At 67.5% G+C, this 44068-nt stretch carries 41 protein-coding genes, 2 tRNA genes and 1 pseudogene; 27 read left to right on the top strand and 17 right to left on the bottom strand.

Annotation, left to right across the window (positions count from 1 at the left end):
• Nucleotides 1–120: 120 nt before the first annotated feature.
• Nucleotides 121–2289: a transglycosylase domain-containing protein gene (locus FNM00_RS16640; RefSeq protein ID WP_143914665.1), complete on the bottom strand. Its 2169-nt coding sequence runs from the start codon at nucleotides 2287–2289 to the stop codon at nucleotides 121–123.
• A 165-nt stretch (nucleotides 2290–2454) separates the two neighbouring features.
• Between FNM00_RS16640 and FNM00_RS16635 the strand changes: the two genes are divergently transcribed.
• A complete protein-coding gene (locus tag FNM00_RS16635) occupies nucleotides 2455–3057 on the top strand; it encodes a PadR family transcriptional regulator (protein ID WP_143914664.1) in 603 nt (200 codons plus the stop codon).
• 6 nt (nucleotides 3058–3063) lie between these two features.
• Nucleotides 3064–4155, top strand: a complete 1092-nt coding sequence (locus tag FNM00_RS16630) for an inositol-3-phosphate synthase (RefSeq protein ID WP_143914663.1) — start codon at nucleotides 3064–3066, stop codon at nucleotides 4153–4155.
• Nucleotides 4156–4260: 105 nt separating this feature from the next.
• Here the strand turns inward: FNM00_RS16630 and FNM00_RS16625 are convergent, their stop codons facing one another.
• From FNM00_RS16625 to FNM00_RS16600, 6 genes are all read right to left on the bottom strand, one after another.
• Entirely contained in the window at nucleotides 4261–4755 is a 495-nt protein-coding gene (locus FNM00_RS16625; RefSeq protein WP_143914662.1) for a hypothetical protein, read from the bottom strand.
• Nucleotides 4752–5372, bottom strand: a complete 621-nt coding sequence (locus FNM00_RS16620; protein ID WP_185973206.1) for a TasA family protein — start codon at nucleotides 5370–5372, stop codon at nucleotides 4752–4754. The genes FNM00_RS16625 and FNM00_RS16620 overlap by 4 nt, the downstream gene beginning before the upstream one ends.
• Nucleotides 5372–5920, bottom strand: a complete 549-nt coding sequence (locus FNM00_RS16615; RefSeq protein ID WP_143914660.1) for a hypothetical protein — start codon at nucleotides 5918–5920, stop codon at nucleotides 5372–5374. The genes FNM00_RS16620 and FNM00_RS16615 overlap by 1 nt, the downstream gene beginning before the upstream one ends.
• Nucleotides 5917–6471, bottom strand: a complete 555-nt coding sequence (locus FNM00_RS16610) for a signal peptidase I (RefSeq protein WP_143914659.1) — start codon at nucleotides 6469–6471, stop codon at nucleotides 5917–5919. The genes FNM00_RS16615 and FNM00_RS16610 overlap by 4 nt, the downstream gene beginning before the upstream one ends.
• A 4-nt stretch (nucleotides 6472–6475) precedes the next feature.
• On the bottom strand, nucleotides 6476–7033 hold the full coding sequence (locus tag FNM00_RS16605) for an alternate-type signal peptide domain-containing protein (RefSeq protein ID WP_143914658.1): 558 nt from the start codon (nucleotides 7031–7033) through the stop codon (nucleotides 6476–6478).
• Between the two features lie 97 nt (nucleotides 7034–7130).
• Entirely contained in the window at nucleotides 7131–8048 is a 918-nt protein-coding gene (locus FNM00_RS16600) for a DUF808 domain-containing protein (protein ID WP_143914657.1), read from the bottom strand.
• A gap of 230 nt (nucleotides 8049–8278) precedes the next feature.
• Here FNM00_RS16600 and ppgK point away from each other — a divergent pair, with 230 nt between their 5' ends.
• A complete protein-coding gene (gene ppgK / locus FNM00_RS16595) occupies nucleotides 8279–9025 on the top strand; it encodes a polyphosphate--glucose phosphotransferase (protein ID WP_143914656.1) in 747 nt (248 codons plus the stop codon).
• Between the two features lie 139 nt (nucleotides 9026–9164).
• On the opposite strand, the gene FNM00_RS16590 is transcribed toward ppgK, so the two are convergent.
• A complete protein-coding gene (locus tag FNM00_RS16590) occupies nucleotides 9165–9758 on the bottom strand; it encodes a TetR/AcrR family transcriptional regulator (RefSeq protein WP_143914655.1) in 594 nt (197 codons plus the stop codon).
• 118 nt (nucleotides 9759–9876) lie between these two features.
• Between FNM00_RS16590 and FNM00_RS16585 the strand changes: the two genes are divergently transcribed.
• From FNM00_RS16585 to trxA, 12 genes are all read left to right on the top strand, one after another.
• The gene (locus FNM00_RS16585; protein ID WP_143914654.1) at nucleotides 9877–10659 is read left to right on the top strand and encodes an ABC transporter ATP-binding protein; all 783 of its coding nucleotides are present in this window, start codon (nucleotides 9877–9879) and stop codon (nucleotides 10657–10659) included.
• Between the two features lie 97 nt (nucleotides 10660–10756).
• On the top strand, nucleotides 10757–11557 hold the full coding sequence (locus FNM00_RS16580; protein WP_143914653.1) for an ABC transporter ATP-binding protein: 801 nt from the start codon (nucleotides 10757–10759) through the stop codon (nucleotides 11555–11557).
• Entirely contained in the window at nucleotides 11554–13419 is a 1866-nt protein-coding gene (locus FNM00_RS16575; protein ID WP_246065210.1) for an AMP-dependent synthetase/ligase, read from the top strand. Before FNM00_RS16580 ends, FNM00_RS16575 begins: the two co-directional genes overlap by 4 nt.
• A 127-nt stretch (nucleotides 13420–13546) precedes the next feature.
• Nucleotides 13547–14443, top strand: coding sequence for a branched-chain amino acid ABC transporter permease (locus FNM00_RS16570; RefSeq protein WP_143914652.1), 897 nt, complete (start codon nucleotides 13547–13549; stop codon nucleotides 14441–14443).
• The gene (locus FNM00_RS16565) at nucleotides 14440–15597 is read left to right on the top strand and encodes a branched-chain amino acid ABC transporter permease (protein WP_143914651.1); all 1158 of its coding nucleotides are present in this window, start codon (nucleotides 14440–14442) and stop codon (nucleotides 15595–15597) included. Before FNM00_RS16570 ends, FNM00_RS16565 begins: the two co-directional genes overlap by 4 nt.
• Before the next feature lie 33 nt (nucleotides 15598–15630).
• Nucleotides 15631–16926 (top strand): ABC transporter substrate-binding protein, encoded by a 1296-nt coding sequence (locus FNM00_RS16560; RefSeq protein ID WP_143914650.1) that lies wholly within the window; start codon nucleotides 15631–15633, stop codon nucleotides 16924–16926.
• 108 nt (nucleotides 16927–17034) lie between these two features.
• A complete protein-coding gene (locus FNM00_RS16555; protein WP_425456818.1) occupies nucleotides 17035–18462 on the top strand; it encodes a CCA tRNA nucleotidyltransferase in 1428 nt (475 codons plus the stop codon).
• Nucleotides 18463–18669: 207 nt separating this feature from the next.
• The gene (locus FNM00_RS16550; protein WP_143914649.1) at nucleotides 18670–20736 is read left to right on the top strand and encodes a DUF6049 family protein; all 2067 of its coding nucleotides are present in this window, start codon (nucleotides 18670–18672) and stop codon (nucleotides 20734–20736) included.
• Nucleotides 20729–22357, top strand: a complete 1629-nt coding sequence (gene murJ, locus FNM00_RS16545) for a murein biosynthesis integral membrane protein MurJ (RefSeq protein WP_185973205.1) — start codon at nucleotides 20729–20731, stop codon at nucleotides 22355–22357. The genes FNM00_RS16550 and murJ overlap by 8 nt, the downstream gene beginning before the upstream one ends.
• A gap of 71 nt (nucleotides 22358–22428) precedes the next feature.
• Nucleotides 22429–24009 carry a protein kinase family protein gene (locus tag FNM00_RS16540; RefSeq protein ID WP_143914647.1) on the top strand — a complete coding sequence of 527 codons (1581 nt, stop codon included), beginning with the start codon at nucleotides 22429–22431 and terminating at the stop codon, nucleotides 24007–24009.
• A 69-nt stretch (nucleotides 24010–24078) separates the two neighbouring features.
• Complete coding sequence (gene trxB, locus FNM00_RS16535; protein WP_143914646.1) at nucleotides 24079–25050, top strand: thioredoxin-disulfide reductase; 972 nt, start codon at nucleotides 24079–24081, stop codon at nucleotides 25048–25050.
• Nucleotides 25051–25070: 20 nt separating this feature from the next.
• Nucleotides 25071–25397: a thioredoxin gene (trxA, locus tag FNM00_RS16530; protein ID WP_143914645.1), complete on the top strand. Its 327-nt coding sequence runs from the start codon at nucleotides 25071–25073 to the stop codon at nucleotides 25395–25397.
• Between the two features lie 78 nt (nucleotides 25398–25475).
• Here trxA and FNM00_RS16525 read toward each other — a convergent pair whose 3' ends face one another.
• The 8 genes and pseudogenes from FNM00_RS16525 to rpmH form a co-directional block, all read right to left on the bottom strand.
• Nucleotides 25476–26360, bottom strand: a complete 885-nt coding sequence (locus FNM00_RS16525; protein ID WP_143914644.1) for a ParB/RepB/Spo0J family partition protein — start codon at nucleotides 26358–26360, stop codon at nucleotides 25476–25478.
• Nucleotides 26360–27286 (bottom strand): ParA family protein, encoded by a 927-nt coding sequence (locus FNM00_RS16520; protein ID WP_143914643.1) that lies wholly within the window; start codon nucleotides 27284–27286, stop codon nucleotides 26360–26362. Before FNM00_RS16520 ends, FNM00_RS16525 begins: the two co-directional genes overlap by 1 nt.
• Before the next feature lie 127 nt (nucleotides 27287–27413).
• Nucleotides 27414–28034 (bottom strand): 16S rRNA (guanine(527)-N(7))-methyltransferase RsmG, encoded by a 621-nt coding sequence (rsmG, locus tag FNM00_RS16515; protein ID WP_143914642.1) that lies wholly within the window; start codon nucleotides 28032–28034, stop codon nucleotides 27414–27416.
• The gene (locus FNM00_RS16510) at nucleotides 28027–28506 is read right to left on the bottom strand and encodes a Jag family protein (protein ID WP_143914641.1); all 480 of its coding nucleotides are present in this window, start codon (nucleotides 28504–28506) and stop codon (nucleotides 28027–28029) included. The genes rsmG and FNM00_RS16510 overlap by 8 nt, the downstream gene beginning before the upstream one ends.
• A 202-nt stretch (nucleotides 28507–28708) precedes the next feature.
• Nucleotides 28709–29653 (bottom strand): annotated as a pseudogene (yidC, locus tag FNM00_RS16505) (membrane protein insertase YidC); the annotation flags it as partial.
• Nucleotides 29638–29901: a membrane protein insertion efficiency factor YidD gene (yidD, locus tag FNM00_RS16500; protein WP_143914639.1), complete on the bottom strand. Its 264-nt coding sequence runs from the start codon at nucleotides 29899–29901 to the stop codon at nucleotides 29638–29640. The gene yidD and the pseudogene yidC, both read right to left, overlap by 16 nt.
• Nucleotides 29898–30245: a ribonuclease P protein component gene (rnpA, locus tag FNM00_RS16495; protein WP_143914638.1), complete on the bottom strand. Its 348-nt coding sequence runs from the start codon at nucleotides 30243–30245 to the stop codon at nucleotides 29898–29900. The genes yidD and rnpA overlap by 4 nt, the downstream gene beginning before the upstream one ends.
• 5 nt (nucleotides 30246–30250) lie before the next feature.
• Nucleotides 30251–30388 (bottom strand): 50S ribosomal protein L34, encoded by a 138-nt coding sequence (rpmH, locus tag FNM00_RS16490; RefSeq protein WP_087622387.1) that lies wholly within the window; start codon nucleotides 30386–30388, stop codon nucleotides 30251–30253.
• Nucleotides 30389–30769: 381 nt separating this feature from the next.
• Between rpmH and dnaA the strand changes: the two genes are divergently transcribed.
• The 5 genes from dnaA (at nucleotide 30770) to FNM00_RS16465 (ending at nucleotide 36546) form a co-directional block, all read left to right on the top strand.
• On the top strand, nucleotides 30770–32251 hold the full coding sequence (gene dnaA, locus FNM00_RS16485; RefSeq protein ID WP_246065208.1) for a chromosomal replication initiator protein DnaA: 1482 nt from the start codon (nucleotides 30770–30772) through the stop codon (nucleotides 32249–32251).
• A gap of 401 nt (nucleotides 32252–32652) precedes the next feature.
• Nucleotides 32653–33795 (top strand): DNA polymerase III subunit beta, encoded by a 1143-nt coding sequence (dnaN, locus tag FNM00_RS16480; protein WP_143914636.1) that lies wholly within the window; start codon nucleotides 32653–32655, stop codon nucleotides 33793–33795.
• A gap of 26 nt (nucleotides 33796–33821) precedes the next feature.
• Nucleotides 33822–34736 (top strand): phosphogluconate dehydrogenase (NAD(+)-dependent, decarboxylating), encoded by a 915-nt coding sequence (gnd, locus tag FNM00_RS16475; RefSeq protein WP_143914635.1) that lies wholly within the window; start codon nucleotides 33822–33824, stop codon nucleotides 34734–34736.
• A gap of 57 nt (nucleotides 34737–34793) precedes the next feature.
• On the top strand, nucleotides 34794–35918 hold the full coding sequence (gene recF, locus FNM00_RS16470; RefSeq protein WP_143914634.1) for a DNA replication/repair protein RecF: 1125 nt from the start codon (nucleotides 34794–34796) through the stop codon (nucleotides 35916–35918).
• A gap of 79 nt (nucleotides 35919–35997) precedes the next feature.
• Complete coding sequence (locus FNM00_RS16465; RefSeq protein WP_185973203.1) at nucleotides 35998–36546, top strand: DciA family protein; 549 nt, start codon at nucleotides 35998–36000, stop codon at nucleotides 36544–36546.
• Between the two features lie 8 nt (nucleotides 36547–36554).
• Here FNM00_RS16465 and FNM00_RS16460 read toward each other — a convergent pair whose 3' ends face one another.
• Nucleotides 36555–37382 carry a phosphatase PAP2 family protein gene (locus FNM00_RS16460; protein WP_185973202.1) on the bottom strand — a complete coding sequence of 276 codons (828 nt, stop codon included), beginning with the start codon at nucleotides 37380–37382 and terminating at the stop codon, nucleotides 36555–36557.
• A 228-nt stretch (nucleotides 37383–37610) separates the two neighbouring features.
• Between FNM00_RS16460 and gyrB the strand changes: the two genes are divergently transcribed.
• From gyrB to FNM00_RS18890, 7 genes are all read left to right on the top strand, one after another.
• On the top strand, nucleotides 37611–39635 hold the full coding sequence (gene gyrB / locus FNM00_RS16455; RefSeq protein ID WP_143914631.1) for a DNA topoisomerase (ATP-hydrolyzing) subunit B: 2025 nt from the start codon (nucleotides 37611–37613) through the stop codon (nucleotides 39633–39635).
• Between the two features lie 88 nt (nucleotides 39636–39723).
• Nucleotides 39724–42279 carry a DNA gyrase subunit A gene (gene gyrA / locus FNM00_RS16450; protein WP_143914630.1) on the top strand — a complete coding sequence of 852 codons (2556 nt, stop codon included), beginning with the start codon at nucleotides 39724–39726 and terminating at the stop codon, nucleotides 42277–42279.
• Nucleotides 42272–43387 carry a DUF3566 domain-containing protein gene (locus tag FNM00_RS19295; RefSeq protein WP_246065207.1) on the top strand — a complete coding sequence of 372 codons (1116 nt, stop codon included), beginning with the start codon at nucleotides 42272–42274 and terminating at the stop codon, nucleotides 43385–43387. The genes gyrA and FNM00_RS19295 overlap by 8 nt, the downstream gene beginning before the upstream one ends.
• A 55-nt stretch (nucleotides 43388–43442) precedes the next feature.
• A tRNA-Ile gene (locus tag FNM00_RS16440) sits at nucleotides 43443–43517 on the top strand.
• A gap of 20 nt (nucleotides 43518–43537) precedes the next feature.
• Nucleotides 43538–43645, top strand: a complete 108-nt coding sequence (locus FNM00_RS19080; RefSeq protein ID WP_221933787.1) for a DLW-39 family protein — start codon at nucleotides 43538–43540, stop codon at nucleotides 43643–43645.
• Between the two features lie 9 nt (nucleotides 43646–43654).
• A tRNA-Ala gene (locus FNM00_RS16435) sits at nucleotides 43655–43727 on the top strand.
• Between the two features lie 148 nt (nucleotides 43728–43875).
• On the top strand, nucleotides 43876–44068 hold a 193-nt coding region (locus FNM00_RS18890; protein WP_185973201.1), incomplete at its 3' end, for a transposase.

The raw sequence follows: 44068 nt of genomic DNA, 5'->3' as shown, positions 1-44068 counted from the left end.
TCGTCTGGTGAGTGCACACGAGCCCCGCAGCGGATCGACCGACAGATCCCGTTAAAGACCCTCAGTCAGTCAGTCGCTGAGTCAGGACGACCGCTGCGGGGCTCACCCACATCATCACTGTCAGTCGCGGGTCCAGCCGCTCGGGACCGGGACCGTGGGAACCCCGGGTCCATCGTCGTCACCGCCGTCGCCCGGGTCGGTGGGCTCGGGCGAGGGCTCCTCGGTGGGCTCCGGCTCGGGTTCGGGCTCCGGCTCGGGTTCGGGCTCGGGTTCCGGTTCGGGCTCGGGTTCCGGCTCCGGCGGCGGCGGGGTGTAGAGCTGGCCCTGCGAGGCCTGGATATTGCCGGGCGCCGGGAACTCACCGCAGTCGCTCGGATCGATCACCTGACGCTGGAACGCCCCGAAGGTCTGCGCCGGGTAGGTGCCGCCGAAGAACGGGTTCAGATACCCACGAAGCTGCTCATTGCCGACGCCGCGGCTGAACGTCACGGCCGTCACGAGCTTGGGCGTCATGCCGATGAACCAGGAGGACGACACCCGCTCGCCACCGCCGCTGGCGTCCGTGGCGGTCGCGGTGCCGGTCTTGCCCGCCGTGGGGCACTGCGTCTGGGCGCTCGTGCCGGAACCTCGCCGCACGACCGACTGGAGCGCCTGCACGGTGTCGCCGGCCACGCCCTCGGACATCGCCTGGCTGGTGGACACCTCATGTTCGTACTGCGGCTCGCCCTGGGAGTTGACCACCCGCTCGATGACGTACCACTCGGCACGCTGGCCGCCGGACGCGAAGGTCGCGTAGGCATTCGCCATGTCGACCGGCCGCACGCCCTCATAGCCCAGCGAGACACCGATCACCGGCTCGATCCGGTCGAGGGTGGCCTGCGGGATGCCCGACTGCTTGGCGGCGTCGAGGATCCGCTGCGGGCCCTCCTCCATCTGATCGGTGAGATCGACGAAGGCGGTGTTGACGGAGTTCGCGGTGGCCTGGTCCAGCGAGACACGACCATAGGACTGACCACCGCTGTCGCCCTGGTTGACGATCGTGTCGTTGCCGACCTGCAACGGCGAGTTGCCGTTGAGCAGCGTGCGCAGGCTGTACCCGTTCTCGAGCGCCGCGACGACCGCGAAGGCCTTGAAGGTCGAGCCCGGCTGCACCAGCTCGGTCGCCCAGTTCAGGCTGGCCCGCTCGCCCTCGCCGAGATAGTCCGGTCCGCCGTACATCGCCCGCACGGCTCCGCTCCCCGGCTCCACCGAGACGAGGGACTCGTTGAGCTCGTCGAGACCCTCCGGACGAACCTGGTTCACCGCCTCGACCGCGGCATTCTGCATCCCCGCGTCGAAGGTCGTGATGATGTCCAGACCACCGCCGTTGATCTCATAGTCGGTGAACTGCAGATTGGTCATCTGCGTCTTGACGAGCTGCAGCAGGTGACCGTTGGGGCCCTGGTAGTCGTTGCTCTCGCTCGGCTCCTGGAAGGCCGGGAGCTGATCCGCGAACTCGGCTGCCTCCTCGGCGGTGATGTCACCGGCCTTGGCCATGCCGTCGAGGACGTAGTTGTAGCGCGGCAGGATGCGCTCGGCCGCACCCTCGGTGTACGGGTTGTAGTAGGTGGGGCTGTTGACGACCGTGGCGAGATAGGCGGACTCGGGAACCGAGAGCTCGGCCGCCGACTTGCCGAAGTAGTTATTGGCCGCGACCTCCACACCGTAGGCGCCGTTGCCGAAGTAGATGGTGTTGAGATAGCCCTCGAGGATCTCCCGCTTGGAGAGCTGCCGATCGACCTTGATCGAGAGGATCGCCTCTTTGGCCTTGCGCGTGTACGTCTGGTCCTGTGTGAGGTAGAGGATCTTGACGTACTGCTGCGTGATCGTGGACCCGCCGCCGGTGATCTCACCACTGGAGGTGTTGTCGCGCAGGGCGCGCACGATGCCGCGCAGGTCGATGCCCCGGTTGTCCCAGAAGGTCCGGTCCTCGGCGGCGACGGCGGCCGCCCGCATCGGTTCGGCGATCTCATCGTAGTCGACCATGATGCGGTCCTGTGTGGCGAAGGACCCGATCTTCGTGGAGCCGTCGGAGAAGTAGACGTCGGTGGTCTGCGTCTGGAAGTCCGCATTGGGGTCGGGGATCTTGACGACCGCGTAGGCCGTCGCGAAGGCCGCGGCACCGGCCAGGAATCCCAGGACGGCCAACAACAGCAGCCAGCGGATGACCTTGACCGGCCACGGGCCGTTGCCGCCGATCCGACGGAACAGCCCGCGCTTCTGGGAGTCCTTCTTGCGATTCGTCGCCACGTACCTATCCCTTCGTACGGCAGCAGGGCACGCGCCACCAGCGTCCCAGTGTGCCGTGTCGCGCCTCAAGTTCCAAGAATCACCCCCGGGGGGAGGCTGACGAACGTCGCGGCTCGATGTATCGTTTCGATATAACCAGTCGTCAGTGAATGAAGGAAGTCGATCGTGTCTCGTCGTGGAGTCGCCTTGGAGCTGGCCGTGCTCGGTCTGCTCGCCGACTCACCCATGCACGGGTACGAGCTGCGCAAGCAGGTCAACGCGCTGCTGGGCTGGACGCGTCTGTTGTCGTACGGAACGCTCTACCCCTGCCTCAAGCAGTTGGGGCGCGCGGGATACATCGTCGCCGACGAGGACGCCTCCAGTGGTCGCCGGACCAAGATCACCTATCGACTGACCGCCGACGGCAAGGAGCACCTGGCCGAGCTGTTGGAGGACACCGGCCCGAGCGCGTGGGACGACGAGAACTTCGGGGTGCGATTCGCCCTGTTCTCGCGGACCACCTCCTCGATCCGGGTCCGCATCCTCGAGGGGCGGCGCAGCCGCCTGGAGGAGCGGCTCGACACGGTCAAGAACGCCGCGCAGCGCGGACGTGAACGCATGGATGCGTACACCGCCGAGCTACAGCGTCACGGCCTGGAGTCCGTGCAGCGCGAGATCACCTGGCTCACCGAGCTGATCGAACGCGAGCGGGCCGCGGCCGACCAGACCAATGACGGCGACCTGCCTCCCGCGGGCCGCCGGGAAACCACCCGAAACAAGAAGAAGTGAGGACCCATGAGTTCGGTACGCGTAGCGATCGTGGGCGTGGGAAACTGCGCCACGTCCCTGATCCAGGGCGTCGAGTACTACAAGAACGCTGATCCGGCCGGAACCGTCCCCGGGCTCATGCACGTGCAGTTCGGCGACTACCACGTGCGCGACATCGAGTTCGTGGCCGCTTTCGACGTCGACGCCAAGAAGGTCGGCTTCGATCTCGCCGAGGCCACGCAGGCCAGCGAGAACAACACCATCAAGATCACCGACGTCCCCCCGACGGGTGTCACGGTGCAGCGCGGTCACACCCTCGACGGTCTGGGCAAGTACTACTCCGAGACGATCGAGGAGGCCGACGGCGATCCCGTGGACGTCGTGCAGGTCCTCAAGGAGACCGGCGCCGACGTGCTGGTGTCGTACCTCCCGGTGGGTTCGGAGGAGGCCGACAAGTTCTATGCGCAGTGCGCGATCGACGCGGGTGTCGCCTTCGTCAACGCGCTGCCGGTCTTCATCGCCTCGGACCCGGAGTGGGCTGCCAAGTTCGAGGCCGCCGGCGTGCCGATCATCGGCGACGACATCAAGAGCCAGGTCGGTGCCACCATCACGCACCGCGTCATGGCGAAGCTGTTCGAGGACCGCGGCGTCTCGCTGGATCGCACCTACCAGCTGAACGTCGGCGGCAACATGGACTTCAAGAACATGTTGGAGCGCGAGCGGCTGGAGTCCAAGAAGGTCTCCAAGACCCAGGCCGTGACGTCGAACCTGCACGGCTCCCTCGCCGGCAAGATCGATGACAAGAACGTGCACATCGGCCCGTCGGACTATGTCGCCTGGCTCGATGACCGCAAGTGGGCCTACGTGCGCCTCGAGGGACGCGCCTTCGGCGATGTTCCGCTGAACCTGGAGTACAAGCTCGAGGTGTGGGATTCGCCGAACTCGGCCGGCATCATCATCGACGCGATCCGCGCGGCCAAGATCGCCAAGGATCGCGGTATCGGCGGCCCGCTGATCTCGGCCTCGTCGTACCTGATGAAGAGCCCGCCGGTGCAGCGCGAGGACACCGAAGGCCGCGCCAAGCTCGAAGCCTTCATCCGCGGTGATGAGGAGCGCTGAGCACTCACGTCAGCTGCAAAGCGGCCTGCGCCGGTGACGAGGAGCGCTGAGCATTCAGCTCGATGACGAAGGGCCGGATCCCCTGGGGTCCGGCCCTTCGTCGTGTTATCCGGCCCCGCAGCGGATGCTCAGGCCCACGACGAGGAGATTGACCGAGCGGACCCGGGTCGTGGTCGCGGGAGCCGTCCACGACGGGCTTCCTCTCAGGCGCGCGGAGACGAGGATGTCGATCTGCAGTCCGGCCAAGCCGCCGAGGTCGAGCAGGGTAGGGGTGACATCGGCGGTGACCGGCGCGACCGCATCCGCCGCGGGCGTGACGACCCCACCGCCGATCCGGGCGCCGGTGTTCACTCGCCGCGCTTCCCAGGAGTACTCGTAGCGAGGATCCACATGGCTCCAGGAGAGCTCGGCGTAGCCGAGCAGACCGAGCAGACCTCCTTTGTTCTCGCACGTGGGTGCCTCCTGGGCCACGACCTGGTGGGCGCCGATCGACTCGGTGTCGAGGGTGGCGGTATCGGTCCAGGCCGCCGAGGCCGCGCTGGTCGTCGCCACGACGGCGGCCGCGGTTCCGGCCGTCGCGAGCTTCCAGCGTCGCCTCATGGCGCACCTCGTTGGATGCCGGTGATGACGAAACGAGCGGTGGCGGTGGCTTCCTGCAGCGTGGAGGCCGCGTTCGCGTCGAGGGCGACGATCACGCAGACCTGTTCGCTGGCGCCGACCGCCAGCGGACGAGGGGTGGCGATGACGCCGGTCGGGCTGGTGGCCGAACCGCTGATCGCCGCACTCGGATACGTGCTCGAGCCTCCGGTGCAGCTGCCCGCCCGGTTGCCGCCCGCGACGGTCCCCGCATTGGTCGCGCTTCCGCCGGGGACGACGGTCCAGCGCAGGGCGGCCCCCAGGGTTCCCGATGTCGACCCGGTCATCGTGTAGTCGAGGGGCACCGTTCCGCCGTTGCCGACCGCGATGACCCGCGCGAAGCTCTCACCGGGGACCAGATCCGCGATCTGGAACTGTGTATCGACGAGCACGCCTCCCTCCCCGGCCAGCTCTCCGTTGAGCGTGACATCGAGCCGCCCAGCGGCGAGGCTCCCGGTCTCGACCGTCGCCTCGTCACTCCAGAACGCCATCGTGCCGCCCACGCCGACGGCGAGCATCAGCACCACGCCGCTGACCCAGACGAGGACGGCCAACCGTCGAGGGCGCTGCTCAGCGGTCATCATCGCTCCTCCCTCAGACGGCGGGCCCAGGCGCCGAGAGAGGCGGCGAACAAGCCGAGCACGATCCACCAGGGCGAGATCACGGTGCCCGCGCCGGCGCGCGGCCCGGCGGCCTGCCACACCACCTCCAGGTCGACGCTGCTGTCCTGGTGCCTGTTCGTGGCGCCCTCGTGGAAGAAACCCCGTAGCTCGACCGGAATGCTCTCACCCGCCTCGAGGGTCCCTCCCGGTGTCCACGTGGACCATTCGACTGTTCGCCACGGGCCACCGTCGATGCGCGCATCCAACCACAGCATCCCCTCGCCGTAGAGATGCTCGTCGCCTTCCACGAGGACCTGGAAACGCGCACTAGCGGCCGTCGGACCGGCGTTGCGCACCACCATGCTCGTCTCCCAGATATCGCCGGGGACCCACCGCGCCTCGGGATCGAACAATGGCTCCGTCATCGTGGCGCTGCCGCCGCCGGGGGACAACTCGATATCCGGCGCCGGCATCGTCGGGAGCAGCAACGTGGACAACACCGCAGCCGCCCCGAGGAGGGGCGTCATCGGGACACCGGCCGCGATCGGGCACGATCCCGCCAGGCACCGGCGAACATCGCCAGGGCGTAGACCGACAGCCCGCCCACGATCACGAGGGTCAACGTGGCCCGCTGGGCGCCCGTGAGCCAGCGATGTGCGTAGCCGAGATACGGGACGGCATACCAGAGCTCTCCGCGCACCTGGACCGGGCGCACCGGCTCGGGGTCGGCCACGGGATTCGCATCGCCCTGTGTCACGAGGCTGCGGTCACCGTCCAGTCGCTGCTCGATGGCGGTCACCCGGTGGGTCGCCGTCAGCACCCGGCCCGAGGCCAGCTGATAGGTGATGACATCGCCCACCCCGATGTCATCGGTTGCGACGGGCCGCGCCACCACCAGGGTTCCCGGTGGCAGCGTCGGCTCCATCGACGACGTGAGGACCGCGTAAGGTGTCGCACCTGCCAGTCGGGGAACCACCACGGCGGCCAGGAGAGCCACGGTCGCGCCGAGGATCCCCATCCAGGCGAGGACCAGGAGCACGGCGGCCCTGACGGTCGCCGGGCGGCGGTGGGCTGCCATGGGCTCAGGGGTTCGGATCGACCTGGGTCAACGTCACCGTCAAGGTGTCGAGCGTGGCGGTGATGTCCTGCATGTCGTCGACATTGACCGCAGTGGCGTCGCCATAGGGGAACTCGACCAGGAAGGTGGCCGCCAAGACGTCGCCGTCGTTGTCCTCGGTGATCGTGGCATCGTCGGCGAGGGCGGCGCCGCCGAGGGTGAAGGAGGCGTCGACATCGGCGGCGAAAGATGCCGCATCGGCCGGCACCGTGAACTCGAGGCTGTCAGGTACGTCCACGGTGGCGGCGAGGTTGTCCCCCGTCGCACCCACGGCGAAGCTGCAGGTGGTGGTCACGACGTCACCGGGCACGAAGGCCGTCACGGTCTCACCCGCCGAAGCGCTCCCGGCGGCGTAGACCCAGGTGTCGCAGTCGTCATTCGAGGCGAGGGTGAGGTTGCCCGAGGCGACCGGGCCGCCATCGGCCGAGTCCTCGGCCGTCCAGTACGCCAACGTCCCGGCGCCCCCGATCAGCAGTGCCGCGGCCGCTCCCGCGGCCAGTGCTCCCTTGGTGGTCTTGCGCATGTCGTCTCTCCCGGTCTCATGGCCGATCGAAACGGACGATCGGCTCCCGAGCACTATTGGAGCTCACGCTCCGGATAAACGGAAGACTGTATGTGATCTAAACCACATGTGGTTGGCGGCGGGAGCCGATCCAGTACCACCCGGCGACGATGGCGGCACCCACGATGAGGCCCAACAGTGCCGAGGCCGCGGTGTTGACGAACCAGCCCGCGACCACGTTCGCGGGCTCGAGGCGGTGCACCGCCGCGTAGAGCGCGTGCCAGCCGAGCTCCTCGGAGCCGACGAGCAGGATGTGCCCGCCCACCCAGAGCATCGCCACGACACCGACCGTCGCGAGCATCGTCATCACCATCGGCATCGCCTTGACCAGTCCGCGTCCGATGCGCCGCGCGAATCTCGACGAGCGCTCGGCCAGGGCCACCCCGATATCGTCCATCCGCACGATCAGGGCGACCACCCCGTAGACGAGGGCCGTGATGGCGACCCCCACGACGGCCAGGATGATCCCCCGCGACAGCAGCGGCTCGGAGGACACCTCGTTGAGGGCGATGACCATGATCTCCGCGGACAGGATGAAATCGGTCCGGACGGCCGAGGACACGACGGCATCCTCGGACCCCGGACCGGCCTGTGTCCTCGGCACCTCGTCGTGACTCCCGCCACGGAGCTTCTCCCACAGCTTCTCCGCGCCCTCGAAACACAGATAGGCACCGCCGACCATGAGGAGGGGAGTCAGCAGCCAGGGGAGGAACTGGCTGAGCACCAGCAACGCCGGGAGGATGAAGATCAGCTTGTTGCGGAGCGAGCCCTTGGCGATGCGGCCGATCACCGAGAGCTCACGTCGCGGATCCAGGCCTCGCACGTAGCGCGGGGTGACCGCCGCGTCGTCGACGATGACACCGGCGGCCTTGGCGCTCGCCCGCCCGGCCGCCGTGCCGACATCGTCCACCGAGGCGGCGGCGAGCCGCGCGAGCGCGGCCACATCATCGAGCAATGCGGCCAGCCCGCCGCTCACCGATCCGATCCGTTCACCGGCTCAGCGTAGGCGAGCCGGCAGACATGCGTGCGCACTAGTGTCCTGCGTCGGAAGTTCGTTGCCGAGAGGCGTCGTCTGAGTGGGTGCTCCGCAAGGCGGCGGAGCGCTGGCAGGCTGGGCGCCTTTCGAGTGACGCCAACGTCGCGGAGCGCCGCTCAGGCGGCGAAAAGCGGTGATGAACTTTCGGCGCAGGACACTAGACTCGGCCCATGATCGGCTTCGGCATCGACATCGGTGGTACGGGCACCAAGGGAGCACCGGTGGATCTGACGAGCGGCAGTCTCGCCAGCAACCGCACTCGCTTCGCGACCCCCAAGAAGTCGACCCCGGAGGCGCTCGCCGATGTCGCCGAGCAGATCATCGGCTCCTACAAAGGACTGGAGCTGCCCGCGGTGACGGGTGTGGCCATTCCGGCGGTGGTCCAGCGTGGCGTGGCCCGGTCGGCCGCGAATATCGACAAGAGCTGGATCGACACCGATGTCGACGCACTCTTCACCGAGCGTCTCGGACATCCGGTCCACGTCGTCAACGATGCCGATGCGGCGGGAGTCGCCGAGGCACGCTACGGCGCGGCTCGCGGCCGCGGCGGCGTCATCCTGGTCATCACCCTCGGCACCGGCATCGGCTCGGCGCTGATCGTCGACGGCACCCTCGTGCCCAATACCGAGCTCGGCCACCTCGAGCTGCGCGGCGACGACGCGGAGCACTACGCCGCCACCAGTGCCCGCGAGCGCGAGAACCTCAGCTGGACCCAATGGGCCAAGCGACTGCATCACTACTTCCGCCATCTGGAGCGGCTGTTCTCACCGGATCTGTTCATCGTCGGCGGCGGCGTCAGCAAGAACTACGAGGCCTTCATGCCGCTCATCGACGTGCGGACCGAGATGATCCCCGCCGACCTGCGCAACAATGCCGGCATCATCGGGGCCGCGGCCCTCGCGCACGACGAGGCCTGATCATGACGCGTCGTGGTTGCTGCCGCGACCTGAAGGCATCGAGTTTCGAGCAAGTCCGTACGGATGATGATGCGATACGGCGGCCATAGCAGCCGCAACGCATCGACATCGGTCCCTGACCGTCGCCCCTTTCGGGGGTCTACCGACACCCGGCCAACAGCGCCGTGAACGCGTGACGCATCGCGGCCTCACACTCCTCGACGGTGCGGCCGAGGTCATCGTGCAGGATCGACCAGGAGTTCCAGCTGCTCGCCGCCAAGAGCGCATCACAGAGCGTCTCCGGAGCGGCTGAGGTGGCGATCTCCGTGGCGAAGACCTCCGCGATCTCCACTCGCACGTTCTCGATGTGGGCACGGCGGCTTCCCCGCAGTGTCGAGGAGGACGCCTCCATCAACTGCGCCGCGCGGGCAGCGGGCGCGATATTGGTCAGGCGGCGGGCGCGCGCCGCGCAGAAACGGTCGATCCGCCGCTCCAGCTCCAGTGCGGGATCGATCACGACCGCCAGCGCATCGTCGGAGGCGAACCAGTAGGCGACCGTCTGCGCGAACAGACTCTCCATGTCGCCGAAGGCGAGCCACAGCGTGCGCACCGAGACACCGGCGGCCTCGGCGATCGTCTTGGCACTCGGTTTGAGCGTCCCCTCACGCAGCAGCCGCACGTGGGCGTCGACGATCGAGACGCGTGTCCGTTCGGCGCGCCGCACCCGGCCGTCGGTCTGCCGTGAGCCTTCCATGAGCAGTCAACCTACCCCTGTCGAGAAAAAGTTTCACTACATCTGCATAAAGTTCGTGACCTCGCTCACATTCATGTGTCAGGATGCTGCGCAACCAAGGAGGAGGGGGAATCACCACGTGCTGAGCGTCAAGAACCTGGAAGTCGTCTACAACGACGTCGTCCTCGTGCTGCGCGGCGTGAGCCTGTCGGTGCCCCGCGGACAGATCGTCGCTCTGCTCGGTGCCAACGGCGCCGGCAAGACGACACTGCTGCGGGCGTTGTCGGGTCTGCTGGACATCCACGACGGCGAGATCACCAAGGGTCAGATCCTGCTCGACGAGAAACCGATCCAGCGCTGGAACGCGCCCCGGATCGTCGCGGCCGGACTCGGACAGGTACTCGAAGGCCGCCGGGTCTTCGGCGAGTTCACCGTCGAGGAGAACCTGCGAGTCGGCGGCCACACACGCCGCGGGGGACTGAGCGAGAGCATCGAGGAGATCTACGAGCTGTTCCCGGTGCTCAAGGAGCGCCGCAAGCGCACGGCCGGGTACCTCTCCGGCGGCGAGCAGCAGATGCTCGCCATGGGTCGCGCCCTCGTCGCACAGCCGGACATCGTGCTCCTCGACGAGCCGAGCCTGGGTCTGGCACCGCGGATCGTGGCCCAGATCAAGGACATCGTCGTCCAGATCAACGAGCAGCGCGGCACGACCGTCCTCCTCGTGGAGCAGAACGCGATGATGGCGCTCTCGATCGCCAACCACGGCTACGTCATGGAGCACGGCAAGATCGTCATGGATCAGCCCGCCGAGGCTCTGCTCCAGGACAGCGATATCCGCGACTTCTACCTCGGCCGGGGCGAACTGGCGACCTCGTACCGCGACCTCAAGCACTACAAGCGCAGGAAGCGGTGGCTGTCATGAGCGGGCGCAGAACCGAGATGTGCTGGGTACTCGCTGACCGCACAGCTCTCTCGTCGACGAATCGGGAGCACATCTCGGTCCAGGAGGAGGGGATCGCATGAGCGAGGACATCATCTGCTCGGTGAAGGACGTCGAGCTGAGCTTCGCCGGCGTCAAGGCGCTGCGAGGAGTCTCCTTCGACATCCAGGGCCACGAGCTGTTCGCGATCATCGGCCCCAACGGCGCCGGCAAGACCTCGATCTTCAACGTGCTCTCGGGGGTCTACCGGCCCCAGGCCGGGGACGTGCGCTTCGACGGCACGTCGATCCTCGGCGAGCGGCCCCATCGGATCGCCGCCCGCGGACTGGCTCGCACCTTCCAGAACATCGAGCTCTTCGAGAACCTCAATGTCGTCGACAACCTGATGCTGGGACGCCACCACCATCTCGGCTACAGCTGGCCGTGGGCGGTCGCCTGGCTCGGCCGCGCGCAGCGCAGCGAGATCGCCAATCGCCGGCGGGTCGAGGAGATCATCGACTTCCTGGAGATCGAGGGCTACCGCGAGCTCCCCGTCGGCATGCTGCCGTACGGGGTACAGAAGCGGATCGAGCTGGGACGCGCCCTCGCGATGGAACCCCGGCTGCTGCTCCTCGACGAGCCCGTCGCCGGCATGAACGGGGAGGAGACCGAGGACATGGCGCGCTTCATCCTCGACATCCGCGACGAGCTGAAGATCCCGATGATCCTCGTCGAGCACGACATGGGTCTGGTGATGGACCTCGCCGACCGTGTGATGGCGATGGACTTCGGCACGCCTATCGCTCTCGGCACGCCGGCCGAGGTCCAAAGCCATCCCGATGTCATCCGCGCCTATCTCGGCGCGGGCGACGAGGACCCCGTCATCGAGGAGGTCTCGTGAACGAGCGGCAGGAGAACGCCACCGCCCGGACGACACTGCCCCTGCGCATCCGCGAACGCGCCCGCACGTCGCCGAGTACCGTCGCGATGCGCGAGAAGAACCTCGGCATCTGGGATCAGATCACCTGGGAGGACTACTGGGAGCAGGCGACGCTCGTGGGCCACGGACTGCTCTCCTTGGGCGTCGAGCCCGGGGACCGGGTGGGAGTCCACAGTGAGAACCGTTGCGAGTGGCTGTTCAGCGATATCGGCATCACCGCGGTGCGGGCCGTCACGGTGGGTCTCTATCCCACCAATCCGGCCGCCGAGGTGCTGCACGTGCTGCGCGACTCCGGCACCTCCGTACTGATCGCCGAGGACCAGGAGCAGCTGGACAAGGCCCTCGAGATCATCGACGAGCTGCCCGAGCTGCGCCACCTGGTCTACATCGAGCCCCGGGGGATCGCGGGCCGCTACACCGATCCCCGGCTGCTGTCCTGGACCGAGCTGCTCGAACGCGGAGCCGAGCACCGCGACGCCCATCCCGGCGCGGTCGACGCCCGCGCCGAGCAGGCTCAGGACGATGACATCGCCACGCTCGTCTACACGTCCGGCACGACCGGTCCCCCCAAGGGCGCCATGCTGACGATCGCCAATATCGAGTTCGTCATCGAGACCCTCGCTCAGCACGGCGCCTTCGTCGACCCCCCGGCGAATGACAAGGACCTGATCGTCTCCTATCTGCCGCTGTGCCATGTGGCCGAACGCGTGTTCACCACCTGGTTCAACGCGGCAGTCGGCACCCAGGTCAACTTCGCCGAGTCGATCGAGACCGTCCAGGTCGCGCTGCGCGAGGTGCAACCCACGATCGTGTTCGGCGTCCCGAGGATCTGGGAGAAGATCGCCGCCGGCGTGCACATCCGGATGAGCGGGGCCAGCCGGCTCAAGAAGCTCAACTTCGGGCTGTGGATGAAGGTCTCGCAGTGGATCGGGCGCCGTCTGGTCGAGAACGACGGCAACCACACCCTCGCGACGCGGCTGGCCTACGCGGCCGGCTGGGTGTTCCTCTACCGCCCGCTGCGCGAGCGGCTCGGCCTGGGCAAGGCACGGTACGCCGCCTCGGGTGCGGCGCCGATCGCCCCGGAGGTGCTGGAGTTCTTCATGGGCATCGGCGTCCCGATGCACGAGGTCTACGGCATGACCGAGAACAGCGCGATCGCCACGGCCAATCGGGCGGGGCGCATCAAGGTCGGCACCGTCGGCGAGCCGCAGGAGAGCGCCGAGGTGCGCCTCGACCCCGAGACCGGGGAGATCCTCACCCGTCACGCGGGCACCTTCGCCGGCTACTGGAACAACCCGGAGGCCACCGCGCGGACGATCACCGAGGACGGGTGGCTCCGCACGGGCGATGTCGGCGAATGGGTCGACGGCACGCATCTGAAGATCACCGACCGCATCAAGGACATCATCATCACCGCGGGCGGCAAGAACATCTCCCCGAGTGAGATCGAGAACAGCCTGAAGTCCTCGCCGTACATCAAGGAGGCGATCGTCATCGGCGACCGTCGCAAGTATCTGACGGCGCTCATCGGGATCGAGCTCGACACCGTGGGCGACTGGGCGCAACGGCGCAAGCTCGCGTTCACCACCTACCGCGACCTGTCGCAGAAGCCCGAGGTCATCGAGCTGGTGCAGGAGGTCGTCGAGGCCACGAACACCAAGTTCGCCTCGGTCGAGACCATCAAGCGCTTCCGGCTCATGCCCAAGGAGCTCGATCACGAGCAGGGCGAGCTGACCGCCACCCAGAAGATCAAGCGTCCCGCGATCACCCGGCAGTTCGCCGAGGAGATCGCCGACATGTACGACGAAGAGGTGCGCGCATGAGCCCCATCCATCGCCCTGGCCCCGCCGCGGACGGCCTTCGGCTACTCGACCACCGAGGAACCGGCACCCGGTGGTCGAGTAGCCGCAGCGAGCGCGTGGCGTATCGAGACCACAGGCAGGTGAGCGCATGACCACGTTCGCCCAGGCCGTGCTGAACGGCTTCGCCCAGGGCGCGATCTACGCACTGCTCGCCCTCGGCTACGTCATGATCTACAAGGCCACGCACGTCATCAGCTTCGCCCAGCCGGCGCTGATGGTGTGCGGAGGACTGTTCACCTATCACCTGACCACGCAGATCGGCCTTCCGTTCTGGCCCGGTCTGGCCGGTGCCGTCGTGCTCGGCGCGCTGCTCGGCATGGCCGTGGAACGGCTGGCCCTCCGGCCGATGGTCGGCAAGCCGGTGTTCACCCTGGCGATCATCACCATCGGTGTCGACATCGTGCTGCGCATCTTCGCCAACCGGTACATGGGCCCCGATCCGCGCATCGTGACCTTCCCGAACGGCTCGCGGCGCTATGAGTTCCTCGGGCTGTCGATCAGCCATCAGCGTGTCTCGCTGATGGTCGTGACGCTGCTGACGGTCATCGCCCTCGTGCTGTTCTTCCGGTACGCCAAGGCGGGGCTCGCCATGCGCGCCACGGCGCTCAACCAGGAGACGGCGCTGGCCCAGGGCATCCGCGTGGGAGCGATCTTCGCCCTCGCGTGGGCGATCGCCGGCGGGCTCGCCGCCATCGCAGGCACCTTCGTGGCCGCCGGGTCGGCCGGCATGGAGCAGAACACCTGGATCATCGCGCTCAAGGCCCTCCCGGCGATCATCATCGGCGGACTCGACAGCCTGCCCGGGGCGGTGATCGGCGGGCTCGCGGTCGGCATCGTCGAATCGCTCACCGCCGTCTACCAGCCGAGCGTCGCGCCCTTCCTCGGCGCCAACTTCGCGCTGGTCGCCCCCTACGCGCTCATGTTCCTGGTGCTGCTCGTCAGACCCTATGGACTCTTCGGCACCAAGGAGGTGGAGCGGGTATGACCGCCACCGTCACGTCACCGCGCCGTACCCCCCGTCCCCCGCGCGGACGGCCGCGGCTGCGCACCGCGTACCGCCAGGACATGGCGCTCATCAACACGCCCGCCAAGCGCCGGTCGACCGTCCTGCTAGTGCTGGCCGCCTTCGGGGTGCCGTTCTTCTTCACCGACGACCTTCTGCTGGTGTTCACCCTCGGCCTCATCGCCTCGGTGGGCGCCATCGGCCTCAACCTGGTCACCGGCTATGCCGGGCAGGTCTCCCTGGGCCACGCCTTCTTCCTCGGCCTCGGGGCCTACACCGCGGCAGTGCTCGGTGGCGACCCCGAGGGCCGACTGATCGGCTACGGCATGCCGATGTGGGTGTGGCTCCCGGCCGCCGGAATCGTGGCGGCGATCGCCGGACTCATCGTCGGGCCGATCGCGGTGCGCCTGCGCGGTCTGTACCTGGCCATCGTCACCCTCGGACTGGTGTTCCTCGGCGAACATGTGTTCCGCGAGGCGCGGACCCTCACCGGCGGGCCCGGCGTTGGCCGCCGCGGACCGGACCTCGAACTCTTCGGCATCCGCTTCTCCGAGGGCGGATCGCTGTTCGGTCTCGGCCTGAGCCGCGACCAGCAGCAGTTCTTCCTGGCCCTGGTCTTCCTGATCGTGTTCGCGATCCTCGGTCGCAATATCGCCCGATCGGGTGTCGGCCGCGCCTTCTCGGCCGTCCGCGACCGCGATGTCGCCGCGGCGGTCATCGGCATCAACCTGACCGTCTACAAGGTGATGGCCTTCGCGATGTCGTCCTTCTTCGCCGGCGTCGCGGGAGCGATGTACTACGCGGTGGTGGGGGTGTTCGAGCCCGCGGCCTTCGGCCTGCTGCTGAGCATCCAATACCTGGCGATGGTGCTGATCGGCGGCGTGGCGACCATCTCCGGGTCGATCATGGGCGCGATGTTCATCACCGCCCTGCCCCGCATCGCGCAGGAGATCGCCCACCTGTTCCCCGTCATCAGCACGTCGACCGTCGGTGGCGGCATCATCAACGTCTTCCAGTTCGAGGCCATCCTCTACGGCCTCTTGATCATCGGATTCCTCATCTTCGAGCCGCGCGGTCTGTACGGCATCTGGATGCGCATCCGGAACTACTGGAAGGGCTGGCCCTTCTCCTATTGATCCCCATCACCTGATCCCTCCGAAAGGAACACCATGAAGCAACGCAGGTTCATCACCCGAGCGGTGGCGGGTGCGTCCATCGCCGCGCTCGTCCTGACCGGGTGTCGCGGCGGCGGAGACGACTCGTCGAGCGAGGCGGGCCCCGGCATCACCGACGAAGCGTGTCCCGATGCGGTCAACGAGGACAACGGCTGCATCTACCTCGGTGCGATCTCCGACCTCACCAAGGGGCCGTTCGCACCGCTCGCCGTCCCGATCACCGATGCCCAGAAGGCCTTCTGGGAGCGCGTCAACGAGGACGGCGGCGTCGGCGGCTATGACATCAACATCAGCGAGCACATCGCCGATGCCGAGTACAACCCCGAGATCCACAACCGGCGCTACCAGGAGATGCGCGGTGAGATCCTCGCCCTCGCGCAGACCCTCGGGTCCTCGCAGACCCTCGCGATCCTCGATGACATGAAGGCCGATGACGTCATCGGCATCCCGGCCTCGTGGAACTCGGCCTGGGACTTCGAGGATCAGATCCTCCAGAGCGGCGCCAGCTACTGCTTCGAGGCGATGAACGGCGTCGACTGGGCGGTCGAGAACCGTGGCGTCGAGGGCACGGTCATGGCGATCAAGTACCCGAACGACTACGGCGGAGACGCCGCGGCGGGCGCCAAGGCCGCGGCCGAGGCCAATGACCTGGAGTTCGTCGAGGTCGAGACGCCGACCGGCCAGGACAATCAGGCCGGCGCGGTCGCCGCGGTGCTGGAGAATCAGCCGGACCTCATCGTGGTCACCACCGGTCCCGCCGAGATGGCGACGATCGTCGGTGGCGCCGCGCAGCAGGGCTGGCAGGGCACCGTGGTCGGGTCGAGCCCGACCTGGAACCCCGCGCTCCTGCAGTCGGCCGCCGCTCCGGCGCTGGAGGCGATGTACTTCCAGGCCGGTCCGTGGGGCCCGTGGGACACCGACAGCGCGGGCCATGAGGCGATGCGCGAGGCACTCGACGGCGTCACCCCCAATGACGGCTACACCGCAGGCTGGGTGTGGAGCTACCCGCTGCTCGCCGCCATGGAGGCTGCCGCCGACATGGACGGTGGCATCACTCGGGAGAACCTCGTGAAGGCCGCGGGCGAGCTCGAGGAGGTCGACTACGAGGGTATGCTGCCGAACGAGGCCGGCAACAACGCCGGTGACCCGTCGGAAGTCGCGTGGCGTTCGAGCGTCATCAGCGGGGTCGACACCGAGGCCACGACCGGCGTGACGATCGCACAGGAGCTGACCGCCGGGCCGACCGCCGAGGGCTACGACTACACCGAGCCCTGTTTCGCGCTGAACTGATCCCCCCGAGCCGAGATCTGCTCCCGTTTCGTCAACCGGTCCCCATCCCGGACGACGATCCGGGAGCAGATCTCGGTTCTTCGCGTGCGGCCGGTAGGCTGGCGTACCGTGTCCGACCTGACCGATCTCGAACGCCGGCGCCTGGAATCCCTGCTCTCCACCTACCCGGTGCTGGGCGAGATCGGCGCCCGTTTCACCGATGCCGGACACGAGCTGGTGCTGGTCGGCGGTCCCGTCCGCGACGCCCTCCTCGGCCTGCCGGTGCACGATCTCGACTTCGCCACCTCCGCCACGCCCGATCAGATCGAGGCGGTCCTCGCCGGCTGGGCGGATGCCGTGTGGGATGTGGGTCGGGACTTCGGCACGATCGGCGCCCGTAAGGGCGGCGACCAGCTGGAGATCACCACCTACCGCACCGACGAGTACGACCCCGCGACGCGCAAGCCCGTCGTCGCCTTCGGCGACACCCTCGACGGCGACCTCTCGCGGCGGGACTTCACCATCAACGCGATGGCCGTGCGACTGCCCGATGGCGAGTTCGTCGACCTCTTCGACGGTGTCGAGGACCTCGCCGACCGCCGTCTCCGCACTCCGGTGGCTCCCGAGCTCTCGTTCTCCGACGATCCCCTGCGGATGATGCGCGCGGCGCGGTTCACCGCGCAGCTCCATGTGTCCGCCAGCGACGAGGTCGTCGAGGCGATGACCCAGCTCGCCGAGCGACTGCAGATCGTCTCGGCCGAACGCATCCGCGACGAGCTGTCCCGGCTGCTGTGCGCGGGATCGCCCGTCGATGGTCTGCGGCTGCTCGTCGCCACCGGCCTGGCCGACCAGATGCTCCCCGAGCTGCCGGCGCTGCGCCTCGAGCGCGACGAGCATCACCGGCACAAGGACGTCTACGAGCACTCGCTCACCGTGCTGGAGCAGGCGATCGATCTGGAGCACCGCCTCGACGAACGTCCCGATCTGGTGATCCGCCTCGCCGCGCTCCTCCACGACATCGGGAAGCCCAAGACCCGCCGGTTCACCGATGACGGCACCGTCACCTTCCATCACCACGATGTGGTGGGCGCCAAGCTCGCCCGCAAGCGGTTGCGTGCGTTGCGGTACTCCAATGACGTCGTCGACGCGGTGTGCCGCCTGGTGGAGCTGCACCTGCGCTTCCACGGGTACGGATCAGGGCAGTGGACCGATGCGGCCGTGCGTCGCTATGTCCGCGACGCCGGACCCGAGCTCGAGCGTCTCCACATCCTGACCCGCGCGGACAGCACGACGCGCAATGCCAAGAAGGCGCTCCGGCTGCAACGCACCTACGACGACCTGGAGCGCCGCATCGGCCAGCTGGCCCAGCAGGAGGAGCTGGACTCCCTGCGACCCGATCTCGACGGCAATCAGATCATGGAGATCCTCCAGATCGGTCCCGGCCGCGAGGTCGGCGAGGCCTACCGGTTCCTCCTGGAGCTGCGGATGGATCGCGGCCCGCTCAGCGAGGACGACGCGTCCGAGGCGCTGCGCTCGTGGTGGGCGGCAAGGTCCTGACCCCACCCCCTCAGGGGCGGTGACTTACGCACCTCTCGTCCGCATGAGCGGTGACTTACGCACCCGTCGCCACGCTCGAGAGGTGCCTATCCCACCGCCCCTGGACCTGAGGGGTGCGTAAGTCACCGCCCAGGGTGGGGTGGGTGGAGTCGCCCGACCTCGGCGTCGCGGTCCGGGCATCAGACAACGCCACCCTAGGATGGGACGGTGAGCTTCCGATCTGCCGGCCGCCGGCGCGCCCTCGTGGCCGCCTTCGCCGGATGGCTCGTCCTGGGGCTCACCGTGCTGCTTCCGAGCCCGAGCCAGGCAGCGGAGGACGAGGAGGATCCGGGCGGGGGGCTCACGGTCACCATCGACACGCTCACCCCCTCCCAGCTGACTACCGACGCGACGATCGAGGTCTCCGGGCGGATCGAGAACACCTCCGACGGCGAATGGAGCTCGGTCCAGGCCTATCTGGTGATGGCGCGGTCGCCCTTCACCACCCGCGAACAGGTCGAGACGGCCGTCCGGAGCTCGAGCACCTACACCGGCGAACGCGTCACGACCATCGGCCTGTTCGACGAGGTCGGCGACATCGCCCCGGGTGACACCGCCCGGTACGACCTCTCCGTCCCCCTCGACGAGGTCGGCCCCACGGGGGCGCCCGGCGTGTATCCGGTCGGCGTGCAGCTGCTCGCCACTGACCCCGACGGCGTCCGACCGCAGGACTCGGTGGCCCGGGCGACCACCTTCCTGCCGTGGATCGACCACCCCGCGTCGCCGATCGACGGCGGGCTCGTGTGGTCCTTCGTCCTGGACCCTCGCCGCGACGACGAGGCCGATGACGTCCAGACCCTGCGGACCGCCGTCGGTGAGAACGGCAGGCTCCGCCGCCAGCTGGATCTCGCCGCCGCCCTGCCCGTGGAGGCACAGAGCCTCGTCATCGACCCCGCGGTGCTCGATGCCAGCCAGCGCATGGCCGACGGCGAGGGACCCTTCGACGATGTGAGCGACGAGGCCCGCGAGCAGGCGCAGTCCTTCCACGACGACCTCGTGGCCCTGGCACGCCGCTCCTCGGTGTGGAATATCGACTACGACCGGCCGGACTGGGCGGCGCTCTCCGAGCGCCCGGATCTCGCCGCCGAGCTCTCGCCGCAGGTTGCCGCCGCCACACAGTCGGCCCTGGACGAACACGGCATCACCGGCCGCTCCGCACGGTGGGCGATGGAGACGGGCGTGACCGACGCGATGCTCGAACGTCATCGCGCCGAGGGCGACGCCCCGACGATCGTGCGCGCCTCGGCTCTGCCGCAGTGGGACCAGCGCGACGGATCCCTGGTCACCGTCGATGCCGAACACGGTCCCGCCCTGCTGGCCGTCAACGACACGCTGGGGAGCGCCGACGAGGTCGAGACGACCGTCTCGCTGCGCCAGCGTGTGCTGACCCGCGCCGCCCTCGCGACCCTCTCCCGCGCGGCCGACCCCGAGTCCGCCGCGGATGCCGTCACCTTCGTCGATCCGGACTGGATCCCCGAGCCCCGGGCGAACACCAGCGCCCTGGCCGCCTCGCTCCGCGGAGACGAGCTGGTCGAAGGCACCACCCTGGATCGTCTCGTCACCAGCGGAGTGGACGGCTACGACGGCGAACTCCCCGCCAATCCAGTTTCCGAGCCGCTGTCTCCCACGGTGCTCAGTGCGGCCGCTGACCTGCTCGAGGCCGAGGACGCGGTCGCGGCCGTGAGTGCCGGCGCGGCCGAGGGCTCGCAGGCCGACCGCGAACTCGCCTCCGCGGTCTCCGTGCGGTGGCGCTCCGTTCCCGAGAGGGCGGTCCGCTCCGCCGAGCAGCAGGCGGTCGAACGCAACGGCAGCCTCGCGGGCATCGAGGTGCTCGGCCCCGAGACCGTGACCCTGTCGAGCAGTCAGGGGAGCTTCCCGCTCACCGTCAACAACCCCACCCGGCTGCCGATCTCGGTGTCGATCCTGCTGACCCCCGGCAATCCCGCGCTCAGCTCGAACCGCCTCGACCCGATCGACGTCGCTCCCGGTGAGCGGCGCACCGTCAACGCCGATATCGACCTCGGGCGGCAGAACTCGACGACGATCACCGCACAGGCCATGGCCGGTGACCGTCCCGTCGGCTCCGAGGCCTCCTTCAACGTCCGGTCGAGCCAGGTCGGCACGATCGTCTGGGTCGCGATGGGCGTGGCGGTCGCCGGCGTCGTGTTCGCGATGAGCCGCCGGTTCCGGAGACGCGGTTTCCGGCGACTCTCAGAGAGCGATGACGATGGCTGACGCTCCTCGATTGGCGCGCGCGAGCGCGTGGATGGCGCTCGGCACGGTCGTGTCCCGGGCGACGGGACTGCTGCGCTCGGTCCTGCTGATCGCGGTGATCGGCACGGCACTCAATGCCGATCTGTTCAACACCGCCAACTCGATACCCAACTCGCTCTACATCCTCGTCGCCGGCGGGGTGTTCAATGTCGTGCTGGTGCCGCAGCTGGTCCGGGCCATGCGCAACGATCCCGATGGCGGGGACGCGTACGCCAACCGCATCATCACCCTCGGCATGCTGGTGCTCCTCGGCGCCACGATCCTGTTGATGCTGGCAGTGCCGCTCATCATGCGGATCATCTACGCCGATCTCTTCACCCCGGAGTTCACGGCCCAGCGCCAGTCGGCCTATCTGCTGATGCTCCTGTGCCTGCCGCAGGTCTTCTTCTACGGGGCATTCGTGCTCGTCGGCCAGATCCTCAATGCCCGCGAGCGCTTCGGGCCGATGATGTGGGCGCCGATCGTGAACAATCTGACGGCCCTGGTCGTGCTCGGCATCTATGCCGTCGTCTTCGGCGCCGATCGTGGTGGAACCGGGGGATTCTCCACGACCGAGTCATTGCTGCTCGGCATCGGTTCCACGCTCGGCATCGTCATCCAGGCCGCCGTGCTGGTGCCGTTCCTGGGGCGCGTCGGGTTCCGGTACCGGCCACGCTTCGACTTCCGCGGGGTCGGGCTCGGGCACACGCTGCGGCTCGGCGCCTGGACGCTCGGCTTCATCATCGTCAATCAGATCGCCTTCTTCGTCATCGCGCGGCTGGGTGTGCGAGCGACCAGTGAGGGGCGCGCGCGCGACGTCCCGGCGGCCGGCACGACCGTGTACGACTTCGGCTTCCTGCTCGCCCAGGTGCCCCACGGCATCATCACCGTGTCCGTGGCCACCGCGATCATCCCGACCCTCTCCGCCTATGCGGCCGCGGGTCGTGTGGACCGGGTCGGCGTCGAGATCGGGCGCACGCTCCGGCTCGTCGTGAGCCTCGTCGTCCCCATCGCGGTCGCCGTCGGCGTCCTCGGGCCGTCGCTGGCCCGGCTCCTGCCCGGCGAGAACCCGGCGATCGGGATGACGATCTCCGCCTTCGCCCTCGGGATGGTGGCCTTCACGATCCACTACGTGGTCCTGCGCGGCTTCTATGCCATGGAGGACACGCGGACGCCGTTCTGGATCCAACTGGTGATCATGGCGGTGAACCTCGGCACCGCCGTCGTGGCGACGCGCCTCGTCGAGCCCGTCTGGGTCGCCACCGTGCTCGCGGTCTGCTGGAGCCTCGCCTATGTGATCGGTCTCGCGGTCGCCTTCGCACTGCTGTCGCGGCGCGTGGGCGGGACACTGGTCGACCACGAGATGGCCTGGTTCCTGCTGAAGATGGCGTTGCTCACCCTCATGATGTGCGGCGTCATGGTGGCCGCGAGCCTCGTCTGGGTGTTGTTCGAGCCGACACCCGGCGGCGCCACGACCGCCATCGCGCAACTCTGCGTCGTGGGTGGCGTCGGAACGGTCACCTATCTGTTCATGGCGGAGGTGCTCGGGATGAACGAGCTGCGCTATGTGCTCACGAGCCTGGTGGGGTCGCGGCGGCGCTAGGGCTCTCGGGCGTGGCTGACACGACGCATGGGGCGAACGCCTAGGATGAGGGGGGTCGGAAGGAGGATGCGGTGACGAGCGAACGACGTGCCCTGACGCCCGGGGTCGTGATCGCCGACCGCTATGAGCTCCACGACCTGGTCAGCGAGCGGCTCGGCTGCTCGAACTGGCGAGCCCACGACCAGGTCCTCAATCGCAATGTGCGGCTCGAACTGCTGCCGGCGAGCGATCCACGGGCCGCGAACTTCCTACAGGCCGCCCGCGAGTCCACCCGGGTCACCGATCATCACTTCCTGCGGGTGCTGGATCTCATCGAGGACGACGACGGCTATCACGGCATCGTCCGCGAGTGGGCACGGGCGGTTCCGCTCAGTCAGGTGCTGCAGGAGGCTCCTCTCCCGAACCGGCGAGCGGTGACGATCATCGCCGAGGTCGCCGATGCGATCGCCCACGCACACGCGCACGGCGTGTACCACCGTCGGCTCACGCCCCATCAGATCCTCCTGAAGGAATCGGGCGCCGTACGGATCGTCGGGCTCGGCGTGGCGACAGCGCTGGCACCGGCGGACCATCAGATCTCCGAGGCCGACAAGGCAGGTTACGAACGCGCCGATGTCGAGGCGATCGGCAAGCTCCTGTATGCCTGTCTGGTGAGCCGCTGGCCCGGCGGGCACACCGACGGCCTGCGCGCGGCCCCCACCGAGCACGGTCGGCTGCTGCGACCTCGCAGGGTGCGCGCCGGTGTGGCCCGCGATATTGACACCGTCTGCGATCGCATCCTGGGGCAACCGCCCCGTCACCACCAGGCCCCGCTCACCACCGCGGCCGACATCGCCCACGTGTTGAACCTCGTGGGCGAGGACGATGAGCCGCCCCTCGCCTTCGCGGGCGAGGCACGGCAGTCCTCCCCGGATCTGCTACGGCTCGATCCGGTGATCGAGCCGTCCGGGCCTCCGCCGGGTTTGACGCCCCCACGGCGTCGCCCCAAGGCCTTCGAGCCGGCTCCTCCGACACGAGCCGAGCGGGGGCGCGCCCGGCTGCGCGCCGCCGCACGGGGCGACCGCGGCCTGGTGCTCCTGGGCGTGCTCGGCACTGTCACGATCGTCGCCGTGCTCGCTCTCCTGGTGCAGCAGGCCACCCACGAGGGCGGCCCGCCGCTCGAGTCGACGCCTACGGCGACCGCCCCGACCACCGTGCTGCCGATCGACCGAGCTCTCGACTTCGACCCGCAGGGCGCGGACCGTGCCGAGAACCCGCAGCTGGTCGAGAATGCCCTGGACGATGACGCCGAGTCCGGCTGGTACACCTCGACGTACTATGGCGATCCCGCGCTCGGCCGATTGAAGGACGGGGTCGGTCTGGTGCTGGACCTCGGTCGTGCCTCCCAAGTGGAGCAAGTGCAGTTGCGGCTGGCCGGCAGTCCCACCGATGTCTCCATCCTGACGACACCGTCGACCCAGCAGGATCCCCCGTCGAGCCTGTCGGAGCTGCGCGAGGTCGCGGTGCTCGACGGAGCCGGGGAGGACGCCGCGATCGCCCTCCCCTCGGACACCTATAGCCGGTACGTCGTGGTGTGGCTTCGCTCGCTCCCACAGGTCGGCAACGACGAGTACCGTGGCGAGATCCGCGCGGTCGCGGTGCGCGGTCGCTGATCTCGGGAATGTCTGCGCCGCTCCATCCGTTCTCCCTGATAGTTCCGTCCTCGACAGAAGAGTCCACACATGACCGACGTCCGTAATGTCATCATCATCGGCTCGGGCCCCTCGGGCTACACCGCCGCCGTCTACGCCGCCCGCGCGAACCTGTACCCACTGGTGTTCGAGGGCTCCGTGACCGCCGGTGGCGCGCTCATGAACACCACCGATGTCGAGAACTTCCCCGGCTTCCCCGAGGGGATCATGGGGCCGGAGCTGATGGACAAGTTCCGCGCCCAGGCCGAGCGCTTCGGTGCCGAGCTGATCGCCGATGACGTGGCCTCGGTCGACCTCACCGGGCCGGTCAAGACGGTCTCGCTCGCCGACGGCAGGACCTTCTCAGCGAATGCCGTGATCCTCGCCATGGGATCGGGCTACCGCAAGCTCGGTATCGAGGGCGAGGACACCCTCTCGGGCCACGGTGTCAGCTGGTGTGCGACCTGCGACGGCTTCTTCTTCCGCGGCAAGGAGATCGCGGTGGTCGGCGGTGGCGACTCCGCCGTGGAGGAGGCGACCTTCCTCACGCGATTCGCCGAGAAGGTCACGCTCGTGCATCGCCGCGATGAGCTGCGCGCCAGCAAGATCATGGCCGAGCGCGCCCTCAACAATCCCAAGATCGAGTTCGCCTGGAACAGCGAGGTGGCCGCCATCCACGGTGACGGCAATCTGGAGTCGATCACGCTGCGCGACACGGTCAACGGGGAGACCCGTGAACTTCCGGTGAGCGGCCTGTTCATCGCGATCGGGCACGATCCGCGCTCCGAGCTGTTGACCGGCCAGGTCGATCTCGACGACGAAGGCTATGTGCTGACCCAGCCCGGCACCACGGCCACGAACCTCCCAGGCGTGTTCGCCGCGGGAGATCTGGTCGACCACACCTATCGCCAGGCCATCACCGCTGCGGGCACCGGGTGCTCGGCGGCCCTCGATGCCGAGCGCTACCTCGCCGACTTCGCGGAGGCGGGCGAGCCCGCTCCCGCCGCCGCCCTCACTGAATGACACAACCCGAAGGAGTACCCATGGCAGACATCGCCGCAGTCACCGACGCTGATTTCGAGGAGAAGGTCCTCAAGGCCGATGGGCCGGTGCTCGTCGACTTCTGGGCTTCCTGGTGCGGCCCGTGCCGCCAGGTCTCGCCGATCCTCGAGGAGATCGCCAAGGAGCATGCCGGCTCGTTGACCGTCGTCAAGATGGACGCGGACGCGAATCCGGTGACACCCGCGCAGTACCGGGTCACCGGCCTGCCGACCATCAACCTGTACCAGAACGGGGAGGTCGTGCGGTCGATCGTCGGCGCCCGCCCGAAGTCCGCGATCCTCTCGGAGATCAGCGACTACGTCTCCTGATCTACTGACGATAAATCCCCTTGTAGATTTCTCTACAAGGGGATTTATCTATTTATCGACTTATTGCCGTCAATGAACCTATTCGGGATTGATCAGGCCGACGATACGTTCGAGATCGTCGATGGTCGCGAAGTCGATGCTGATCTTGCCCTTCGACTTGCCGAGCTGCACCTTCACCCTGGTGTCGAAGTGATCCGACAGCCGGCTCGACAGCTCCGCGACCTTCGGCGAGGTGGGCCGTGTGCTCAGCTTGCGCGCCGCCGGCGTCGACTCCTCCTCACCGAATCGCACGATCTCCTCGAGGGCACGGACGGAGATTCCCTCCGCGACCACACGCTGAGCGAGGCGGTCCTGCACCTGCGGACTGGTGACCGAGAGCAGCGCCCGGGCATGGCCTGCCGACAGCACCCCCGCGGCGACGCGGCGCTGCACATCCGGGGACAGCTTCAACAGCCGGATCGTGTTGGTGATCTGCGGCCGTGATCGACCGATGCGGTCGGAGAGTTCGTCGTGCGTGCAGCCGAAGTCCTCCAACAGCTGCTGGTAGGCGGCGGCCTCCTCGAGGGGATTCAGCTGCGAGCGGTGAAGGTTCTCGAGCAGCGCGTCACGCAGCAGATCCTCATCGGTGGTCTGCCGCACGATCGCGGCGATCGTGTCGAGCTCCGCCTTCTGGTGAGCGCGCCAGCGGCGCTCCCCCATGATCAGCTCATAGCGGTCCTCGCCGAGCTCGCGGACCACGATCGGCTGCAGCAGTCCGACCTCGCGGATGGAGTGGACGAGCTCGGTCATGTCGTCCTCGTCGAACACCGTCCGCGGCTGCTTCGGGTTCGGCTGGATCGACGACACCGGGAGGTCCGCGAACCGCGCGCCCTCGACCTCGGCCAGTCCCTCGCGCTGTGCCGCCGCACGGGAGGTGGGGATGAGCGCCTCCAGTCCTCTTCCCAGTCCCGGTCGCGTCGCCATCACTGCTCCTTCTGCGGATAGTGGGTGGTCATCTCCCGCGCCGCCTCCAGATAGGACAGCGCTCCCGTCGATGTCGGGTCGTAGGTCAGGATGGTCTGCTGGTACCCCGGCGCCTCGCTGATCTTGACCGACCGCGGGATCGCCGTCTGCAGGACGCGGTCTCCGAAGTGCTGGCGCACCTCGGCCGCGACACTGGCGGAGAGATTCGTGCGTGCGTCGTGCATCGTCAACAGGACCGTGGTGACGTCCAGGTCCGGGTTGAGGTGACGCTGCACCAGTTCGATATTGCGTAAAAGTTGGCTGAGGCCCTCGAGGGCGTAGTACTCGCACTGGATCGGGATCAACACCTCGCGTGCGGCGGCCATGGCGTTGACGGTGAGGAGTCCAAGTGAGGGAGGACAGTCGATGAACACGTAGTCGACATCGTGGCTCTCGACGTAGCTGTCGATGGCCTGCCGGAGTCTCTGCTCGCGGCTGACGAGCGAGACCAGCTCGATCTCGGCTCCCGCGAGGTCGATGGTGGCGGGCACGACGGTCAGGTTCGGGATATCGGGAGCCTGCTGTACGGCGTCATCGATGGCCATGCCGTCGAGCAGTACCTCGTACGTGCCGGGGGTGCCGCTGCCATGCTCGATATTGGTGGCAGTGGAGGCGTTCCCCTGCGGATCCAGATCGATCAGCAACACCGACAGTCCCCGCAGCGCCATCGCGGCAGCGATATTGACCGAGGTCGTCGTCTTACCTACGCCGCCCTTCTGGTTGGCCACCACGAAGACTCGTGAACTGGTCGGGGACCCGAACTCGCCGACGGTCGACAGGCGTTCCATCAGGTCGACGTGGTCGCGCGCCTGCGTCGCCAACGGTGTCGAGGCATCCTCCTCGAAGTCCGGGCGCGCGAAGTCAGCGGCGGTCGGGGTCTGCTCCATGCTCATTCCTTCGGTGTTTCACGTGGAACCATCCAGCCCAATGGCGAAAGCTGGACACGGGCATCGTCGGAGGTCGCGTCGTGCAGGGGCCGCACGTCGGACGCCGGCCAGCCGAGTGGGCTCTGTGTCATCGGGTCACCTCCACCACGGTCGTCGGGACCTCCAGGACATCGTCACCATAGGTCTCCACCACCATAGTGCGCGCACCGAGGCGTACGAGGTCGGCACGCGCAGCCTCCAACTCATCGCTCGCGCTACTTCCCTTCATCGCGAGCAGCGCGCCTCCGGGTGCGACCAGGGGAAGACACCACCGTCCAAGCTTCCCCAGCGCAGCCACGGCGCGAGCCGTCACCACGTCGAACCGCACGTCCACGTCCTCGGCCCGACGCCGATCGATCACGACGTTCGACAAGCCCAGGCGTTCGACCGCCTCATCCAGGAAGCGGGTGCGTCGCAGCAGCGGCTCGATCAACGTCATCTCGATGTCCGGACGGGCGATCGCCCAGACCAACCCGGGCAGCCCGGCGCCCGATCCGACATCAGCCACACGCGCCCCGTCGGGAATACGCGGCGTCACCACGACGCAGTTGAGGAGATGGCGATCCCAGAGACGAGGCGTCTCCCGGGGACCGATCATCCCGCGCTCGACTCCGGCCGTTCCCAGGAACTGCGCGTAGGCCTCGATCAGTGGGCGGCGCGCGCCGAAGTATCGGTCGAGCGTCGTTTCACGTGAAACGGAATCAGTCATCGGCCGCGACCAGCGCAGCGGAGATCACCACGTGGCGGCCGGCGCCCGTCCCGTCGGAGGAGCTATTGAGTCCAGCCTCGGCCACGGCATCGTGGACGACCTTGCGCTCGAAGGGCGTCATCGGCTCGAGCGCCACTGACGGGGCGCCCTCCCGAACCTCCGCGATCACCGACTCCGCGATCGCCACCAACTCGGCGCGTCGCTGAGCACGGTGGCCGCTCACGTCCAGCATCAACCGGCTGCGCTCACCCGTCTCGCGGTACACCGCCAGTCGAGTCAGCTCCTGCAGTGCGTCCAGTACCTCGCCGTCACGTCCGACGAGATGGCCGACCGCGCCGCCGATGATCTCGACCGCCGCGCGGTCCCCGTCGACGTCGATATCGATGTCGCCGTCGAGGTCGGCGATGTCGAGCAGCTCCTCCAGGAAGTCTGCGGCGATATCGCCTTCGCGTTCCAGATCCGCTTCACTCATGTCGGCTTCTCCATCACTTCGAGGGCCTCTTCTTGCCCTGGGTGGATCCCTTGGAGGGGGAGTTCTTGGGCTTGCTCTGTTTCTTCGGCGTGATCGCCCCGTCGGATGCCTCGCCCGCGCCGGCCGCCGGATCCGGTGCCGAGGACTCCCCTGAGTTCCCAGCCTTGTCCGCCGGCGTGCCCTTGGCCTGCTGTCCACCGCCCCTGCGCTGATTGCGTGACTGCTTCTTCGGCTGCTGTCGCCGAGCGGCCGCCTCGCGGGCGATCTTCTTACGCTCCTCCGCCGCGGCGGCCGCCGGATCGATCTGCGGCTCCTTGCCCTTGCGGCGGTCCCGCTCCTGCTTGGCCCGGAAGGCCTCCGTGCCGGGAGCCGGGTTGTTGCGGATCACGTAGAACTGCTGACCCATCGTCCACAGGTTCGAGGTGGTCCAGTAGACGAGGACACCGAGCGGGAAGTAGACACCGGACACGGCGAAGACGAGCGGCAGGATGTAGAGCAACATCTTCTGCTGCTGGGCGAACGGCCCGTTCAGCGCCTCGGGCGGCATGTTCTTGGCCATCAACTGACGCTGCGTGAAGAACTGGGTCGCGCTCATCATGACGACCATGACGAGCGCGATGATCTTGGTCTCGAGGTGATCGCTGGTGAGGAAGGTGTCGGCGATCCGGCCGCCGAGCCACTCGGCGTCCTGAAGTGCCTCGGCTTGGTCGCCACTCAGGAAGCCCAGCGCTCCGTCCGCGCCCTTGCGCGACGCCTCGTTGATCACCCGGAACAGCGACAGGAAGATCGGCATCTGCAGCAGCAGCGGCATACAGGAGGAGAACGGATTGGTGCCGCTGTCCTTGAACAGCTTCATCTGCTCCTGGGCGAAGCGCTCACGATCGTGCCCGTACTTCTCACGCAGCTCACGAAGCTGCGGTTGCAGCAGCTGCATGTTGCGGCTCGACTTGATCTGCCGCACGAACAGCGGGATCAGCATCGCCCGGATCGTCACCGTCAGGCCCACGATCGACAACGCCCACGACCAGCCACTGGCTGGGTCGAGGATCAGCGAGAACAGTTCGTGCCACGCCAGCACCACACCGGACACCGCGTAGTACAGCGGAGTCATCACCGCGTTGAAGATCGAGCCTAGGAAGTCGAACATGCTTCTCCTTGAGCCGACGTCGCGGATCGCGCCGTCGATGGGGGTACGAGATCGACGCCTCCGGGCGTCCACGGATGGCAACGCACGAGGCGTCGCACCGCGAGCCAGGAGCCACGGAGGGCACCGTGCCGCTCGACCGCCTCGAGTGCGTAGGCCGAACAGCTCGGGTAGAACCGGCAGGTCTGGCCGTACAGCGGACTGATCACCGCCCGGTAGCCCCGCAGCAGCACCACCAGGAGCCACTTCATCGCGGCTTCCTCTCCGCTATCCGCGCCAGCGCGCGATCCAGATGCTCGCCGAGTTCGGCCGAGCTCGCTTCGGCAGCAGGACGAAGTGCCCTCACCACGACCCACTGCGGCTCGGCGAACTCGCTCACCCGTTCGCGCATGAGGTGGCGCAGCCGTCGTTTGACCTGATTGCGTTGCACGGCACCGCCGACCGCCTTGCTGACGACGAAACCGACGGACGAATCCGTCGGTTCCGTGGGAGCCATCGCATGCACGACGAGCGCAGGGGTCGCGCCCTTGCGCCCGCGACGGATCACGTGGCGAAACGTGTCACCGTCGCGCATGCGGTGGGCACGCGCGAGCACGTAGATCAGGCAGACAGATTGGCGCGGCCCTTGCGACGACGCGAGGACAGGATCGCGCGGCCGGCACGCGTACGCATGCGGAGACGGAAGCCGTGCTTCTTGGCACGACGGCGGTTATTGGGCTGGAAGGTGCGCTTGCTCACGAGTCTTTCCTTTGACGTCTGTAGTGGGCCGCGATCGACGGCCACCGCTCGCCCGCGAAGTCTACCTCGTGGGCATGCGGCGGAAGTCGCACGTGTCGACCTCTCTACGGTACGGGGCGCACCAGAATCGGGTCAAACCGGCCCGTTGTACTGCGCCGCCGATAGAGAATTCCAGTCGACACGCCGATGTGTCCACAGATTTCTTCAACCCGGGTTGTGGGAGCAAGGCACTCGCCGTTAGAGTCCCAGAAGGCTTTTCCACAGGAATGCGCTCTCGGGGGCGTCAGTCATTCACAGTCTGTGGACAAGTCTGTGAACAAGTCGGGCGGCTCGCCCGTCATCACAGGCAGGACGAGACCAGCTACGAGGAGCGCGACGTCGGTGAGCGATGTGGATCACGGCCAGAGCCAGGACCTGAACGATGTGTGGGCCGAGGCCGTTGCCACGCTCTCGCCCGGCGCCAAGGTCTGGGTCTACGGTGCCAAGCCGCTCTCGCACCACGACGGTCTGCTCATCGTCGCCGTCCAGGACGATCTCACCCGCGCGCAGCTCGAATCTCGCGTGCGTCCGGCTCTCGAGCAGTCGCTCACCGCGCGCCTCGGCCGGGACACCCGTCTCGTCGTGACGATCGACCCGAGCGTTCTCGATGAATTAGAGACAAAGACATATGTCGACAAAGAGACGTCAACCCTCATCGACGAGGACGACGACGATCTCGACGACACCGACGAGCCCACCGAGAGCGACGTCCTCACACCGAGCTGGGTGAGCCGCCCCGCCGCGATGGGACCCGTCAGCTCCGAGCAACACCGCAGCAGCATCGCCGAGGCGCGGCTCAATCCCCGGTACCAGTTCGAGAACTTCGTCATCGGTTCGTCCAACCGCTTCGCCCACGCGGCCGCCGTCGCCGCCGCCGAGGCACCCGGCAAGGCCTATAACCCCCTGGTCATCCACGGCGACTCCGGTCTCGGCAAGACCCACCTGCTGCACGCGATCGGGCACTACGTGCTCAACCTCTACCCGTCCTCGCGGGTGCGTTACGTCAGCTCGGAGGAGTTCGTCAACGACGTCATCAACGCGATCGGCGAGAACCGCACCCCTGCCCTGCGCCGCAAGTACCGCGAGATCGACGTCCTCCTGGTCGACGACATCCAGTTCCTTGAGCGCAAGGAGTCCACCCAGGAGGAGTTCTTCCACACGTTCAACGCGCTCCACAACGAGAACAAGCAGATCGTCATGACCTCCGACCGGCCGCCACAGGAGCTCAAGACCCTCGAGGAGCGTCTGCGCAACCGATTCACCTGGGGGCTCCAGACCGAGATGCTGCCTCCGGATCTCGAGACCCGCATCGCGATCCTGCGCAAGAAGGCCTCCAATGAGAAGCTCACCGCGCCCGCCGATGTGCTGGAGTTCATCGCCAGCAAGGTGCAGACCAATATCCGCGAGCTCGAGGGCGCCCTCATCCGCGCCACCGCCTTCGCCAATCTCAACGGCACCACCGTCGATCTGCAGCTCGCGCAGATCGTGTTGAAGGATCTCGTCGCCGAGGGCGAGGAGCCCGAGATCACCGTGGGCGTCATCATGGCCCAGACCGCCACCTATACCGAGTTCACCATCGACGAGATCTGCGGCACCAACCGGTCGCGCAGCCTGGTACTGGCGCGCCAGATCGCCATGTACCTGTGCCGTGAGCTCACCGACATGTCGCTGCCCAAGATCGGCCAGGAATTCGGCGGCCGCGACCACACCACCGTCATGCACGCCGAGCGCAAGATCCGCAAGCTCATGGCGGAGAAGCACGCGGTCTACAACCAGGTGACGGAGCTCACCGCCCGGATCAAGCAACAGGCGCGTCAAGCGTGATGCCCTTTACTACCAGCAGCCCGCGCGCGTCAACCTCTTTTCACAACTGGGGAAAACACTGTGGGTAACTGTGGACACGTGGTGGAGACGGCGGGGGTCGCCTGTGCACGAAGGGTGGACGACGACGACTCGTCCACACCTCGACGGGGCCGCTCCACGAGGTGCTCCACACCTCGTCCACGCACCGTTCAACGCTCTGACCAGCACGAACACCGGTTCTCCACAAGATCCACAGTGCCTACTACGACGACGACAGAGATATACATGACAAGAACCCGACGAAGTCACCACCGTCCCTGGATGTGGATCGACCGGGCCGAAGCCTCCCGCGCTGGTTCGCTGTCGTCTGCTCGTGGCAGGATTCGATGCATCTCCCGTGCGACCCGAAAGGCCTTGCTCTCGTGAAGTTCCGCATCGACCGCGACACCCTCGCCGATGCCGTCGCCTGGACGGCTCGCAGTCTGCCCAACCGGCCGAGCGTGCCCGTGCTGGCCGGACTTCTGCTCCAGACCGCGGACGGGCAGCTGACCCTCGCCGGGTTCGACTACGAGACCTCGACCCGCGCCACGTTGCCCGCCGAGGTCCACGACGACGGCCAGGTCCTGGTCTCGGGCCGCCTCCTGGCGGAGATCGTCAAGGCTCTGCCGCACCAGCCGGTCGATATCGCCGTGGACGGCTCCAAGATGCAGGTCACCTGCGGTTCCGCGCGATTCAGCCTGCAGACCATGCCGGTCGACGAGTATCCGCAGCTGCCGCAGATGCCCACGGCCTCGGGCACCATCAAGGCCGATGCCTTTGCCACGGCCGTCGCCCAGGCGAGCGCGGCCGCCGGCCGCGACGAGATGCTGCCGCTGCTCACCGGTGTCCGCCTGGAGCTCGAGGGCGAGACGATCTCGCTGATGGCCACCGACCGCTTCCGCGCCAGCCTGCGTGATCTGCCCTGGTATCCCGAGACCGCGGACGTCTCGGCTCGCGCGCTCGTGCCTGCACGGGTGCTCGGCGAGACCGCGCGTGCCCTGGGCACCAGCGGCGAGGTGACGATCGCCATCTCCGGTGGCGATGCGGGAGACGGCATGATCGGCTTCGAGGGCACGGTCGGCAACGGCATCCGCCGCACCACCACGCGCCTGCTCGAAGGCGACTTCCCCCGGGTCCGCCAGCTGTTCGCCGCCCAGGCCGAGACGGTCGCCTATGTCGGTACGGCCACCTTCATCGAGGCCGTCAAGCGCGTCGCTCTCGTCGCCGAACGCAACACCCCGGTCCGCCTGAGCTTCTCCGAGGGCCAGGTGCTCCTCGAAGCCGGCAGCGGCGATGAGGCCCAGGCTTCCGAGGCGATCGAGGCCACCCTCGACGGTCCGGACATCTCGATCGGCTTCAACCCGACCTACCTGCTGGAAGGACTCGGCGTGATGTCCGAGCCAGTCGTCCATCTGGCCTTCACGCAACACACCAAACCGGCGGCGATGTCGGGCGTCTCGGAGGTCGGCAACGACCCCGACGGAGCGTTCCGTTACCTGATCATGCCGGTTCGCCTGCAAAACTGAACTCGATCTCCAAGGAAGTGACCTCGATGCACATCGGACTCGTCGGCCTGGGCAAGATGGGCGGCAATATGCGCACCCGCATGCGCAACGCCGGGCTCACGGTCGTCGGCTACGACCGTGATCAGGAGCTCAGCGATGTCGCCTCGCTCGACGACCTCGTGCGGCAGTTGCCCGACGACGCGCCGAAGGTCGTCTGGATCATGGTGCCGCACGGCGATCCCACCCATGCGACGGTCGACGCTCTCGCGGACCTGCTCGGCGAGGGCGATGTCGTCGTCGACGGCGGCAACTCGCGGTGGACCGATGACGAGCTCCACGCCGAGCAGCTCTCCGAACGCGGCATCGGCTACGTCGACTGCGGCGTCAGCGGCGGGGTCTGGGGGCTGGAGAACGGCTACGCGCTGATGGCCGGCGGTTCCGCGGAGGACGTCGCCAAGGTCCAGCCGGCCTTCGACGCGCTGCGCCCCGGGCCCGAGGAAGGTTTCGTCCACGCCGGTCGCGTGGGCGCCGGCCATTTCTCCAAGATGGTCCACAATGGCATCGAGTACGCGATGATGCAGGCCTATGCCGAGGGCTTCGAACTCCTCGAGAAGTCCGACATCGTCGACAACGTCACCGAGGTTTTCGACTCCTGGCGCGTGGGCACGGTCGTGCGTTCCTGGCTGCTGGATCTGCTGGTCAAGGCCATGCAAGACGATCCGGGCCTCTCCCAGATCCGGGGCTATGCCGAGGATTCCGGTGAGGGACGCTGGACGGTCGAGGCCGCTATCGACAACGCGGTGCCGGTGCACACCATCGCGGCTGCGCTGTTCGCGCGCTTCACGTCCCGCCAGGACGAGTCCCCGGCGATGCAGGCGGTGGCGGCCATGCGTCAGCAGTTCGGTGGTCACGCCGTGCGTGCCACCCAGGAATCCCCGGACGTCCCGCCGGCCACCGCCTGACCTCGTCGCCGTCCGGTGGGGCGGCAGTGAGACCGCCGCACCGGCTACGGTGGACGCGTGCATGTCCGTCGTCTCTCGCTCGTCGATTTCCGCTCATATCCGAGCGTCGACATCGACTTGCGCCCGGGGGCGACGGCGTTCGTGGGTGCCAACGGCCAGGGAAAGACCAATCTCGTCGAGGCGGTCGACTATATCTCGCGGCTGACTTCGCACCGGGTGTCCGGAGACGCTCCGCTTGTGCGGGCGGGGGCTGACCAGGCGATCGTGCGCGCCGAGGTGGTCAAGGACGACCGCCCGGCCTTGGTCGAGGTCGAGATCACGCCAGGGCGGTCGAACCGCGCGCGCGTCAATCGCAATACGGTGCCGCGCGTGCGCGATCTCGTCGGCATGGTCCGCAGCGTCATCTTCTCCCCCGAGGATCTGGCGCTGGTCAAGGGTGACCCGTCCGATCGTCGGCACTTCCTCGACGGACTGCTGGTCATGCGGGCCCCGCGACTCGCGGGCGTCAAGGCCGACTACGACCGGACGCTAAAGCAGCGCAACACCCTCCTCAAAACAGCGAGAAAGCGACAAGTAGATTTGTCGACTTTAGAGGTGTGGAATGAGTCGCTGGCCCGTAACGGCGGCGAATTGACGGCTGCGCGGCTGGCTCTACTCGATGAGCTCATCCCCTACGCCACCGTGGCGTATCAGTCCGTCGCGGCCGCCGCGTCGCCTGACCGGCGCGAGGTCAGCGCCGCCTATCGCCCGGCCGCGGGCGCGGTGGAGGTGCACGAACGAGATCCGAAGGCTCTCACGGACGCGCTGCTCGAGGAGATGGATCGGCGGCGCCGCGACGAGCTGGACCGTGGCGTGAGCCTCGTCGGGCCGCATCGCGACGAGGTGGTGCTCGGCATCGGCGAGCTGCCCGCCAAGGGATATGCGAGCCACGGTGAGTCCTGGTCCCTCGCCCTCGCACTGCGCCTCGCGTCCTACGACCTGTTGCGTGACGAGGGCGATGATCCGATCCTCATCCTCGATGATGTGTTCGCCGAGCTTGACCAACGGCGCCGCGACCATCTCGCGACCCTCGTCAGCGGGGCCGAACAGGTACTCGTGACCGCCGCGGTCGATGCCGACGTCCCCGAGGGCCTGGGCGACGAGCGGTTCGCGGTCCATGCGGGAAAGGTGACGCCGGCATGAGCGAGCGGAGCGAGCGTGGTGTGGGGTCTTTCTCATGCCGGCGTCGGCCTATCGTGTTCTTCTCTCGGGCGGTGCCGGCATGAGCGAGCCGACACCGCCCGACGAAGAGCAGCCCGAGGACACCCCGGAGGACGAGGCGCCCTGGCACTCGGCCGATGACGTGGTCAAGATGGCGCGGGAGATCGCCGACTCCTACCGCTCGAGCGGCGCCCCGGCCGCGCCTCAACGGCGACGCGGGCGTGCTCGGCGACGGACCGCGCGTCCCCAGCGTGAGGACGCCACCCCACTCGGCGATTTCGTCGGGGAGCTGGTCCGTCAGCAGGGGTGGACCGATCAGCTCGCCGCGACCCGGGTGTTCACGGACTGGGCCTCGGTCGTGGGTCCGGAGGTGGCCCAGCACAGCGAGGTGGTGGGCTTCGACGACGGGATCGTGCGCATCCAGGCGACGTCCACGGCGTGGGCGCGCGAACTGACCCTCCTCGCCCCGCGTCTCGTCGCCAAGCTCAACGAGCTGCTGGGTGACGGTTCCGTCATCCGTTTGGACATCCGCGGCCCGCAGGCACCGTCGTGGACTCGGGGCCGACGCTCCGTCAGAGGCGGCCGCGGCCCCCGCGACACCTACGGCTGACAGGGCGGTCAGTTGTGGGCCGGGGTCACCGCGACGAAGAGGGTGACGGCTGCTGCTGTCATGGCTGCCACGGCACCCAGCACGCTGGTCGCGAGCACGACATCGGACCACGACGAGGCGGGGCGGACGCCCACGGCGCCGAGGAACACGACGGACGCGGCGGCACCGAGCAGCGCGGTCAGCGCCGACGCCCAGGTCCGGCCGCGGTGCCCGCCGAGCACGGCGGCGACCAGACTCGTCCAGATCACCACCATCAACAGCGCGCCGACCACGTCGGCGGGACGGTGCCAGCCGGCGACGATCGTGCTGAGACCCGTGAGCCCGATCGCCGCGGTACCGACCGCGGCCATCACGGGGCGGACCGCGGCGGGAAGCACCAGCACCAGCGCGGCGACGGCGCTGGCCACCACCGTGGTGTGGCCGCTCGGCAGGCTATTGGCGAGGTGCAGTCCCACACCGAGATCCGGTCGGTCCAGCACTGCCTTCAGCGCCTGGGTCGAGATATTGGCTCCCCCGATGATGGCGAGCGCGCCGACCGCGTGCGCGAAGCGCCGTCGCAACAGCGCTATCACGACACACACCGCGGCCACCGCCAGGATCGCACCGATCGAGACCCGGCCGAGGACGCTGAGCAGGGTGATCTCGGCGGTGTTGCTGGCCGTCACGGCGTTCATGGCGGCGTCGTCGACGAGCTGACCGGTCGAGGAGCTCAGGGCGGCCATGACGAGGCCGGCCAGTGCGAGCGTGCCGACGATCGCCACCGCCACCGCCGGTCCGGTGACGCGGCCTCGCGCGGCAGCCGATCTGGTGGGTTCGGCGACGAGCGGAGCGGTCATGACTCCACTGTGCCCCATGCGGTGAATCCGCAGTCGCATCGGCCGCGGTGTCAAGCGTCCGCTGGGACGCCGAACACCTCTTCCGCCATGGTGGTGGTTGGAGGAGGGGGCGACAGTGCGTTCTAAGGGCCTTCTCGTCGCTCACAACCGCACTGTGGAGGAGACATGCCGTCCACATCTACCCCGCGCGTGTGCTGAACGCCACGAGGTTGCCCGTATACTTATCGAGTGACTCCAGCGCCTGAGAGCAACAGTGACCTTCCCGTGGATGGTCAGCCGCAGTCCTACGACGCCAGCAACATCCAGGTCCTGGAAGGGCTGGAAGCGGTACGCAAGCGTCCCGGCATGTATATCGGCTCCACCGGCGAGCGTGGCCTGCACCATCTCGTCTACGAGGTGGTCGACAACTCGGTCGACGAAGCCCTGGCCGGTTATGCCAGCCGGATCCTGGTGGTCCTGCAGGCCGACGGTGGCGTGAGGGTCGTCGACGACGGCCGCGGCATCCCGGTCGACGTCCATCCCACCGAGCAGATCCCCGCGGTCACCCTGGTGCTCACCTCGCTGCACGCCGGCGGCAAGTTCGGCGGCGGGGGCTACAAGGTCTCCGGCGGTCTGCACGGCGTCGGCGTCTCGGTCGTCAACGCGCTGAGCACCCGGTTGTTCATCGACGTCAAGCGCGACGGGTACCGGTGGACGCAGTCCTTCACCTACGGCGAGCCCGATGCCCCGCTGGAGCGGCACGAGGCCACCGACGAGACCGGCACCAGCAACACCTTCTACGCCTCCGACGAGATCTTCGAGACCACCACCTACGATTTCGAGACGCTCAAGACCCGCTTCCGGGAGATGGCCTTCCTCAACAAGGGCCTGACCATCACCCTTCGCGATGAGCGCGAGCTCCCCGGCGATGCCAATCCCGAGGCGACCGAGGGGACTGTCGACGAGATCGAGCGCGAGGTCACCTTCCACTACGACGGCGGCCTGGTCGACTACGTCAAGCACATCAACACCGGCAATCGCCAGCCGATCCATCCCGATGTCATCAACATCGAGCGCGAGGACGAGACCAGCGGGCTCTCGCTCGAGCTCGCGATGCAGTGGAATGCCAGCTTCAGCGAATCGGTGCACACCTTCGCCAACACCATCAACACCCACGAGGGCGGCACCCACGAAGAAGGCTTCCGCGCCGCCATCACCACCACGGTCAACCGCTTCGCCGAGAACAACAATCTCGTCAAGAAGAAGGAGGACCGGCTCACCGGTGATGACATCCGCGAGGGCCTGACCGCGATCATCTCGGTCAAGCTCACCGAGCCGCAGTTCGAGGGGCAGACCAAGACCAAGCTCGGCAACACCGAGGCCAAGACCTTCGTGCAGCAGATGCTGAACGACGAGCTCGGCGCCTGGCTCGAGGCCCACCCCAACGAGGGCAAGACGATCGTCCGCAAGTCGATGGACGCGGCATCCGCCCGTCTGGCGGCCCGTAAGGCACGCGACCTGGCCCGCAACCGCAAGGGCTTCCTCGGCAGCGGCGGTCTGCCCGGCAAGCTGGCCGACTGCTCGAGCCGTAATCCCGAGGAGTGCGAGGTCTTCGTCGTGGAGGGCAACTCCGCCGGTGGCTCGGCCAAGGGCGGCCGCGACCCGCGCACCCAGGCGATCCTCCCGCTGCGCGGCAAGATCCTCAATGTCGAGAAGGCGCGCATCGACAAGATCCTGCAGAACGCGGAGGTGCAGGCGATCATCAGCGCTCTCGGCACCGGGGTCCACGAGGACTTCGACATCGCCAAGCTGCGGTACAACAAGATCGTCCTGATGGCCGATGCCGATGTCGACGGCCAGCACATCACCACACTGCTGCTGACCCTGCTGTTCCGCTTCATGAAGCCGCTCATCGACGCGGGTCACGTGTACCTGGCGCAGCCGCCGCTGTACAAGATCAAGTGGACCAACGCGCCCCATGAGCTCGCCTACTCCGACCGCGAGCGCGATGCCCTGCTCGCGGCCGGCGACGAGGCGGGTCACCGGCTGCCCAAGGAGGCTCCGGTCCAGCGGTACAAGGGTCTGGGTGAGATGAACGACTCGGAGCTCTGGGAGACCACGATGGATCCCGAGCGCCGACTGCTGCGTCAGGTCACGCTGGCCGATGCCGCCGTCGCCGATGAGATCTTCACCGTGCTGATGGGCGAGGACGTCGACCAGCGGCGTTCCTTCATCCAGCGCAACGCCAAAGACGTCAGGTTCTTGGATATTTAGCGGTCCCGGTGGCTCGTTCCTCACCGCTACCCAGAACCGACATACGACCATTCAGCTCCAGCACCTTCTCGAACGAGGTACCTGACCCATGACTGAGACGCCGACCGGCGAGACTCCCTCCGACCGCATCGAACCGGTCGAGCTGCACGACGAGATGCAGCGCTCGTACATCGACTATGCGATGAGCGTGATCGTCTCGCGGGCGCTCCCGGATGTGCGCGACGGTCTCAAGCCGGTGCACCGTCGGGTGCTCTACGCGATGTTCGACGGCGGCTACCGTCCCGACCGCGGCTTCAGCAAGTGCAGCCGCATCGTCGGTGACGTGATGGGTCAATATCACCCCCACGGCGACACCGCGATCTACGACACCCTCGTGCGGCTCGCCCAGCCGTGGGTCATGCGCGCCCCGATGGTCTCGGGGCAGGGCAACTTCGGCTCACCGGGCGACGATCCGGCTGCGGCGATGCGGTACACCGAGTGCAAGCTCGCGCCCATCGCGATGGAGATGGTGCGCGATATCGACCAGGAGACGGTCGACTTCAAGGCGAACTACGACGGCCGCTCGCAGGAGCCGACCGTCCTGCCCTCGCGCATCCCGAACCTGCTGGTCAACGGCTCGGCCGGTATCGCGGTCGGCATGGCCACCAATATCCCGCCGCACAACCTCCGAGAGGTCGCCGAGGGCGTGCAGTGGGCGTTGAAGCACCCGGGTGCCTCGGCCGCGGAGCTGCTCGAGGCGCTGATGGAGCGCATCAAGGGCCCCGATTTCCCCACGCACGGCCTCATCGTCGGCACCAAGGGCATCGAGGACATGTACCGCACGGGTCGCGGTTCGGTCACGATGCGCGCCGTGGTGAACATCGAGGAGGACACCAAGGGCAGGATGCAGCTCGTCGTCACCGAGCTGCCCTATCAGGTCAACCCGGACTCGCTCATGCGCAAGATCGCCGAGCTCGTCAACTCCGGGCGGTTGCAGGGGATCGCCGATCTGCGCGACGAGTCGAGCTCGCGGGTCGGACGCCGCATCGTCATCGAGGTCCGCCGGGACGCGGTCGCGCGGGTGGTCCTCAACAACCTGTACAAGCACACCGAGCTGCAGAGCAACTTCAGCGCCAACATGCTGGCGCTCGTCGACGATGTCCCGAGGACGCTCACGCTCGACGGCTTCATCCTCAACTGGGTCAACCATCAGATCGACGTCATCCAGCGGCGCACCCGGTACCGCCTGCGGGAGGCCGAGAAGCGCGCCCATGTGTTGCGCGGCCTCGCGAAGGCGCTCGATCACCTCGATGAGGTCATCGCGCTGATCCGTCGCAGCCCGACGGTCGATGAGGCGCGCGAGGGGCTCAAGTCGCTGCTGGACATCGACGATATCCAGGCCGGCGCGATCCTCGACATGCAGTTGCGCCGCCTCGCTGCCCTGGAACGCCAGAAGATCATCGACGATCTGGCCAAGATCGAGGCCGAGATCGCCGAGCTGAAGGCGATCCTCGAGAGCGAGGAGCGGCAGCGTCAGATCATCAGCGACGAGCTCGCCGAGATCGTCGACAAGTACGGCGACGACCGCCGCACGCAGATCATCCCGGCCGATGGCGATCTCTCCGATGAGGATCTGATCCCCGATGAGGAGGTCGTCGTCACGATCACCCGCGGCGGTTACGCCAAGCGCACGAAGACCGATCTGTACCGTGTGCAGGGTCGTGGCGGCAAGGGTGTCCGTGGCGCGTCGCTGCGCGGCGAGGACTCGGTGCAGCACGTGTTCGCGACGACGAGCCACCACTGGATCCTGTTCTTCACGACGGCCGGCCGCGTCTACCGGGCCAAGGCGTATCACCTTCCCGAGGGCGGCCGTGATGCCCGCGGTGGTCACGTCGCCGGGTTGCTGAGCTTCCAGCCGGGCGAGGAGATCGCCCGCGTGCTCGCCATCCGCGACTATGAGACGACGCCGTACCTCGTACTGGGCACCAAGAAGGGCCTGGTCAAGAAGACGCGGCTCTCGGACTACAACAGCCCGCGGCAGGCGGGTGTCATCGCCATCAATTTCCGCGACGAGGACGACGAGCTGATCGGCGCCGAGCTGGTCTCGGCCGATGACGACATCCTGTTGATCAGCCGCAAGGCCCAGTCGATCCGCTTCCGTGCCGATGACGAGCAGCTGCGCCCGATGGGCCGGGCCACCTCGGGCGTGACGGGCATGAAGTTCCGTGACGGCGACGAGCTGTTGTCGATGACCGTCATCAAGGCCGGCGCTGAGGAGGAATCCGATCCGCTGTACGTCTTCACCGTCACCGACGGTGGCTACGCGAAGAAGACGCCGATCGAGGAGTACCGGGTTCAGGGGCGCGGCGGTCTGGGCATCCGCGCCATGCAGATCACCGAGAATCGTGGTGAGCTGGTCGGCGGTCTGGTGCTGCGCGACAGCGATGATGTCATCAGCGTGACCGCGTCCGGTCAGATCACACGCAGCCTCGTTTCCGGCGTTCCCGCCAAGGGTCGTGGCACGATGGGAGTCAGCTTCGTCAAGTTCAAGGGGGACGACCGGGTGGTGACCATCGCACGCAACAACGAGACGGTCCCGACCGAGGACGACGCGGCGACGGACGAATCAGGCACGACGAGCGACGAGGGGCAGAGCAGTGACTGAGAAGTCGCCGGGAGACAGCCAAGGCAAGCGCGACTCGCCGACCCAGGAGATGCCGCGGGTCGAGGCGGACCAGGACGGGCCGAAGAAGCCCGGTAACGACGCGAAGAACACGCCGGAATCCGCCGAGAAATCTGCCCCGAAGTCCGGTGGGTCGGCCGCGCCCTCCGGTGCCAAGCCGGGGTCGGCCGATGGTGGTACTGCGTCTCAGAAGTCTTCTGCGCCTACGTCCAAGACGTCGCCATCGTCGTCGAGCGCCTCCGAGGCTCCCGCGGCGAAGAAGCAGGCAGCTGGGGCCAAGCCCGAACAAGGCAAGAACCCGGAGAAGGGCAAGAACGCGGATACCGGCAAGCCCGACTCCAGTAAGAAGCCGGGCGGGGGCGAGAAGCCGAGCGTGTCGGCGCGCCAGCCGCTGAGCCGCCCCTCGGGCGGAACGGCCACCGGGGGTCCGCGCAAGCCGCTGAGCGGTCTGAGCAAGGACGAGTACACCCGGACCACGGCGTCCAGCCCGGATGCCACCTCGGTCATCCCGGCGGTCAAGGATGACAAGCCGGCACCGGAGTCGGACACGACCAAGGACACCGGCACGGGCACCAGTACCGTCAAGGACAAGACCGAGAAGTTCAAAGGCAAGCTGAGGGGCAAGGGTCCGGCGACCCCGCCCGCGGAACAGCAGGTTTCGGCCCGCGGCAAGGCGGACGCGGCGAGCACCAAGGTCGAGGTCGAACAGGACGCCACCGAGCCGGGACGCGCACTGCTGCGGCTGCGCTATATCGAACCGTGGTCCGTGACGCGTCTGGCGTTCGTGATCTCGGTGGCGCTGATGATCGTGGCCGTGGTGGCCATGGCGGTGTTCTGGGTCGTTCTGCAGATCACCGGCGTCTGGGGTGCGCTGAACGACAGCGTCACCAATATCCTCAGCGACGACGCCGGATCCTTCGATGTCTCCGACTATTTCGGCTTCGGCCGTCTCGTGGGTCTCACGCTCGTGCTCTCTGCGCTCAATGTCGTGTTCATGACCGCGCTGGCCACGATTGCCGCCCATCTGTACAACCTGTCGGCGTCGATTCTGGGTGGTCTGAAGGTGACGTTCCTGGAGGATCAGCGCTGAGACCACCCCGACGGTCCGCACGTCGCGGACGTAGGGTAGAGTTCAACGCTGTTGCGGGCCTATAGCTCAGCTTGGTTAGAGCGCTTCCCTGATAAGGAAGAGGTCGCTGGTTCAAGTCCAGCTAGGCCCACCGCACCCTGGAGGTTCACCATGAAGAAGATCGTCGTTCTCATCGCCGTGGCCGCGGGTGCTTTCCTGTTCTGGCGGCGCCGTTCCGGCGGCCAGGACGCCTGGGCTCAGGCCAGCGATTCGGTCTGATCCCCACCGGGGGCTGTGGCGCAATTGGTAGCGCACCTGCTTTGCAAGCAGGGGGTTAGGGGTTCGAGTCCCCTCAGCTCCACAATTTCAGACGTACTAGAACACCTGACATCAGTTGATGTGGGTTCTGGTGTGAGGGCGGCGAAGGGCTCAGAGAGTCGGATGGGCGTGATGCAGCCGTAGGTGACAACTGACTTCTGGTGCGCAGCATCAGAGGAGAGGATGTCGCTATGCCTGCTCCCTATCCGCAAGAGTTCCGCGATGACGTGGTCGCGGTCGCCCGTGGACGAGACTCCAAGACCACGCTGAAGCAGATCGCTGAGGACTTCGGCATCGCTGAGGCCACGCTCACGAACTGGCTGAAGGCCGCCGACATCGAGGACGGCACCCGGCCCGGTGTGAGCGCCAGCGAGGTGGCAGAGC

Source organism: Aeromicrobium piscarium (assembly GCF_007421815.1).
Lineage (GTDB): Bacteria > Actinomycetota > Actinomycetes > Propionibacteriales > Nocardioidaceae > Aeromicrobium > Aeromicrobium piscarium.
This window is presented reverse-complemented; position numbering and strand designations above follow the sequence as displayed.

Excerpts from the sequence above, each read along its gene's own strand:
- FNM00_RS16630 (WP_143914663.1), top strand. The coding sequence starts at position 3,064 with ATGAGTTCGGTACGCGTAGCGATCGTGGGCGTGGGAAACTGCGCCACG.
- FNM00_RS16625 (WP_143914662.1), bottom strand. The coding sequence starts at position 4,755 with ATGAGGCGACGCTGGAAGCTCGCGACGGCCGGAACCGCGGCCGCCGTC.
- FNM00_RS16620 (WP_185973206.1), bottom strand. The coding sequence starts at position 5,372 with ATGACCGCTGAGCAGCGCCCTCGACGGTTGGCCGTCCTCGTCTGGGTC.
- FNM00_RS16615 (WP_143914660.1), bottom strand. The coding sequence starts at position 5,920 with ATGACGCCCCTCCTCGGGGCGGCTGCGGTGTTGTCCACGTTGCTGCTC.
- FNM00_RS16610 (WP_143914659.1), bottom strand. The coding sequence starts at position 6,471 with ATGGCAGCCCACCGCCGCCCGGCGACCGTCAGGGCCGCCGTGCTCCTG.
- FNM00_RS16605 (WP_143914658.1), bottom strand. The coding sequence starts at position 7,033 with ATGCGCAAGACCACCAAGGGAGCACTGGCCGCGGGAGCGGCCGCGGCA.
- ppgK (WP_143914656.1), top strand. The coding sequence starts at position 8,279 with ATGATCGGCTTCGGCATCGACATCGGTGGTACGGGCACCAAGGGAGCA.
- FNM00_RS16590 (WP_143914655.1), bottom strand. The coding sequence starts at position 9,758 with ATGGAAGGCTCACGGCAGACCGACGGCCGGGTGCGGCGCGCCGAACGG.
- FNM00_RS16580 (WP_143914653.1), top strand. The coding sequence starts at position 10,757 with ATGAGCGAGGACATCATCTGCTCGGTGAAGGACGTCGAGCTGAGCTTC.
- FNM00_RS16570 (WP_143914652.1), top strand. The coding sequence starts at position 13,547 with ATGACCACGTTCGCCCAGGCCGTGCTGAACGGCTTCGCCCAGGGCGCG.
- FNM00_RS16565 (WP_143914651.1), top strand. The coding sequence starts at position 14,440 with ATGACCGCCACCGTCACGTCACCGCGCCGTACCCCCCGTCCCCCGCGC.
- FNM00_RS16560 (WP_143914650.1), top strand. The coding sequence starts at position 15,631 with ATGAAGCAACGCAGGTTCATCACCCGAGCGGTGGCGGGTGCGTCCATC.
- murJ (WP_185973205.1), top strand. The coding sequence starts at position 20,729 with ATGGCTGACGCTCCTCGATTGGCGCGCGCGAGCGCGTGGATGGCGCTC.
- trxB (WP_143914646.1), top strand. The coding sequence starts at position 24,079 with ATGACCGACGTCCGTAATGTCATCATCATCGGCTCGGGCCCCTCGGGC.
- trxA (WP_143914645.1), top strand. The coding sequence starts at position 25,071 with ATGGCAGACATCGCCGCAGTCACCGACGCTGATTTCGAGGAGAAGGTC.
- FNM00_RS16525 (WP_143914644.1), bottom strand. The coding sequence starts at position 26,360 with ATGGCGACGCGACCGGGACTGGGAAGAGGACTGGAGGCGCTCATCCCC.
- FNM00_RS16520 (WP_143914643.1), bottom strand. The coding sequence starts at position 27,286 with ATGGAGCAGACCCCGACCGCCGCTGACTTCGCGCGCCCGGACTTCGAG.
- rsmG (WP_143914642.1), bottom strand. The coding sequence starts at position 28,034 with ATGACTGATTCCGTTTCACGTGAAACGACGCTCGACCGATACTTCGGC.
- FNM00_RS16510 (WP_143914641.1), bottom strand. The coding sequence starts at position 28,506 with ATGAGTGAAGCGGATCTGGAACGCGAAGGCGATATCGCCGCAGACTTC.
- yidD (WP_143914639.1), bottom strand. The coding sequence starts at position 29,901 with ATGAAGTGGCTCCTGGTGGTGCTGCTGCGGGGCTACCGGGCGGTGATC.
- gnd (WP_143914635.1), top strand. The coding sequence starts at position 33,822 with ATGCACATCGGACTCGTCGGCCTGGGCAAGATGGGCGGCAATATGCGC.
- FNM00_RS16465 (WP_185973203.1), top strand. The coding sequence starts at position 35,998 with ATGAGCGAGCCGACACCGCCCGACGAAGAGCAGCCCGAGGACACCCCG.
- FNM00_RS16460 (WP_185973202.1), bottom strand. The coding sequence starts at position 37,382 with ATGACCGCTCCGCTCGTCGCCGAACCCACCAGATCGGCTGCCGCGCGA.
- gyrA (WP_143914630.1), top strand. The coding sequence starts at position 39,724 with ATGACTGAGACGCCGACCGGCGAGACTCCCTCCGACCGCATCGAACCG.
- FNM00_RS19080 (WP_221933787.1), top strand. The coding sequence starts at position 43,538 with ATGAAGAAGATCGTCGTTCTCATCGCCGTGGCCGCGGGTGCTTTCCTG.